Below are 57671 nucleotides of genomic sequence, written 5' to 3'. Positions count from 1 at the left end.
GGGCCGACAGGCGGTGGACGGCATGGGCGCGGCGGGGAACGCCGCGAACTGACCCGTCAACGCCGCCGGGCACAGCCCGGCCGCTACCTATGTGGATGCAGCGCCGATCGCGGGCATACTGGGCGCAGGCTGCGAGGGAGCCGACCAAGGAAGGGAGGCCGGATGCTGCTGTTGCATCGCTATCGTCAAACGCCGCAGGGTGACCTGCAGATACGTTCCTGCAATGTGCTGCAGGCAGGCCTCTGCCTGTTCGTTGGCACGGCGGGACCGGTACTGGTGGGGCTGCTGCTTGTTGCGGCCGGTCCTCGCCTGGCCCGGCTGGGCGGGCTGGACCTGCTCACGTTGGCCGTGGTCGGGCTGCTGGTCGTCGTGCTGTCGGTGACCCTGCTGGTGTACGGCGAGATGCGCGAGACCCTGCTTCTCTCGCGTGGTCGAGGCATCGGCCGGTCCAGTACCACCTACCTGCTTGGCCTGCGCGAGCGGTCACAGACCTTCCCGCTGGCTGCGCCGCTGCGCATGGAACTGCGCCGCATCCGGCACCGGTATTACGCCAGCACCACCTTGTGGCTGATCCTGGAAGACGGCAGTGCGCACGCGTTGACCCCCGTCACGGTGCCGATGGCGCTGGGCAGCCGGCGCACCACCCAGTGGATGCAGACGCTGGCGTCCTACCTGGAGCTTCCCGTGCCTGACCACGTGGTCGACATTGCGCCGTCCCCGGACACGGTGGCCGCGACCCCACCGCCGACGGCGAGGCCGCGGCCGATGACGCGAAAGCAGAGAAAGCGTGCCGAACGCGAGGCACGCTTGCATGGCGTGCCTGCCGGGCGTCGGCCGGATCGCCGGCCTCAGGGGGAGCGATTGCCCGTGATGATCCGCGTGACGTTCGCCTGGCTGGGTGCCTTCCTGCTGATGTTCGGTGGCTCAGCGCTGCTGTCGGCGCTGCGCAGCCTGGGAAGCGGGCGGTACGTCTCCTGGTCCCCGCGCAGTGGCGGGGTCCTCTACACCTGGGCCGAACAGCCCTTCATGTTCGCCCTGATCGTGACCTTCATCCTGTTCGCGGCGCCGGTGATGCTGTTCTTTGCCGTGCATTTCCTGCGCTCGTCGCTCACAGGCAGGATGCCGCGCTAGGAGGTGCGGTCGCGCGGCTCGTCCGGCCGGCGGAAGGGGACCACCACGTAATCGTGCCCCTCTCGCGGCTGCCACAGCACCGGCACGCGGCGCGGCGAGGGCGGCTCAAGCTCGTCGTCGGCCAGCGCCTCGACCTCGTCCTCCTCGTCCTCCCAGCTGTAGTGCTGGCGTGGCGTCATCGGGTCGGCATTGCGGAACAGCAGCGCAGCGATGATGCCGGCAAAGGCGCCGCCCATGTGCGACTGCCAGGACACGCCGTCGGCATGCGGCAGGATGGTCATCAGCATGCCGCCGTAGAACAGCATGCCGATCAGGCCGGTGGCAATGGCTGCGCGGTCGCGGCGCAGCAGGCCCAGGCTGGCCAGCAGGAACATCAGGCCGTGGGTCACGCCGCTGGCGCCCAGGTGCACGCTGCCGGGGTTGCCCAGCATCCATGCGCCGATGCCCGAACCCAGCCACAGCAGGGGCAGGGCACGCACGGTGGCTTTCGGGTACACGCTGCCGGCCAGGGTGCCGAGGATCAGGATCGCAAAGCCATTGGCGGCGATGTGCTCGACCGAGGCGTGCAGCATCGGCCCGCCGATCAGCCCCAGCAGGCCCTTGGCCTCCAGCGGTGCCACCGCCCACGGCCGCCAGTCGAAGCTGCCCTGCAGGGCGAACACGGCCACCAGCACCAGCACGGCGGCCAGGCTGACATTGAACGCCCGCAGGATGCGCATGCGGTCGTTGCGGGGGGCCGGCACGTCACCGGCGGGCAGGGGCGTGTTGTTGTCCATACCTCAGCAATGGCGGTGGCCGGCGCGAAACCAAGGCCAGCGCAACGGGAGAGTGGAAGCGGCCGACGGGACAATCCCGCCGGCCGCGTGCCGCAGGCCGGTCAGGCTCAGGCCTGGCCGGCGTCTTCCTTCGGCGGGTACTTCAGGCTGAGCACCACGGTGGCGGCGATGATCGCGGCGACCACGCCCAGCGACACCGGGGTCGGGATCTTGAACAGGTCGATGATCATCATCTTGATGCCGATGAAGCCCAGCACCAGCGCCAGGCCGTACGGCAGCAAGTGGAAGCGGTCGGCCATGCCGGCCAGCAGGAAGAACATCGCACGCAGGCCCAGCACCGCGAACACGTTGGAGGTGAGCACGATGAACGGGTCGGTGGTGATGGCGAAGATCGCCGGGATGCTGTCCACCGCGAAGATCACGTCGGTCACCGCGATCAGGATCAGCACCGCGAACAGCGGGGTGAACCAGCGCTTGCCGTCGCGCATCACGCTCATCGCGTTGCCGGCGTAGTCCGGCAGCAGGCGCAGGTGCTTGCGCATCCAGCGCAGGGCCGGGTTGGTCTCCAGGTCCGGCTCCTGGCCGGCGGCGAACCACATCTTCCAGCCGGTGAAGAGCAGGAAGGCACCGAACACGTAGAGCAGCCAATGGAACTGGCTGATCAGCACGCTGCCGGCGAAGATCATGATCGTACGCAGCACGATCGCGCCCAGGATGCCGATGATCAGCACCTTCTGGCGCTGCTCCTCCGGCACCGCGAAGTAGCTCATGATCATCAGGAAGACAAAGATGTTGTCCACCGCCAGGGCCTTCTCGACCAGGTAGCCGGTCAGGAACTCCAGGCCGACCTTGTTGGCCACCACCTGGCCGGCGGTCTCGCTGAGGTAATACCAGAGGCCTGCGTTGAACAGCAGGGCCAGCGCGACCCAGCCGATGGACCACCACAGGGCCTCCTTGAAGGTGACCTTGTGCGGTCCGCCGTGGCGCATCAACACCAGGTCGACGAGCAGGGCGATGATGACCACCGCCACGAAGCCGCCCCACATCCACACATTACCGATCGTCTGCATTGGGAATATCCGTTGGAAAGATGAATGCCAAGCCGGACGGCGAGGATCTGCAACGGAGGATCGGGAGGGGGATCCAGGGACAGAGCTTCGCCAGTACGGCGAAGGTCTCGCTCGCAACCCCACGCGGGTGGGATTGCCGTTGCACCGGAGCCTGCGGGCTCGAATTGACGGCGACAACGTCTGGGAGCTACTCCCCTTCTGGGGCCGATTCTGCGGCCTGGCCGGGCCGCCGTCAAATGCCGCCCCCGCCCCACGGATTTCCGGCCCCCGGTGCCCCCCGGCTACAATAGGCTGATGAATACCCCCCTTCCCGTTGTCCGCCTCAAGAACGCGTGGCGCTCCAGCCACCCGTGGATCTTCCAGAAACTGGTCGAGAAGCCGACCGTCCGGCCCAAGCCCGGTTCCATCGTCGACGTGGTCGGCATCGATGGCGAGTTCATCGGCCGTGGCTTCTACAACGGGCACTCGCGCATCGCCGTGCGCATCCTTGAAACCGACCCGAACGTGCCGGTCGATGCCGGCTGGTTCTCGCGCAAGATCGCCCAGGCGGTCGAACTGCGCCGCGGCGTGCTGAAGCTCGATGCGGTGTCCGACGCCTGGCGCGTGGTGCACAGCGAAGGCGACGGCCTGTCCGGCCTGGTGGTGGACCGTTACAACGACCTGGTGGTGGTCGAATTCTTCGCCGCCGGCATGTTCCGCCACCGCGAGTGGATCTACGACGCCCTGCGCGAACAGTTCCCGGGCTGCCGCTTCCACAGCTTCGCCGACGAACACGTGCAGAAGCAGGAAAGCTTCGACTTCCACGGCAACACCACCACCGAAGCGTCGGTGATCACCGAGCATGGCATCAAGTTCCGCGCCGATCCGGCCGGTGCGCACAAGACCGGCTTCTTCGCCGACCAGCGCGAGAACCGTGAGTGGCTGAGCCAGCAGGTGGAAGGCAAGAGCGTGCTCGACCTGTGCTGCAACACCGGCGGTTTCGCCGTGTATGCGGCCGCACGCGGTGCGTCGGAAGTGGTCGGCATCGACATCGATGAAGACGTCATCCAGATCGCCAAGGGCAATTCGCGCCTGAACAACGTGCGCCCGAAGTTCATCCAGTCCGACATCTTCCCGTGGCTGCGCGATGCCGCCAACCGCGGCGAGCAGTACGACGTGGTGATCCTGGACCCGGCGAAGATGACCCGCGACCGCGACCAGGTCATCACCGCGCTGAAGAAGTACCTGGACATGAACAAGCTGGCGCTGGGCGTGGTCAAGCCGGGCGGCCTGTTCGCCACGTTCTCCTGCACCGGCCTGGTGGCCGAGGACCAGTTCCTGGACATGCTGCGCCGCGCGGCCTATTTCTCCGGCCGCACGATCCAGATCCTGAAGGTGGCCGGCGCCGGTCCGGACCATCCGTTCATGGCCCACGTGCAGGAATCGCGTTACCTGAAGGCCGTGTTCTGCCGCGTGGTTGATTGATTTCAACGTGTAGAGCCGAGCCCACGCTCGGCTGATCTGCCTGGCAGCCGAGCATGGGCTCGGCTCTACAAAACGGCGGGCCGCAGCGCTATGGTCGGGCTCTTCCCTTTGCCGGTGAAAGCCCATGCCATCGCTGCGTCGCCTGTCCCTGTTGCTTGCTCTGGCGCTGTGTGCGCCGCTGTCCGCCCATGCCATCGAGTTCAGCGCGCAGGAGCTGGCCCGCGCCAAGACCCTGCAGCAGCGCCTGCTGACCCTGGACAGCCATCTGGATACGCCGGCCAACTTCGGCCGCGCTGGCTTCGACATCGAACAGCGGCACGATCACAACGCGCTTTCGCAGGTGGATTACCCGCGCATGGTCGAGGGCGCGCTGGATGGGGGCTTCTGGGCGATCTACACCGACCAGGGCGATCGCACTCCCGCCGCCCACCTGGCCGAGCGCGACCACGGCCTGCAGCGCCTGCTGGAGATCCGGCAGATGCTGGCGGCCAACCCCGATCGCTTCGCGCTGGCGCTGACCGCCGATGATGCCGCGCGCATCAAGGCCGCTGGCAAGCGCGTGGTCTACATCAGCATGGAAAACGCCAGCCCGCTGGTGGAAGACCCCAGCCTGCTCTCGTTCTACCACCGCGCCGGCCTGCGCCTGCTCAGCACCGTGCACTTCGCCAACAACGAGTTCGCCGATTCGGCAACCGACCCCAAGGGCGCGGAGTGGAAGGGGCTGAGCCCGGCGGGCAAGGATCTGGTGCGCGCGGCGGTGAAACTGGGCATCGTCATCGACCAGTCGCACGCCTCCGATGCGGTGTTCGATGACCTGCTGGCGATGATGCCGGTGCCGTTCGTGCTGTCGCACAGCTCGGCCAAGGCGGTCTACAACCACCCGCGCAACCTCGACGATGCACGCCTGCGCCAGCTGGCCAAGGCCGGCGGCGTGATCCAGGTGAATGCCTATGGCGGTTACCTGATCGACACTGCCAAAACGCCCGAACGCAAGCAGGCCGAAGAAGCGCTGAGCAAGCAGCTGGGCGGCTGGGAAGGCATGGGCATCGAGCAGGGCGTGGCCCTGCAGAAGGCCGAACAGGCGCTGGACCACGAACACCCGGTGCGCCACGCCAGCCTGGACGACTTCTTCGCCCACTTCGAACACATCCTCACGGTGGTCGGCCCCGAACACGTGGGCATCGGCCTGGACTGGGATGGTGGCGGTGGCCTGAGCGACCTGCCCGACGTCAGCCAGTTGCCGAAGATCACTGCGTGGCTGCTGCGCAAGGGCTACACCGAGCAGCAGATCGCCGGCATCTGGGGCGGCAACCTGCTGCGGGTGATGCGGCAGGCGCAGGATTACGCGGCAAAGCAGGGCGGCTGACCGCCCCGAGGAAATGCCGGCCAGCGGCCGGCACTACCGGTGATCCGGTTATTTCGCGATCAACGCATTGCGGCGGCTGTACAGGAAGTACAGCACCAGGCCGACCACGTTCCAGATCAGGAAATACAGCTGGGTGGTGTGCGGCAGGCTGATGAACAGGTAGATGCAGCCCAGCGCGGCCAGCGGCCCGACCACGAAGGCCAGCGGCGTGCGGAAGCTGCGCTCGCGGTTCGGCTCGCGCACGCGCAGCACCACCAGGCAGATACCCACCGCGGTGAACGCGGCCAGGGTACCGGCGTTGGCCAGGGCGGCGATTTCGTCCAGGCGGGCAACGCCGGCCAGTGCCGACACCACTACGGCGGTGAACAGCGTGGTCGCCACCGGCGTGCCGGTGCGTGCGTTGACCTTGGACAGGCCACGCGGCAGCAGGCCATCGCGGCTCATCACGAAGAAGATGCGGCTCTGCCCGTACAGGAAGGCCAGCAGCACAGTGGGCAGGGCGATGATCGCGACCACGCCGATGAACATCGCCGCCTTCGGGCTGCCGAGCTCGCGCATGATCAGCGCCAGCGGCTCGGCGCTGTGGCCGAACACCGCGTAGCTCATCGCGCCCACGGCGGCCAGCGCCACCAGCACGTAGACGATGGTGCAGCCGATCATCGAACCGATGATGCCGATGGACAGGTCACGAGCCGGGTTCTTGGTTTCCTCGGCGGCGGTGGAGATCGCGTCGAAGCCGTAGAAGGCGAAGAAGATGATCGCCGCCGCGGCCATTACGCCACGCTCGACGCCATCGGGGCCGAGCGACTTGGCAAAGCCATACGGCATGAACGGCTGCAGGTTGGCGGGGTCGAAGGCGGGCAGGGCGACGGCCACGAACACCGCCAGGGCGATCAGCTTGAACACCACCAGGATGGCGTTGAGCGTGGCGCTTTCCTTGGTACCGGCCATCAGCATCAGCGCCACCAGCCAGGTGATGATGATCGCCGGCAGGTTGATGAAGCCACCGGCCACGTGCGGCCCGGCGGCCAGTGCGGCCGGCAGGGTGATATCGATGCCGAACTGGGTGTGGATCCATTCCAGGAAGCCGACGAAGTAGCCGGACCAGCCGACCGCTACCGTACTGACCACCAGCGAGTACTCGAGGATCAGGCTCCAGCCCACCACCCAGGCGAACACCTCGCCCAGCGCGCTGTAGCTGTAGGTATAGGCGCTGCCGGCCGCCGGCATCATCGTCGACAGCTCGGCATAGGCCAGTGCCGCACAGGCGCAGACCGCACCGGCGATGGCGAAGGAGATCAGCACCGCCGGGCCGGCCAGGTTGGCGCCGACGCCGATGAGCGTGTAGATGCCGGTGCCGACGATGGCGCCGATGCCCAGGGCGATCAGGTGCGGCCAGCTGAGGGTCGGCACCAGGCGCCGACCGGCTTCATGGACAGTGACGGAATCTAGCGACTTGCGCCGGAGCAGGGACATGCAGGCCTCGGAAGGGGATGACTTGGAACGACAAGTTCCCGAGTGTGACCGAACGCAGCGCAGCATTACCACTGACGAGGGTCATACCCGCCAGGGCGCGCGCTGCGCCCCGACCAGGCTGCCGGAATCGGCACAAAACCCGTGTCCCCGATCCCGCCGGTGGGCACGTCAGCCCACGATGCTGCCGCGTGCCGGATCCACGACCGGCGCGGCGCCGGCGGCGCTGAGCTGGGCCAGCACGGTTTCAAAGCCGTGCTCGCGGCCGAAGGCGTGCTCGTCCAGCGTCACCGGCAGCAGCTGCAGGAAATCAAAGCGCCCGGAGGGCAGCTGCTGCGGACCCGGGAAGTGCGGGGCGGGAATGAACACCATCGCCTGCAGTGCGCTGTCGGCGCGGTCCACCGGCATGCCCAGCTTCAGCCGGTCCCATGCCGACAGCGGGTCGCCTGGCATGCGCCCATGGCACAGCAGCAAGTGATAAGCGGTGAACCAGCGCACGGTGGTCAATGCCCAGGGCGCCTCGTCCTGCGTTTCCATCAGCAGCTCGACGCCGAAACCGGAATCCCCATCCTCGTGCGGGCCTTCCCACGCATTGGACAGGCCCGAGCTGACGTACACCCAGTGCCGGCGCTCGCCATGCGGCGGGCAGGCGAACACGCCCACGTGCAGCCAGCGCGGATCGATTTCCTCCTGCTGGAACACCCCATGCAGCAGGTCCATGTCCAGCGGAAAGATGCCCGGGCCGGTGTCGCCGAAATGCTGGCGGTACAGGGTCTCTTCGCGGAATTCCCAGCTGCGTTCGAGCAGGGTGTCGTCATCCATGGTGGTCATCGTGCGTCCGTGGCAGTTGCAGGTGGGGGCTGCAGCATAGCGCGCCCCCACCCGGGCCCTCAGCGGTCCACCGTGGCCAGCACCGCCTGCGGGTAGCGCTCGCCGGCGGCGGCATGCAGCGGGAACACCGCATCCAGCCGCGCGAGCACGCCTGCATCCAGCTGCACCTGCAGCGCGCCCAGGTTTTCCTGCAGCCTGGCCGCGCGCGTGGTGCCCGGGATCGGCACCAGGTGCGGACCCTGCGCCAGCACCCAGGCCAGGGCCAGCTGCGCCGGGGTGATGTCCAGCTCGGCAGCCAGCGCCTGCACCTGTGCCACCAGCGCCAGGTTGCGGGCGAAGTTGTCGCCCTGGAAGCGCGGCGAACTGCGGCGGTAGTCGTCGGCCTCGAAGTCGTCCGGGCTGCGGATGGCGCCGGTCAGGAAGCCACGCCCCAGCGGCGAATACGGCACGAAGCCGATGCCCAGTTCGGCGGTGGTGGCCAGCACCCCGTTCTGCTCAGGTTCGCGCGACCACAGCGAGTACTCGCTCTGCACCGCCGTGACCGGATGCACCGCATGGGCACGGCGGATGGTGGCTGCCGAGGCTTCGGACAGGCCCAGCCAGCGCACCTTGCCCTGTTCGACCAGGCGCGCCATCGCACCCACGGTGTCCTCGATCGGCACGGCCGGGTCGACGCGGTGCTGGTAGTACAGGTCGATGTGGTCCACGCCCAGCCGGCGCAGGCTGTCCTCGCAGGCGGCCTGCACGTACTCCGGGCGGCCGTCGATACCGCGCGCCTGCGGGTTGCCCGGGTCCAGCTTCAGGCCGAACTTGCTGGCCAGGAACACCTCGTTGCGGCGCCCGGCGATGGCGCGGCCGAGCAGGCGTTCATTGGTATGCGGGCCATACACATCGGCGGTGTCGAGCAGGGTGACGCCACGGTCCAGCGCCTGCTGGATCAGGGCGATGGCCTCGTCCTCGCTGCTGCGGCCACCGTAGAAGGCGCTCATGCCCATGCAGCCCAGGCCGAGGGCGGAAACGGTGGGGCCGGCGGGGCCGAGGGTGCGGGTCGTCATGGATGGGGAGCTCATCGGCTGGGTGCTCATTGGGGTGTCTCCAGGGGGAAGGGTCAGGCGCGTGGCTGCAGGCGGGTGCCGCCACTCATCAACATGCGCGGCAGCGGCATCTGCAGGAAGTCGTGGGGGAAGGACGGGGCGACGGCACTGAGCGCGTCCAGCCGTGCCAGCGCCTCGGCCGGCAGCTGCAGGTCCAGCGCGGCCAGGTTGTGCTCGAACTGGGCCAGGGTGCGGGCACCGACGATGGGCAGGGCACCGGCGCCCGGGCGCTGCAGCAGCCACGCCAGGGCGACCTGTGCCGGCAAATGCGACAATTCCTGGGCGATATGTGTCACTTCATCGGCGATCTGCAGCGAACGCGCGGTCAATGCGCCATTGATCAGGGCGACGTTGCGGCGCGAGCCACCCGGCGTAGCAGCCAGCACCTCGTCCTGGGCCAGGTCGCTGGCGCTGTACTTGCCGGTCAGCACGCCACTGCCCAGCGGCGACCAGGCCACCACACCCAGGCCCAGCGCGTCGGCCATCGGCAGCAGTTCGTGCTCCACGCTGCGCTGGATCAGGCTGTACTCGATCTGCAGGGCCACCAGCGGGGCCCAGCCGCGCAGGTCGGCCAGGGTCTGCATGCGCGCGATCTGCCAGGCCGGTGTATCGGAAATGCCGGCGTAGAGCACCTTGCCGCTGCGCACCAGATCGTCGAAGCCGCGCATCACCTCATCCACGCCGGTGGTGTCGTCCCAGGCATGCAGGTACAGCACGTCCAGGTAGTCGGTGCCGAGCCGGCGCAGGCTGTCCTCCACCGAGCGCCGCATGCTCTTGCGATGGTTACCGGCGTTGTTGGGGTCGCCCGGCACGGTGGCCAGGGTGTACTTGCTGGCGATCACCAGGCGGTCGCGCTGGCCTTGGGCGAAACGGCCGAGCAGGGTCTCGGCGCTGCCGTTGGTGTAGTTGTTTGCCGTATCGACGAAGTTGCCGCCACGTTCAACGTAGGCATCGAAGATGCGGCGGGCCTCGGTTTCGTCCGCGCCCCAGCCCCAGTCGGCGCCGAAGGTCATCGTGCCCAGGGCCATCGGGCTGACCCGCAGGCCGGAGCGGCCGAGCAGGCGGTAGTGGTCGAGCGACATCTCAGGTCTCCATCACGGGGGCGGTGCATCCGCCGGGGAAGCCAGCTTCCTCCTGTCGATCGTGTGGATAAACTGCGCATAACCTGACTCACCTTGAAGGCTGGCTTCACAATGGATGCCTCCGCTCCTCTCACTGCCGTGGTCGCCTTCGTCCACGTGGCCGAACATGCCAGCTTCACCCGCGCCGCCGATGCGCTGGGCGTGTCGACCTCGGCGCTGTCGCAGAGCGTGCGCGCGCTGGAAGCGCGGATGGGCGTGCGCCTGCTGCAGCGGACCACGCGGCGGGTGGGCCTGACCGAACACGGCGCGCGTTTCCTGCAGCGGGTGCGAGGTGGCCTGGACCAGATCGACCAGGCCTTCGCCGAACTGGACAGCGCGCGCTCGGTGCCGGCCGGGCGGCTGCGGGTGACGCTGCCGCGCATCGTCGCCGACCGCATGGTGCTGCCGCGGCTGCCCGATTTCCTGGCGCGCTACCCGCAGGTGCAGGTGGAGCTGTGCGTCGACCCGGCGCTGGCCGATCTGGTGGCCGAGGGCTTCGACGCCGGCATCCGCCTGGGCGAATCACTCGCGCAGGGCATGATCGCGGTGCCGATCGGGCCGCCCGAGCGGCAGGTGGTGGTGGCCACGCCGGCCTACTTCGAGCGCCAGGGCGTGCCGCAGACCCCGCATGACCTGCAGGGCCACGCCTGCATCGTGCACCGCCTGGCCAACGGCCGGCTGATGCCCTGGGAGTTCAGCCGCGAAGGCCACGACCTGGAGGTGGAAGTGAGCGGGCGGCTGGTGTTCAACGATGCCGGCGTCGCCCATCGCGCCGTGCTCGCCGGGCTGGGCATGGCCCAGGGCTTCGCCTCGCTGGTGGCCGACGACATCGCCGCCGGGCGGCTGCAGAGCGTGCTGCAGGACTGGCAGCCACCGTTCCCCGGCTTCCACCTGTACTACCCGGCGCGTGAGCAGATGGCACCCAAGCTGCGGGTGTTCATCGACCACCTGCGCGAGGGAATGCACGATAGGTAGAGGCCAACCTTGGTTGGCACGCCTCAGTCGAGCAAGCTCGACGCTACGGTCAGCGGTTCGACGCCCGGCCAATGGCAGCCATCTTCCTGCCATGCCTCGACGTCTTCGCTGAAGGCCGTGCGCCGCCCGTCGCGCGCGCGTTCGTAGCTGAAACCGTAGACGCGCGCGCCCTGCGTGCTCAGGTGATAGCGACCGTTGCGGCGGCCCTCGATGCGTTCTTCCCACACGCTGTCGAACTGGGAGGGCCGGTCTTCATCAAGCACCGTCGTTTCCTGCGAGACCCGCTGCACCGGCAGGCGGCCGCGCTGCCCGGCGTACTGCACGTCGGCGCTGCCATCGTCCAGCCAGCGCCACAGCAGGTGGATGCTGTCGTTGCGGCCGCCGGTGAGGCAACGATGGTCCTGCGCTGCGGCCGCCGCTGCGGTGTCGGCCAGCAGCACGGCAAACAGCAGGACGGCCAGCCGCCGGATCATCCGTTCAACCCCAGGCGGATGCCGAAACCGACCAGGAACAGGCCGGCCACGCGGCGCAGGACGGTGCTGATGCGCGGGTGCTGGATCAGGTGGCGACGGGCCAGGTTGCCCGCACCGATCAGCAGCGAGCAGTAGGCCACGCTGACCACGAAGATGATGCTGGCCAGCGCTGCGAACGTGGCGATGCCGTGGTGCGCGGCCGGGTCGATGAACAGCGGCAGGAAGGCCATGTAGAACAGGATCGCCTTCGGGTTGAGCAGGCTGACCAGGATCGCCTGCTGGAAATAGCGGCCGGGCTGCATGCGGATCGGGCCGGCATCGCCGCCCTCGCGCTTCGGCGTGCGCAGCAGGCTGATGCCCACCCACACCAGGTAGGCCGCGCCCAGGTACTGCACCGCGTGGAAGACCAGCGGGTTGGCTTTCAGCAGCGCGGCCACGCCGGCCAGGGCCAGCCACATCAGGATCTGGTCACCGACCAGCAGGCCGGCCAGCGCGGTGTAGCCGCCGCGCACGCCGCCGCGGCCGGTGGCGGTGAGCAGGGTGAAGGTGCCGGGCCCGGGCAGGGCGAGGAACACCAGCACGGCGAGCAGGAACGTCCACAGGTCCTGGATGCCCATCCACGGCATGGCAAGGCTCATTGTTGTTGCGGGGGGGCGCCATTGTCGGCCAGTGGCGGGGCCGGGGACAGGGGGCCGCCGCCATCGCCGGGCAGGCCGGACAGCAACGGTTGCAGGTGGTCACGCAGCTGCGCGTGCAGTTGCCGCACCGCCGGCGAGAACTGCTTGCGGTGAGGGCATACCAGCTGCAGCGGGATGTGGCTGCCGATGCCGTCCAGCAGCACCTGCAGGCGCCCGGCGCGCACGTCTTCGCGCAGGTCCAGCCAGGATTTGTAGGTGATGCCTTCGCCAGCCACCGCCCAGCGCCGCACCACGTCGGCATCGTCGCAGACCAGCGGCCCGCGCACCGGTATCACCACGCGCCGCCCCTCGACCTCGAACGCCCAGCGGTCGTAGGTCCGCCCACCCAGCTGGTAGGCCAGGCAGTCGTGCTCGCGCAGGTCTTCCAGCCGTGCCGGCACGCCACGCCGCTGCAGGTAGGCAGGCGATGCCGCCAGCACGCGGCGGTTGCCCTCCAGCAGCGGCAGCGCCACGTAGCTGGCATCGTCGAAGTGGCCCAGGCGGATCGCCACGTCCACCGGGTCGCGGAACACGTCGGCCACCTCGTCGGACAGGCGCAGGTGCAGCCGCAGCCGCGGGTGTGCGGCGCGGAACGTGGCCAGCCACGGCAGCAGCAGATTGCGGCCGAAATCCGACGGCGCCGACAGCTGCAGGGTGCCGTGCAGGTCGGCGTCCTCGCCCTGCACGCGGGCCTGGCCCTCGCGCAGCGTGGCCAGCACCTCCTGCGCATAGGGCAGGTACAGCGCGCCTTCGCCGGTCAGGCGCAGGCTGCGGGTGGTGCGCACGAACAGGCGCAGGTCCAGCTCGCGTTCCAGCCGCGCCACCGCTGCGGCCACCTGCCCGGGCAGCAGGTCGGCTTCGCGCGCGGCCTGCGAAAAGCTGCCCAGCGCGGCGGTGCGGACGAACAGCTGGAGGTCGTCGAAACGGATCATTTTCATTGCCGGAGTGAAAGTGCTGACTGATTCTGCGCCTTTCCGGGGGGCCGCGCGCGGCGCACGCTGTGGGTTCCTCTTCCCACCGGACCGCTGCCATGCGCGCCATTGCCTACACCCACGCCGGCCTGCCGATCGACGATCCGCAGGCCCTGATCGACATCGACCTGGACCTGCCGCAGCCGGGCCCGCGCGACCTGCGGGTGGCCGTGCGCGCCGTGGCGGTGAACCCGGTGGACACCAAGGTGCGCCGCAACGCTGCCACCGAGGGCCCGCGCGTGCTGGGCTGGGATGCCGTGGGCGTGGTCGATGCCGTGGGCAGCGAGGTGACCCTGTTCCAGCCGGGCGACGCGGTCTACTACGCCGGGGTGATCGACCGCCCGGGCAGCAACGCCGAATACCAGCTGGTGGATGAGCGCAGCGTCGGCCGCAAGCCGGCCAGCCTCGACGATGCTGCCGCCGCGGCGCTGCCGCTGACCGCGATCACCGCCTGGGAACTGCTGTTCGACCGCCTGCGCATCGCCGAGGGCGGTGGTGAAGGCCAGACCCTGCTGGTGATCGGTGCAGCCGGCGGCGTCGGCTCGATCCTGGTGCAGCTGGCACGCACGTTGACCAAGCTCACCGTCGTCGGCACCGCCTCGCGCCCGGACACCCAGGACTGGGTGTATGCGATGGGTGCGCACCACGTGATCGACCACACCCTGCCGCTGACCGAAGGCCTGGCCCGGCTGGGCATTCCCCAGGTCGAGCACGTGGCCAGCCTGACCCACACCGACCAGCACTATGCGCAGATCGTGGAAGTGCTGGCGCCGCAGGGTCAGCTGGGCCTGATCGACGACCCGGGCCAACTGGACGTGATGGCACTCAAGCGCAAGGCGCTGTCGCTGCACTGGGAGCTGATGTTCACCCGGCCGCTGTTCAAGACCGCCGACATGCAGCGCCAGCACGATCTGCTGAATCGCGTGGCCGAGCTGGTCGATGCCGGGGTGCTGCAGACCACGCTGGGCGAGCACTTCGGCCGTATCAACGCGGCCAACCTGCGCCGCGCGCATGCGCTGCTGGAAAGCAATCGTGCCAAGGGCAAGATCGTGCTGGAAGGCTGGTAAGGATCATGGCCAACGGCTGAGCCCCTCGTGGTGGGCTGCGTCGTTTGAATGCCGCGGAGTGGGCCGGGCGGGGTGGATTGCGCAGGTCACGCCGTAAACCCGTCCATGGGGGCTCGATGGCGCCATCCATGGCGCCAACGGTCCTGCGCAACCCACCCCGCCCGGCCCCTGACAGTTTCCTGGTTGCCCACCACGGAAAAGAAAAAAGAAAAACAAAAGCCGGTCGCTTCGCTCGTGTGTCGACCAAGGTCGACACCTAACAGATCCAACTCCGTGCCGACCAACGGTCGGCACCCACCATCAGCAGCGGGAAGCCGCCAACCCACGGATAGCACGCTGTTGCTGTTGCTTCGGCAGGTGCAGGGCTGCAAGCCCTGCAAACAAATCCCATCCCTCAGGCAACGCCGTTGTCGACGTGCGCGGCAAACCCCGGCTGCTGCCGCAAGCGCTCGAACCACGCCTCGACATTCGCCAGCACCGGCTTGCCGCCCGGCGTGCTGCGCCAGCGCTGCGTCGACAGGCCGAGCACGACGTCCGCCAGGGTGAAATCCGCGCCGGCCACGTGCGCATGGCCGGCCAGCTGCGCGTCGAGCATCGTCATCAGGCGGTTCCACTGCGCCAGGCTCGCCTCCGCCCGCGCATCGTCCGGGTAATCGGCATGCCTGCGCACGCGCGCCATGAATACGTGGCGCCACGCCGTGTTCAGATCGGTCGCCTGCCAGTCCATCCACTGCTCCACCCGCGCCCGTGCCTGCGGCGCCACCGGCAACAGGTCGTGGCGCCCGGCGCGCGCGGCCAGGTAGCGGCAGATGCTGTTGGATTCCCACAGCACGAAGTCGCCCTCGCGCAGCACCGGCACCTGTGCGTTCGGGTTCAGCCCGCGCAGCAGATCCGCATCGGGGGCGGCGTGGTGCCGCACCGCCCGGTCCAGCCCGGCGCACAGCCACAGCACCTTGCGCACGTTGATCGAGGTCGCCTTTCCGTACAGTTCGAGCATGGCCAGACGCAGCGTTTGAGACGGGGCCAGCCTACACTGGCGGCATGCAAACCGAATTCCTGCTCCTCGGCGCCCTCCTCCTGGCCGTCCTCGTCCTGCAGCTGGTCGCCCTGCTGCGCCGTCCGCCCCATGACCGCCTGGAACAGGCCGTGCGCGAGGAGGCGCGTGCCGGCCGCAGCGAACTGCGCGAACAGCTGGATGGCTTCGCCCGCGCGCTGACCGATCTGTCCACCCGCACCGACCAGCGCCTGGACCTGCTGCGCGAAGCGCTCGGCGAAGATGCGCGCAAGGCCCGCGCCGAAGCGGCCGAAAGCCAGCAGCGCAGCGGTGCGTTGATGGGCCAGCGCCTGCAGGAACTGCGCGCACAGCTGGAAGTGTTCGGCCAGCAGCAGGAAGCACGCATCCATGCCTTCGGCCAGCAGCTGCAGGAACTGACCACCCGCACCGACACCCAGCTGGGCGCGCTGCGCCAGACCCTGGTGGACGATGCGCGCAAGGGCCGCGAGGAAGGCGCGCAGTCGCAGCAGCGCCTGACCGAAAGCCTCGGCCTGCGCCTGCAGGAGCTGACCCAGCGCAACGAACAACGCATCGCCGAGATGCGCGCCACCCTGGAAGAACAGCTGCGCGCGCTGCAGAGCGACAACGCGCAGAAGCTGGAACAGATGCGCGTGACCGTGGACGAGAAGCTGCAGACCACGCTGGAAACGCGCCTGGGACAGTCGTTCAAGCTGGTCTCCGAGCGCCTGGAACAGGTGCAGCGCGGCCTGGGCGAAATGCAGCAGCTGGCCACCGGCGTGGGCGACCTCAAGCGCGTGCTGACCAACGTCAAGACGCGCGGCAGCTGGGGTGAAGTGCAGCTGGAGAACATCCTGGAACAGACGCTCATCCAGGAGCAGTACGCGCGCGCGGTGAAGGTGCGCCCGGACAGCAACGAGATGGTCGACATCGCGGTGCGCCTGCCCGGCCGTGGCGACGACGCGCCGGTGTGGCTGCCGATCGATTCCAAGTTCCCGCGCGAGGATTACGAGCGCCTGCTGGACGCGCAGGACCAGGGCGATGCCGAGCTGGTGCGCGTCCAGGGCGCGCAGCTGGAACGCGCGGTGAAGGTGCAGGCCAAGTCGATCTCCGAGAAGTACATCGTGCCGCCGCACACCACCGATTTCGCGGTGATGTTCCTGCCCACCGAAGGCCTGTATGCCGAGGTCATCCGCCGTCCCGGCCTGGTCGACCTGCTGCAGCGCGACCACCGCGTGGTGGTGGCCGGCCCGACCACCATCACCGCGCTGCTCAACAGCCTGCAGATGGGCTTCCGCACGCTGGCCATCGAGAAGCGCTCCAGCGAAGTGTGGAGCCTGCTGGGTGCGGTGAAGAGCGAGTTCGGCAAGTTCGCCGGCATCCTGGAAAAGGCCGAGAAGCAGATCACCACGGTCGGCCGCAGCATCGGCGCGGCCAGCCGCAAGACGCGCACCATCGAACGCCGCCTGCGTGGGGTGGAGACGCTGGCCAACGAGCAGGTGCAGCAGCTGCTGGGCGACCTGGGCGAGGCGGAAGAAGAGGGGGGCGAGGACGAGGCCAGCGAGGGCGAAGAGACCTGAGTGCGCTGACACACCACCTGCACCACGCAATGCGTATGCTGGCGGCCTCGATCACCGCCTGCAGGTCCGACCATGCGTCTACGCTTCCTTGCCAGCCTGGCCCTGGCCGCCCTGTTGTCGGCCTGCAGCAGCACGCCGCCCGCCGCTGATGTGGCGGCGCAGCCGGCGGCGGCAGACACGCCGGAAGCCACCGAGGCCTACCAGGAAGCGCGCGATGTGGATTGCCGCGCCGCCGGTGGCACCCTGCAACCGCTGGGCCGCCTGCAACGCGTGCAGTGCGTGATTCCCTATGCCGATGCCGGCAAGGCCTGCAGCAGCAAGCGCGACTGCAGCGGCCAGTGCCTGGCCACGGGTGAAGCCGAGGCGGGCGTGGTGGCAACCGGCACCTGCCAGCGTGATGTCAGCCAGAATTTCGGCTGCCGCCAGCGCATCGAGGACGGCAAGGCGCAGGGCACGATCTGCGTGGATTGATCGCACGCGGCGCATCCGCGCAGCGCTATGCTGGTGGACCTTTCCCCGCCATAGCCGGAGCCCCCGCGTGAGCACCCCGATCCAGGATATTTCCCTCACCACCATCGACGGCCAGCCGTCCACCCTGGGCGATTACCAGGGCAAGGTCCTGCTGGTGGTCAACGTCGCCTCCAAGTGCGGCCTGACCCCGCAGTACGAAGGCCTGCAGGCGCTGTACGCGGAAAAGCAGGCCCAGGGCCTGGAAGTGCTGGGTTTCCCGGCCAACAACTTCCTCGGCCAGGAGCCGGGCAGCGAAGCGGAGATCCAGCAGTTCTGCCAGCTGACCTACGACGTCACCTTCCCGATGTTCGCCAAGATCAGCGTAGCCGGCGAGGACACCCATCCGCTGTACCAGCAGCTGACCGCTGCGCAGCCGCAGGCCATCGGTGAAGGCCCGCTGCGCGAGCGCCTGGCCAGCAAGGAGATTCCGATCCACGCCGCACCGGCAGTGCTGTGGAACTTCGAGAAGTTCCTGGTCGGCCGCGATGGCAAGGTCGTCGCACGCTTCGCCCCGGACGTGGCCGCCGATGACGCGCGCCTGCGCGAGGCGATCGAGGCCGCGCTGGCCGCCTGACCCCAGGCCATGAGCAAAAAAAAACCCCGCCAAGGCGGGGTTTTTCATGCATGGACCACGGTGATCAGTTGGTCCAGTTCGGCATCGGCATGGCATCCACCGGAATCGGCGAATTCTCATCGTCGCTGCCGCGCTCGCGCTTGCCGCGCAGGTCGTTCTCGATCTGGTAGTTGCGGCGCTGCAGCCAGGCATCGCGCACCAGTGCGTACTCATCCACCGCCGAACTGCGCAGGTCGTCCACCGCCATCAGCTGCGCGCGGGTGTCGACCAGCTGCAGGCCCTGCAGGGCGATGCGGATCTTGTCTTCCTCGATCGTGCGCATCGGCGACAGCGGCATGTCGCCCGCCAGGCCGAACACATCGCGCACAGTACGCGGGCCGAAGAACGGCAGTTCCACGTAGCGCGAACGGCGCCAGCCCCAGGCACCCAGGGTCTGCCCGAAGTCCTCGCGGCGGTTGGGCACCATCGCCTTGCTGGCCGGGTCGAACAGGCCACCGATGCCCACCGTGGAGTTCATCAGGAAGCGGCCGAGAGTATCCCACGCATCATCCGGGCGGCCCTGCAGCAGCTGGTTGAGGATGGTGACCGGCGAGCGGATGTTGCTGAAGAAGTTGCTCACGCCGGTGCGTGCGAAGCGCGGCACGACGTGGGTGTAGGCAGTCGCCAGCGGGCGCGCGATCACGTTGTCCACGCCCACGTTGAAACGGTGCACGCGGCGGTTCAGCGGCTCCCACGGGTCATAGGCAGCCGTGGTGGCGGCCGTGCCGGCGTTGCCGTACAGCGCGTCGAAATCGTCATCGCCACCGGGTGCGGCGGCGGCGGCCGCTGTGGCGGCATCGGTTTCGGTGGTGTCGGCCGGCGGCGGGGTGGCCGTCGCCGTTGCGTCGTCCGCGGCGGCAGCCGGTGTCGCTTCAACCGTGCCGGTATCGGCAGCGGGTGCATCGGCGGCCGTGCTGGCCGGGACCACGGTGTCGGCCACCGGCGCATCGCTGCGCGCGGGCTTGCCGGCACAGGCGCTGAGCGCCAGGGCCAGGATCATCAGGGGAATGGCGCGTACGACGTTCATGTCAGCTCGCAGCAGAAGGTGCATTGAAATCCAGATCGGGCGACAGCCGGTAGGCCGCGCTCAGTTCGTTGAAACCAGCCGGGGTGCCGGAGATCGCCAGCGGGTGGCCCTGGGTGCGCGCACGCGCGGCCAGTTCGGCCAGCAGCGCCAGGCCGGCGCTGTCCACGCGCTCGACCTCGCCCAGCTCCAGTCGTGCCAGCTTTGCCGGCAGGGCCTGCAACTGCGGCCACAAGGCGATCACCGCGGCACGGTCGAGCACCCCGCGCAGGCGCAGGGTGTCGCCTTCCAGCAGTGCCAGCGGCTTACTTGCCATTGCCGGCCGGCCCGGCCTGCATGCTGCCGCTGCGCAGTTCGCTGGCCACCTGCTTGATGCCCTTCTGGCGCAGCGGGGCGTCGAACTGGTTGCGGAAGGTCTGCACGTAGGAGATGCCTTCGATGTTGACGTCGAAGATCTTCCACTGGCCGTTGACGTTGCGCATCCAGTACTCGACCGGGGTCGGCTCGTTGCCGGCACGCACCAGTTCGGTGGCCACGCGCACGCCGCGGTTGCCCGGCAGCGGGCTCTCGCCCTTCAGGCGGAAGCTCGGCTTGCCCTGGATGTTCAGCAGTGTCGAGCCGTAGCGCTGCATCAGGCTGTCGGCCATCGCATCGGCGAACAGCTTGATGTCGGCGTCGGAGGCGCCGCGGGCGTGCGTGCCCAGCACCAGGCGCGCGGCATAGTCGCGGTCGAAGGTGCGGGTCAGTTCGCTGTCGATGTAGCTGCGCAGGCTGGCCGGGTTGCTGGTGAACTCAGCGCGGCGCTGCTGCAGGGTCGACATGATGCGGCTGCTGGCGTCGATCACCACCTTGCCGGCCTGGCCCTGCGGGGCGGCGGCAGCGGCGGGGGCGGACTGCGCCTGGGCCAGGAACGGGGTGGCCAGCAGCAGCGACGAGGCCAGCAGGGCCGGGATCAGTTTCATCTTCATGGTTGCGGTTCCGTTGCAGGCGACTGCTCGCCATCGTTGGGTTTCTGGCCAGCGCCACCGGCGCTGCCACTGAACATGTACTTGCCGACCAGCTGCAGCAGGTCCACCGCCGGCTGGGTGAAGACGATCTCCTCACCGGGCTTGAGCACTTCCGGATCACCACCGGGCTGCAGACCGATATAGCTCTCGCCGAGCAAACCGCTGGTGAAGATGCCGGCGGAGGTATCGGCCGGCAGGTCCTTGACCTTGCTGTCCATGCGCAGGGTCACGATCGACTCGAACTTCACCGGGTCCAGTTCGATCGAGGCGACCTGGCCGACGGTGACGCCGCCGATCTTCACCGGCGCCTGCTTGCGCAGCTGGCCGACCTGGGAGAAGCGTGCCTTCAGCTCATAGCCCTGGCCGCCCCAGCTCCAGCGCTGGTTGGTCGAGGCAACGGCCAGCACCATCAGCGATGCCAGGGCCAGCAGCAGGAATGCGCCGACGGAGAATTCGAGTCTGGGACCGCGTATGGCCATGTGGATTACCTGATCGAGTCGTGGTGGCCGCGCGCCCTGCGCACCGCCAAAGGAGGGGTTAGGTGAACAACATTGCCGACAGCACGAAGTTGAACATCAGCACCAGCAGCGAGGCGTTGACCACCGCACGGGTGGTGGCCACCGAAGTACCTTCGATGGTCGGCTCGGCATGGAAACCGACGTAGGAGGCCACCAGCGCGGCGGTGCCGCCGAAGATCGCCGACTTCAGCATCGCCACGCCGAAGTCATCCCAGAAGTCCACGCTGTTGCGCAGCGCCGACCAGAACACGCCATTGTCCAGGCCCAGCACGTGCACGGCTTCGAAGTAGCTGGCACTGATGGCCAGCGAGCAGAAGATGCCGGTCAGCAGCGGCACGGTCAGCACCGCCGCCCAGAAGCGTGGCGCCACCGCCTTGGCCACCGGGTCGATGGCCATCAGCTCCAATGCCTTGATCTGGTCGGTGGCGCGCATCAGGCCCAGTTCGGCGGCGATCGAGCTGCCAGCGCGGCCGATGAACAGCAGGGCGGTCAGCACCGGCGCCAGCTCGCGGTACAGCGACAGGCCGAGCAGGGTCGACAGCGCGTCGGCCGCACCGAAGGTGGTCAGCGTGCGGTAGCCCTGCAGGGTCAGCACCAGGCCGACGAAGGCACCGCCGACGGCGATGATCGGCAGCGAGCGCGCGCCGATCTTGTAGATCTCGCGGGTCAGCTCGGCCAGGAAATCACGTGTCGGCAGCGAACCACGCAGCACGGTCAGCGAGAACAGGCCGGCGCGGCCCAGCGAACGGGTGGCTTGCACGAACGGCATCAGGCAACCCTCGCCCGCGGAGCGGCGTCGAACGGAATGGGGCCGTCGGGCTGGCCATGCAGGAACTGCCGCAGCAGCGGGTCCTGGCTGGACTGCAGCGCTTCGGGCGTGCCCTGGAACACGATGCCGCCATTGGCAATGGCGATCACCTGGTCGCAGATCGGCAGGGTTTCATGCACGTGGTGGCTGACGATGATGCTGGTCAGGCCCAGGCTGTGGTTGAGCCGCTGGATCAGGCTCATGATGACCCCGGAGGCGATCGGGTCCAGCCCGGTCAGCGGCTCGTCGTAGATCATCAGCGGCGGGTCCAGCGCCAGCGCGCGGGCCAGTGCCACGCGGCGCGCCATGCCACCGGACAGCTCGCGCGGCCAGGCATCGGCGGCGGCCAGCAGGCCTACCGCGTGCAGCTTCATCTGCACCAGCCGGCGCAGCACCGCGGCCGGCAGGCGGGTATGGGTGCGCAGGGGCAGGGCGACGTTCTCGGCCACGGTGAGGTCGGTCAGCAGGCCATTGCCCTGCAGCAGCACGCCCACGCTCTTGCGCATTTCCAGCAGCGCGCCGCTGTCATGCGGAATGGGCTTGCCGAACAGGGTGACCTCACCGGCGACCGGGCGCAGTTCGCCGGTCAGCGCTGCCAGCAGGGTCGACTTGCCGCTGCCGGACGGACCCAGCACGGCGGTGATGCTGCCCTGTGGAACCTGCAGCGAAACGTCGCGCAGGATCGTGCGTCCGCTCCGGTCGATGCGGACGTTGGACAACTGCACCAGACTGGAGGCGGAAGCCGACATGGGCACCATTAACGTTTTTTAGACATCGAAGGGTGGGGTCAGCCGGCTGAACATAAGCAGACTGGACGGTGCAGTATTGTGGCACGTCGCGGCCGGCGACAGGCCGGGACAATTCCCGGGGGTGCCGGAACAATCCATCGCAGCGGTCGCTGCGTCCCCCAGTGACGTACGTCACCATTGAATACTGCCGAGCGTCCTGCACACTGTGCACGATGACCGACCCGTTCAGCGACTTCCGCCTTTACCACTCCAACTCGTTGGACGTGCTGGCCGCCCTGCTGGCCCGCAACGTGCGCACCCCGGTGCCGGGCCAGCCGCTGCTGGCGCCGGAGGTGGTGCTGATCCCGCAGGTGGCGATGCGGCGGTGGCTGCAGGCAACCCTGGCGGCCGAGTACGGCGTGGCGGCCAACCTGGAGTTCCTCACCCCGGGCGAGTTCGTCGCACGCGCGCTCAACGCGAACGTCACCGGCGAAAGCGACGACCTCGATGCCGCCGGCCTGCACTGGAAGCTGTACCAGGCGCTGCGCGACCCCGCGCTGCTGGCACAGCCACCCATGCGTGCGCTGCAGGCCTATCTTGCCGGCGGTGATGCCCTGAAGCCGTGGGCGCTGGCGGGCGAGCTGGCCTCGGTGTTCGAGAAGTACCAGGCCTGGCGCCGTGATTGGCTGCTGCGCTGGGATGCCGGCGCCGACCCGGCCGATCCGCAGGCGATCCTGTGGCGGGCCATCGCCGGCGGACGCGGTTACCGCGCGCGGCGCATCCAGGCCTACCTGGATCGCTTCGAAGGGCCGGACAAGGTGAAGCCGAACGGCCTGCCGCCGCGCCTGTCGGCGTTCGCCACGCTCAACATCTCGCCCGATGTGCTGCGGGTGATGGCCACCCAGGCCCGTGTGGGCGAGCTGCACTTCTATATGCCCACGCCGGTGCAGTCCTACTGGGGCGACCTGCAGACCCTGGCCGAGCGCCTGCGCAGCGGCGCGCCCGATCCCTTCGGCGAGGCCGCGGGCGAGAACCGCCTGCTGGAGGCCTGGGGCGCGGCTGGCCGCGACTTCATGGCGGTGCTGGGCAGCTACGAAGTCGTGCACCCGGCCGGCGAGATCGCCGCGTACTCCGATCCCGAGGATGACACCCGCCCGACCCTGGCCGAGGGCGGCCTGGCAGACAGCCTGCTGCACCGCCTGCAGCGCGATCTGTTCCACCGCCGCGCACTGCCCTCGGGCGAACTGCGCGCGGAACTGCGCAGCGATGACCCCAGCCTGCAGGTGCATGCCTGCCATACCCGCCTGCGCGAACTGCAGGTGCTGCACGACCAGTTGCGCAGCCTGCTGCAGGACCCGCGCTTCGACCCGCCGCTGCAGGCCCGCGAGATCGCGGTGCTGGCGCCGGACATCGATCCCTACGTGCCGTACCTGGAAGCCGTGTTCGGTGGCCGTGGCGGTGACGAGGAACATATCCCCTATGCGCTGGCCGACAGCAGCCCGCTGGCGGGCGAGCCGCTGGCCGACGTGTTCGTGCACCTGCTGTCGCTGCCGGTATCGCGCTTCGGCCTGAACGAGATCCTGGACCTGCTGGCCAGCGCACCGCTGGCCGAGGCGGCCGGGCTGGAGGCGGTGGATTTCGACCGCCTGCATGGCTGGCTGCAGCAGGCCGGCGCGCGCTGGGGCCTCGATGCCAACCATCGCGGCCAGCTGCTGGCGCCGCGCGACGACGCCTACACCTGGCAGTTCGCGCTGGATCGCCTGCTGCTGGGCCACGCCACCGGCAGTGATGTGGACCTGGCCGGCGTCGCGCCGTGGATCGAACTGGAGGGCGGCGCACTGGACGCGCTGGACCGGCTGCTGCGGCTGCTGCGCGTGCTGGCGCTCTACCAGCGCAGGCTGGGCGAGACCCTGAGCCCGGCACAATGGCGGCAGCGCCTGTTGTCCCTGCTCGATGCGCTGCTGCCGGAAGCCCCCAGTTCACCCAACAGCCAGCGCGCGCTGGAGCGCCTGCGCAAGCTGCTCAACCAGTTTGCCGACGACGCGCACAAGGCCGGCTTCGAGGACGGCGTGCCGCCGGAGGTGGTGCGTGCGCACTTCGCCGGCGCCCTGTCCGAGGCCGACACGCGTGCGCCACTGCTGACCGGCGGCATCAGCTTCGGCCGCATGGTGCCGATGCGCCTGCTGCCGTTCCGGGTGATCTGCGTGCTGGGCCTCAACGATGGCGATTTCCCGCGCCGCGACCCGGCCGCCGGCCTGAACCAGCTCACCGCCGAGCTGGACACGCCGCGCCGCCGACCGGGCGACCGTTCGACCCGCGAAGATGACCGCTTCCTGTTCCTGCAGCTGTTCGCCGCCGCGCAGGATGTGTTCTACCTGAGCTACCTGGGGGCAGACCCGCGCGATGGCAGCGTGCGCGAGCCCTCGGTGCTGGTCAGCGAGCTGATCGACGCGGCTGCGGCCTACCACCAGGACCCGGTCGCGGCCACCCGCGGGTTCACCGTGCGCCATGCGCTGCAGCCGTTCTCGCCTGCCGCCTTCGGCGAGGGTGATCCGCGCCGTTTCAGCTACCGCCGGCAGTGGCACCCGGCCGCCGGGCGCATGGCTGGCCAGCGTGGTGGGTTGCAGCCGTGGTTCGATGCCGCGCTGCCGCCGCCCGTGGACGATGCGGTGGAAACCGAAGTCGCACTGGATACGCTGCGCCGCTTCCTGTGCGACCCGGCCGGGCAGTTCCTGGCCCAGGCCCTGGGCCTGCGCCTGGCCGACGACGTTGAAGACGTGGATGACCTGGAGCCGCTGGTGCTGTCCTCGCGCGGCCCGGAAAAGCGCAGCGTGCAGGCTGCGGTGGTGCGCGCCACCATCAGCGGTGATGTCGAGCCGTTGTACCCGCGCCTGCGCGCCCGCGGCCTGCTGCCGTCCGGTGCGCTGGGCGAGCGCCAGTTCGAAGCCGAACAGATCAAGACCCGCCCCTACGCCAGTGCGATGCTGGGCTGGATGCAGGGGCAGCCACTGGAAAGCCGTCGGTATGAAGTGGAGATCGACGGCGTGCGCCTGCACGGGCGCGTGGCTGATCGTCACCCCGAGGGCCTGGTGCGCCTGCGCGCCGGCACCTTGAACGGCAATGCGGTGATCCGCCAGGGCCTCGACTGGCTGCTGGCCAATGCCGCCGGTGACGCGCTGCCGCTGGTGCAGTTCCACGATGGTGGCGACGCCGGCCCCGGGCCGCACGTCCTGCCCGCGCCGGGCGCATCGGCCGCGCGCGCGGCCCTGCGCGCCCTGCTGCAGCTGCGCCAGCGTGGCCTGCGCGAGCCGCTGCGCTTCGCCCCGTACACCGGCTGGGTGCTGTTCACCGCCCCGGTGGAAAAACAACGCAGCGAAGGCTGGAAGCAGTGGCACGGCAGCGACCGCAGCTGGGGCGAAGCCAACAGCGATGCGTGGCAGCTGCTGCTGCGCGGCGCCGATCCCTTCGCCGATGACGATGATTACGCCGACCTGCTGCGCAACAGCCAGGTCGTCTTCGGTGCGGTACGCGATGGGCGTGGCCCGGCGGGCACCGGCAAGGAGGCCGACGCATGAGCACCCCCGTGGATCCCTACCTGCTGCTGCCGCTGCAGGGCATCGGCCTGATCGAGGCCAGCGCCGGTACCGGCAAGACCTTCACCCTGGCCACGCTGTTCACCCGCCTGGTGGTGGAACAGGGCCTGCGCATCGGCCAGATCCTGGCGGTCACTTTCACCGACGCCGCCACCCAGGAACTGCGCAAGCGCATCCGCGAGCGCCTGGCGCTGGCCGCGCGCCTGGTCGATCTGCCGCCCGCCGATGACGAAGCCCCCGACGCGCTGCTGACCCGGCAGGTGCTGCAGCGCCACCTCGAAGCGGGCAGCGAGAGCGCCGTCGCGCTGAAGCGCCGCCTGCAGGTGGCCGCCGATGAAATCGACCTCGCCTCGATCTTCACCATCCACGGCTTCTGCACCCGCGTACTGCGCGAGCATGCGCTGGAAAGCGGGCATACCTTCGATCCGCCGGAACTGCTGGCCAGCGACCGCGAGCTGCTGGAGGAACTGGCGGCCGACCTGTGGCGCGTGCACGCCAACGATGCGGCGACGCTGGAGCCGCTGACCTGGCTGTGGTCGAACCCGGACGCGCTGGCCTCGGACCTGCGCGCGCTGCTGGCCTCGCCGCCGTTGTACCCGCGCCCGCAGCCGCTGGCGGTGGAGGATCCCCGCGCGGCCCTGCAGGGCGCAGCGGCGGACCTGTCGATGGCCGTGCGCGAGCATGGCGAGCAGTTCTTCCTCGACCTGTGCGAGGCCGTCGACAACAAGTGGATCAACGGCGTTTCCTACAAGCTGGGCTGGCTGCATCCGCTGGGCCGGCAGCTGCTGGCCTGGGCCGGGCGTGGCGATGCCACCGAACTGCTGTCCAGCGACCGCCTGCCGGCGCTGCTGCCCGATGCACTGGTGGCCAAGACCAACAAGAAGTTCGCCGACCGCACGCCGTCCTCGCAGCTGCAGGCCCCACTGCAGCGCTACGTGGCCCTGCTGGCCCAGCGCGAGCAGTGGCTGCGCGCCGCGGCGCTGAACTTCCTGCACGCCCTGCGCGAGGAAGCCACCCAGCGCCTGGCCACGCTCAAGCGCACGCGCCGCGTGCAGACCTATGACGACCTGATCGACGGCGTGGCCCATGCACTGGAGGGCTCGCAGCGGCTGGAGCTGGTACGCAAGCTGCGCCAGCAGTACCGCATCGCCCTGGTCGATGAATTCCAGGACACCGATGATCGCCAGTGGGGCATCTTCCACACCGTGTTCGGCGATTCGCCGGAGGTGCAGCAGCTGGGCCTGCCACCGGCGCTGTTCCTGATCGGCGACCCGAAACAGGCGATCTACGGCTTCCGTGGCGGCGACATCCACACCTACCTCAAGGCCAAGCAGGCCGCGCGGCCGGCACCGCCGCTGGACCAGAACTTCCGTTCGCGGCCCTCGGTGCTGCGCGCGCTGCAGGCGCTGTACGACAACGGCGGCGACGACGCGTTCCTGGAGGCGGGCATCGGCTTCGAGCCGGTCCGTCCCGGTGGCGTGCGCAGCGACGACGACTACCAGCGCGACGGTGCAGCGGCGCCGGCACTGACCCTGCGCGTGCTGCGCAGCGACGGCGACAAGGCGCTGAGCGCCGACGCCTCGCGTGCCGCCGCCACCCACGCCTGCGTGGCGGACATCCACCAGACCCTGCTGGACGCGCGCGCCGGCACCGCCATCCTGCGCGGCCGCCCCGTGCAGCCCGGTGACATCGCCGTGCTGGTGCGCTCGCACCGCGAGGCAACGCTGGTGCAGCGCGCGCTGGCGGCGGTGGGCATTCCGGCGGTGGCAGCCGGCAAGCAGAGCCTGTTCTCCACCAGCGAGGCGCGCGATCTGCGCGCGCTGCTGCTGGCCCTGCTGCAACCGGCCGACGAAGGCCGCCTGCGCGCGGCGCTGGCGACGGTGCTGCTCGGCCAGCGGGCCAGCGCGATCGCCAGCATGGAACGCGAGGGTGACCTGCAGCGTGCGTTCCAGGCGCAGCTGTTGCATTGGCGCGAGCGCTGGCAGCGCGGCGGCCCGTTCGCCGTGGTGGCCGATGTCTGCGCCGCACAGGGCGAGCGCCTGCTGGCGCTGATCGATGGCGAGCGCCGGCTGACCAACTACCTGCAACTGGGCGAACTGCTGCAGGAAGCCTCCGCGCAGGCGCTGGGCATGCATGGCCTGCTGGACTGGCTGCAGGGGCAGATGGCCAATGCCGACCAGAACGACGAACAGCAGCTGCTGCGGCTGGAGTCGGATGCGCGCCGCGTGCAGATCATCACCCTGCACAAGAGCAAGGGCCTGGAGTACCCGCTGGTCTACCTGCCGTTCGTTGGCATCGACGGTGGCGCACCCAACAACGCCGCGCACTGCACCGTGCACGTGGGCGGCGAGCGCCAGCTGCACTGGAAGCTGGACAAGGACGAGGCCTGGGATGCAGCCAGCGGGCAGCGCGACCGCGAGCAGCGCGCCGAGGATGCGCGCCTGCTGTACGTCGGCCTGACCCGCGCCGAGCATGCGCTGTGGATCGCCATCGGCGACCTCGCCGGACTGGGCAAGACCCGCCTGGCACCGCTGCTGGGCGATCTGCAGGGGCTGCGCGCGCACGCCGATGTGCAAATCGACGACAGCGAGCCGGTGCTGCGCCTGCCGCAGCTGCCGGTGGAACAGGAGGGTGAACTGCCGGCCGTGCGTGGCCTGACCCGGCGCGTGCCGCACGACTGGTGGGTGTACAGCTTCACCCAGCTGGCACATGCCGATGCCGGCAATGACATCGAAGCTGCTGCGACCGAACTGCCGTCGCCCGCGGCCGATGAGCCGGCCGGCGCGGAGCTGCCGCTGGAACCGGCCCTGCCCGAACCCGCTGCCACCGAAGCCGCGCCGCTGGACCCGCGCTTCATGGGCAGCCGCTTCGGCAACGTCCTGCACGAGGCGCTGGAGAACGTCGATTTCGCCGCGTGGGGCGGCTGGACACCCGACCAAGCCGCGCCCGATGGGCAGGCCGAGCTGCTGCGCAAGGCGCTGCACGACGAAGGCTATGCCGACGAGGACCTCGACGACGGCGTGGCGGTGCTGGTGCCGCTGGTTGGCCACACGCTCACCGTCGCGCTGCCTGAAGGCGGTGCCCTGCACAGCCTGGGCGAAGGCGAGCGCCGCGCCGAAATCGAATTCCACTTCGCGATCGAACCGACCGCCGTGCCGGCACTGCTGCAGCTGCTGCACGCCCATGGCATTTCCAGCGCGCGTCGTGGTTTCGGCCTGCGCCGCCGGCTGGAAGGGCTGATGACCGGCAAGATCGACCTCACCTATGTGCGCGATGGGCGCTGGTACGTGCTCGACTACAAATCCAACCGTCTGCCGGGCTACAGCCCGGACCTGCTGCAGATCGCCATGCGCCACAGCGAATACGACCTGCAGGCGCTGATCTACACCGTGGCCCTGCACCGCTGGCTGCGCTTCCGCCTGGGCGGTGCCTACGACTACGTGCGCGACATGGGCGGCATCCGCTACCTGTTCTGCCGCGGCCTGGATGGCGACGGCAATGGCGTGCACGTGGACCGCTTCGCGCCGGCGCTGGTGGATGGGTTGGACGCGCTGTTCGCCGGTGGCGACGCCGCCCATGCCGAACTGGTCGCGCGCGCCATCGGAGCCCGCGCATGAGCGCCACCCTGCTGCAGCAGCTTTACCGCGGCGGTCATCTGCGCACCCTCGACCATGCCTTGGCCACCAGCCTGCGGCGTCTGCGCGAGGACACGCCCGATGGCGTGGCGGTTGCCGCCGCACTGGCATCGCTGGCGGTATCGCAGGGCCATGCCGCGTTCGATCCGGCACAGCCGCAGCGCGTGCTGGAAGGTTTCCAGGCCTGGCCCGCGCCGGCGCAGTGGCTGGCCCAGCTGCAGGCTTCGCCGTGGGTGGCGCAGCCGGAGGACCCCGACGCTGCTGCCGACGAGGCACCGCTGGTGCTGGAAAACGGCCTGTTGTACCTGCGCCGCTACCGCGAATACGAGCGGCAGCTGGCGGCAGGACTGCAGCGCATCGGCCGCCACCCGTTGCCGGCACCGGACATGGCGGCGCTGGCACCCTTGTTCGCGCGGCTGTTTCCCGCTGCCGCGGCGCAGGAAGACCACCAGGCCCGCGCCGCTGGTGTCACCCTGCGCCATCCGCTGGCGCTGGTGACTGGCGGCCCCGGCACCGGCAAGACCACCACCATCGCGCGCCTGTTGCTGCTGCTGGCCGCGCAGGCCCTGCATGCCGGCGAGCCGGTGCCGCAGGTCGCACTGGCCGCGCCCACCGGGCGTGCCGCCGAACGCATGGCCGAGAGCCTGCGCCTGGCCGTGCAGCGCCTGCAGGAAGAGGGCCTCGATCCGGCGTTGTGCGCCGCGTTGCCGGGCACCGGCACTACCCTGCATCGCCTGCTGGGTGTCATCCCCGATTCGCCGCGCTTCCGCCACCACGCCGACAACCCGCTGCCGGTGGATGTGGTGGTGGTCGACGAAGCGTCGATGATCGACCTGCCGCTGATGGCCAAGCTGGTCGACGCCATCGCCAGCGGCACGCGGCTGATCCTGCTGGGTGACCCTGACCAGCTGCCCTCTGTAGAAGCCGGCGATGTGCTCAGCGCCATCCTGCGCGCCAGTGGCGATGGCACCGGTACGCGCGCCGATGATGCGCAGGCCCTGCACGGCCTGCTGGCGGCGCCGACCCTGCAGCCGCAGGCCGCGCCAGGCGCCTTCGCCGGCCGCCGCGTGCAGCTGCAGCGTGGCTACAGGCAAAGCGATGCACTGCAGCTGGCGCCGCTGGCGCAGGCCGTGCGTGAGGGCGACAGCCGCACGGCACTGGCCCTGCTGCGTGGCGGCAGCCTGTCCGGTGTCAGCTTCCATGAAAACGATGCTGACCCGCTGCGCGGGCAACGCGAGCACCTGCTTTCGCACTGGCGCGCGCTGGCCGAAGCGGAAGATCCCGGCCGCGCGCTGCAGCAGGCTGGCCGCCTGCGCGTATTGACCGCCCTGCGCGAAGGCCCGCAGGGGGCACGCGGGCTCAACAGCCGCATCGAACAGCTGTTGGCCGGCAACACCCCCGGCTACTTCCAGGGCCGGCTGCTGCTGGTGACCGAGAACAGCTACCGCCATCGCCTGTTCAACGGTGACATCGGCATCTGCCTGCGCGACCCCAGCGGCGCGATGGTGGCGTGGTTCCCCGGCGATACCGCCGAACAGCCGCGCGCGTTCCACCCGGCCGCACTGCCCGCGCACGAGAGCGCGTTCGCGATGACCGTGCACAAGGCGCAGGGCTCGGAATTCGATGAAGTGTGGTTGCAGCTGCCGCGCCAGGACAGCCGCGTGCTGTCACGCGAACTGGTCTACACCGGTCTCACCCGCGCCCGCCAGCGCCTGCATGTAGCCGCCAGCGAAGAGGTGCTGGTGGCAGCGTTGAAGCGGCACGCGAGCCGCCTCGGTGGATTGGCCTGGCGGTTGGGTGCCGAAGCGGGGTCGGATCCCGTTCCCGGCGGGAACGGGCTCTGACCCCCATCCACGCATGGCGTGGATCTACTGGCAACTGCGGCTGTTGATGGGTGTCGACCGTTGGTCGACACATCTGTCAGACATCGATATCCGACCCCGTGCCGACCAACGGTCGGCACCCACCAAAGCAGAGCGCCATCCCTCAGGAAACCCGCTTTTGCCGTTGAGGTTGCCGGCCAGCGGCCGGCACTACCGCAGGTGCAGGGCGCAGCCCTGCCGCCACACCTACTCCGCGATCAACACCAGCCCGTCCGGAAACACGATCGCCGCTTCATCGGCACTCAGGTCGAAGAACCCCACGCCGTGCTTCTCGGCCAGGTCCTGCACGCGCCCATGCGCACGCTCGGCCACCGAATAGGCGAACGCGCCGTAGATCACCTGGCGGCCGATGCTGTAGTCGGTCACCTCGGCACGATCGTCATCGTCGTTGCTCAGCGGCCCGTTCATCGGCGGGAATTCCTGTGCCATCTCCGCGAACCACGCCTGCAGCGCCGGGCTGCTCACCGCCGGGTCGTCGTACTCGTGGTTCTCACCCCATTCCGCCTGTTTCTCGAACCAGGCGATGAAGGCCGCTGCGTCGCGCGGGGCCGCGCTGGCCTCGAACACCATCATGTCGTAACTCATTGAACCGTCCTGTTGGCATGGCCATGGGATGACGATGGTAGCGCCGGGCCAAGCCCGGCGGATCGCATCACACCGACGGTGCTTCGGCGTCCGCCAACCCCGGCGCCAGCGCCTTCGCTTCCGGGAACAGCGCAAAGCGCAGGCCGATCAGGCCCATCAGTGCTTCATCGCGTGCCTTGCAGGCGGCCACGCCACCCACGCGCCCCAGTGACGTGTCCAGGCGCTCGCGCAGGGCTTCGGCCGCGGCAATCGGGTGGCGTGCGGCGATCTGCCGGCGGTAATGCGCGGCGATCTCTTCCAGGATGTGCTCCACCGCCTCGCGGCTGCGCTCGGGCAGTTCCAGGCGGGCGCGGCGCAGCTGCAGGATGTTCAGGCCGATGCGCGCCTCGTTGAGCATGTCCACCGAGGCGATGTCGCTGCCTTCCGGCGTCGCCGCCAGGCGCGGGGCGAGCAGGCCCAGCAGGTCGAGCATGCGCGCGGCGAAGCGCTGGCGGTCCTGCTGGCCGCGCCCTTCGGCGGCCTCAGCCAGCGTGTTCCAGCCCTGCCGCACCAGGCGGCGCGCGGTCCACTCGGCACCCACCGAACGGAACAGGCGGGTCATCACCACTGCAAAGCCGATGCCGATGAACATGGCGATGGACGAATTGAGGAAGCTCTGGATGTTGGCGCTGTAGGTGTTCTGCAGGCTCAGCAGGGCGGCCAGGTTCACCGTCAGCGGCAGTGCGAACAGCGCGCTCTTGGGGTGATGCAGCAACAGCCCCAGCGGCAGGAACGCCACCGCCAGCACCAGCGCCAGCAGGCCGAAGTCGTGCACGGCCGGGAACACGCCGAACAGGTACACGCCGGCTACCAGCGAGGCGACGATGGCCCACACCAGGAACGACACCATGCTCGGTGCCGGATCGTCCTGCGCAGCGAAGAAGGCCGCCGTCACCGCCGCCATCATCGCGCCGTTGCCGCCACCTTCCCACCCCAGGCCGATCCACAGCACGCAGTAGCTCATCAGGGCCACGCCGGCGCTGAGTGCGGAGAACAGCGCCATGCCGTAGTCGACATGCTTGTCGGTGGCCACGCGTTCGGTGCGGATGCGGTAGTGCGCGCGGTCCAGCGGCGCGGTGCCGTGGTCGATCGCGTGCTGCAGGGTGCGGCAGTCCTGCCACAGGTCCACCAGTTCCTCCAGGCGCAGCAGCAGGCTGGCCAGCTGCAGGTGCTGCAGGTCGCTGTCCACCTGCGGCTTCAGCGCACTGATGCGCGCGCGCAGGCGGGCGTAGTCGCTGGCACTGGCGGGTGTGTCGATCCAGTCGTGGATGTCATCGACCAGCGCAGGCAGGCCTTCCGGCAGTGTTTGGCCATCGCTGCGCAGCGCGCTCAGGCGATCGGCGATCGAGGACAGCACCGGCAGCAACAGCAGCATGCGCTCGCGCAGGCGTTCCATCGAAATGGCCCCACCGGCATGACGCGGATCATCGCGGCGCAGGAACTCGATGAGGGCCTCGAACTGCACCAGGTCGGCGGCCAGGCGGTTGCGCGGGGCATGGGCACGGCCGCGCTCGAGGATCTGCCGGCACCACTGCGACGCATCCTCCATCCAGTTGCCGATGCGCGTGCGCAGCATCGGCTGCACCGAGGCCGGGAACAGCAGCGAGGCCGCCAGCACCGCTACCACCGTGCCGAGGATGATCTCTTCGCTGCGCGCCACCACCGTGTCGAAGATGGTCTCCGGCGAAGTCACCGCCGGGAAGCCGATGAAGGCGGTGGTGTAACCGGCCAGCAGGAACGCATAGCCGCGCGGGCCGCGGTTGAGCAGGGCCAGGAACAGGCAGGCGGCCAGCCAGATCGACATCGCCGCGCTCAGCACCAGGGGCGTTTCCACCAGTGCCGGCAGCACCAGCAGGGTGGCCAGGCCGGCCACCAGGGTGCCGACGATGCGGTACACGCCCTTGGCCCGGGTCGGGCCCAGCAGCGGTTGGCTGACGATGTACACCGTGCCCATCGCCCAGTACGGGCGCGACAGGTTGCCGGCCATGGCGATGTACAGCGCGGCCACCGCGGCCAGGTAGGTCTTGATCGAGAACAGCCAGGCCTGGCGGTCGGTCAGCGCGTTCATGGCTTACTTCGCCGTGGCCTGTGCGGTGGCGGGCGCGGCCGGGGCGACCGTCGCCTGCCAGCCGCCACCCAGCACCAGGAACAGATGGATCTGGTCGCGCGAGACCTGCGCCTCGGCAGCGGCCAGGGTGGCATCGCTGGTGGCCAGGCTGCGGTCGGCATCCAGGCTGGACAGGTACGGCGTGCGTCCGCCCTGGTACAGGCGGCGGTTCTGCTCGGCGGCCAGTGCGGCCTGCTGCTGGGCTTCGCGCAGCGACTGCAGGCGGCGCAGGTCCTGCGCGTAGCGGTCCAGTGCGGTCTGCGTCTCGCGCAGGGCCTGCAGCACGGCATGGTCGAACTCGGCCAGCGCAGCATCGGCACCGGCCTCGGCGGCGTGGATGCGCGCGTGGGTGCCCGAGGACGGCAGCGTCCAGGAGATCAGCGGGCCGATCGACCACTGCTGGGTCATCGGCGTACCGAAGTCCTCCAGCAGGCCGGCGGCACCGAGCGAGGCGCCCAGGCGGATGTCCGGGTACAGCTCGGCGGTGGCCACGCCAATCCGCGCGGTGGCCGAGGCCAGCTTGCGCTCGGCCTGGCGGATGTCGGGGCGGCGCTGCAGCAGGGCGCGGCCATCACCCACCGGCAGCGGCTGGGCCAGGCGCGGCGCGTCGGCGCAGTCGATCACCCCGGCCGGCAGTTGGCCGGGGGTCTGGCCCAGCAGGGCGGCCAGCGAATAGGCCGCGGCCGAACGCTGCGCGCGCAGCGGCGGCAGCGCGGCTTCCAGCAGGGCGACCTGCGCGTTGGCGCGGGCCAGCTCCGGCGGCGTGCCGCGGCCGGCCTGGATCAGGCGCTGGGTGACCGAGCGGCTGCGCTGCTGCAGCTGCAGGGAATGTTCGGCCACGTGCAGTTCGTGGTTGGCGTGGCAGATTTCCAGGTAGCTGTCGGCCACCTCGGCCACCACGCTCACCTGGGCCAGGTCGCGTGCGGCGGCCACCGACTGTTCGTCGGCGTGGGCGGCTTCGGCACCGCGCTTGAGCTTGCCGAACAGGTCGAACTGGTAGCTGGCGGCGAACTTGCCGTCGGCCAGGTTGATCACCGGTAGTTCGTGCTCCTGCAGGAAGGCTTCGGCCGACAGCTGCGCGCGGCTGACCCCGGCCTCGGCCTCGTACTCGAAGCCACCGGCATCCATCGCCTGTTCGTACACGGCGGCGGCGCGGCGCAGGTGCGCATCGGCGGCCTTCAGTTCGACGTTGTCACGCAGCGCCTGGGTGATCAGGCCGTCCAGCACCGGGTCGTTGTACAGCGACCACCAGCGGTCGGGCAGTGCCTGGTTGGCGGCGACGTCCGGGTTCCGGGTGTCGATGAAGGCGGCGTTGGCCTCCGGGCGCTTGAAGGCCGAGCCTTCCGGCAGGGCGTAATCCGGGCCGACGGTCTTGCAGGCCGCCAGGCTGGCCAGCGCAACGATCAGGCCGAGACGGGGCAGGGTGGTGTTCACAGGCCCGCCTGTGTCGGCGTGGTGCCGGCCTTGTCTGCGTGCTTGCTGCTGTTGGTCTGCACCGTCACCGTGGCGGTACGGCCGGCGATCAGTTCGACGCCCTGCGGCACCTCGTCGATGGCGATGCGCACCGGGATGCGCTGCGCCAGCCGCACCCAGTCGAAGGCCGGGGTGACGTTCGGCAGCAGGGTGCTGCCGTTGCTGCGGTAGCGGTCCTCGATGCCGGCGGCGATGCTTTCCACGTGGCCACGCAGCGCGGTCGACTCGCCCATCAGGCGGATGTCCACGCTCTGCCCGGGGGCCACGCCGCGCAGGCGGGTTTCCTCGAAGTAGCCATCGATGCGGAACGAGCCGGTATCCAGCAGCGCCAGCACCGGCTTGCCGGCCACCACGTAGTCGCCCACGCGCATGGTGCGGTCGTTGACCCGGCCGTCGGCCGGCGCGTGCACCTCGGTGCGGGCCAGGTTCAGATCGGCCAGGTCCACCGCGGCCTGGGCGGTGGCCAGCGCGGCCTGCGCGGCCTGCAGCTTGGCCCGGCGCACTTCGGCATCCTCGGCGGCCACCAGGTCCTGCAGGCTGCGGTCGCGGCCGATCTCGCGGCGCAGCTGCGCCACCGACGCCTGGCGCTCGGCCAGGCTGGCCTTGGCCTGTTCCAGCGCGATGCGGTAACGCGCGCGGTCGACCACGAACAGCACGTCGCCCTTCTTCACTGCCTGGTTGTCGGCCACGTTCACCGATTCCACCAGCCCGGACACATCCGGGGCCACCTGCACCACGTCGGCGCCGACATGGGCGTCACGGGTCCACGGCTCATCCATGTAATAGACCCACAGCTGGCGCAGCACCAGCAGGGCGACGATCACCGCTGCGCTGGTCAGCAGTATGGGAAGGGTCTTCTTCACGATCTTGTTCACGATTGCATCCAACGCAGGAGGTGGAACAGCAGGCCAAGCACGATCCCGTACAACGCCAGGTTGAACAGCGCCGGATGCCAGACATGGCGATAGGCGCCGGCACGCTGCAGCAGCGCGTGCAGGCCGCTGTTGACCAGGTAGGCCAACAACATCAACCCGAGCAGGGTCGGGACGAACACTCCGTGGAGACTGAATTCACCGGGCATCGGTAGGGGGGCGAGATGGGGGAGGGGAGGGCAACACACAGGACAACGGCAACGGGCAAAAGCCGCTGGCGCGTGCACGGCAGCGGCGGTGTTTCAAGGAGAACGGCGTCACGTGATGCGGTCGGCCGCCTCGGCCAGCAGGCGCCATGCCTTCAGCACGGCCTGCAGTTCATCCATGGAAAGTTCGCCGAACACGTCCTGGCGCAGGCCGATGAGCTGTTCTTCCAGCTCGCGCACCAGCACCTGTCCCTCGTCGGTCAGCCACAGCAGGTTGGCGCGGCGGTCGCTGGCGTCGCTTTCGCGGCGGACCAGTTCGCTGGCGCACAGCTTGTCCAGCAGGCGTACCAGGGACGGGCCTTCCATGCCCAGCTGCTGGGCCAGCGCCACCTGGCGGATACCGCCGCCGGAGCGGCCGATCATCAACAGGGGCATGGTGCAGGCGGTGGAGATGCCGTAACTGCCGAGCCGGCTGTCGGCCAGACGCTGCCACTGCCGCCCTGCATAGAGCAGGCCGGAGCTGAGCTGCATCTGCAGCCGGGTACGTTCGTCGAGGGGTGTGTCCATAAGAGATAGATAGGATACTACTAATTTCATTCCTATCAATAGTTTTTACTGAACGGGGTGGGTGCGTTGAGGAAAGCGTTGCGCCTCGTGTGCTGACGGTTGGGGTGGCGCAGGGCCGGACGGGCCAGGACACGCCGTAAACCCCCCTCCGGGGTCCGGCCCAGCCGCTGGCGGCTGTGCGTTCGGGCGCTTGCGAGGCATGCCTCGCAGGCAAAACGCCCTCACCCATGGGGGCTCGATGGCGCCATCCATGGCGCCAACGGTCCTGCGCAGCCCCCTCTCCCCCTCCCGGACAGTTTCCTGCGGGCGCGGCCGGACCGCCCGAAAGCGGGGGCAAAAGCTGGGTTGGTGGCTTCGGCAGGTGCTCTGGTAGCGCCGGGCCATTCCCGGCGGCTCCGTGCGCCGCTGCGCTCGCCGGGCTTGGCCCGGCGCTACCGCTCCTGCCTCTAAAGAGCCAACCCTCCGCGCCCGCGGGGTGATGGATGGGTGGCGCAGGGCCGGATGGGCCAGGACCGCAGGCGCCATGGATGGCGCCTACCAGCCCCCATGGGTGAGGGCGTTTTGCCTGCGAGGCATGCCTCGCAAGCGCCCGAACGCACAGCCGCCAGCGGCTGGGCCGGACCCCGGAGGGGGGTTCACGGCGTGTCCTGCGCAGCCCCCTCTCCCCCTCCAGACCGATAGCAATGACGCGCCAAGACAGACCCCCGATGAACCCGATCCACAGGACGACCCACCCCCCGGTCGGGTACGATGCTCGCCCCCCGTTCGGGACGCTGTACGCAATGAGCAAGAACAACGAAAAGGCCGCCCCGCAGGGCGATGTGACCCAGGACCAGGCCGAGGATGCCGTGCGCACCCTGCTGCGCTGGGCCGGCGAGGACCCGTCCCGTGAAGGCCTGCTGGATACCCCCCGCCGCGTCGCCGAAGCCTATGGCGACTGGTTCAGCGGTTACCGCGACGACCCGCGCGCCTACATGGAGCGGACCTTCGAGGAAGTGGCTGGCTACGACGAGCTGATCGTCCTGCGCGACATCGAGTACGAAAGCCACTGCGAGCACCACATGGCGCCGATCATCGGCCGCGTGCATGTCGGCTACCTGCCGGCCGGCAAGGTCGTGGGCATCAGCAAGCTGGCCCGCGTGGTCGAGGCCTACGCCCGCCGCTTCCAGGTGCAGGAAAAGATGACCGCGCAGATCGCCCAGTGCATCCAGGATGTGCTGCAGCCGATCGGCGTCGGCGTGGTCGTCGAAGGCGCCCACGAATGCATGACCACCCGCGGCATCCACAAGCGCGGCGTCAGCATGGTCACCTCCAAGATGCTGGGCAGCTTCCGCGACGACGCGCGTACCCGCGCCGAGTTCCTGCGCTTCATCGAAGTGGGCGGCAGGCGCTGAGCCGCCTGCCCGCACCGCGCCGGCCCCGCGTGGCCGGCACGTCCACGGCTGCCCCCGCGGCGGCCGTGCATGGCTGCCCGCAGCCGCCAGCGTCCATGAATCCTTTCGCTGCATGAAGCACCGCGAACGCATTGCCCGTTACCGCCATCTGCGCGAACAGCCCCAGTGGAAGCTGCTTGCCGCCGACCACGCCCCGGAAATCATCGGCCTGCTGCAGGGCCTGCTGATGGACGGCGAGCGCACGTTGCCGTCTTCGGTGCTGAACGAGCGCCTGCAACGCGCGCTGGACCAGCTGGCCGGCGACGAACTGTCGCGCGAGCTGCCGCGTACCGCCCAGGCCTACATCGCCCACTGGCTGGCCCAGGGCTGGCTGGAACGCCGCCTGCCCGAAGGCGCCGACCAGGAGCAGTACGAACTGTCGACCCCGGCGCTGCAGGCGATCCGCTTCGCCGACAGCCTGGAGCAGGCCCGCGTGGCCGCCACCGAAAGCCGCCTGGCACTGGTCATCGAGCAGCTCTCGGCCCTGGCCGCGCAGACCGAAGCCGATCCCGATGCGCGCCTGTCCGCGCTGCACGACGAGCGCGACCGCATCGATGCCGAGATCGCCCGCGTCGGCGCCGGCCGCGTGGTGGCCCTGGACGGCAAGCGCGCGCTGGAACGCACCCGCCAGATCATCGGCCTGGCCGACGAACTGACCGAGGACTTCCGCCGCGTGCGCGATGACTTCGAGCAGCTCAACCGTGATTTCCGCGAACGCATCATCGACGACGAAGGCGAGCGCGGCGACGTGCTGTCGCAGCTGTTCGAAGGTGTCGATGTCATCGGCGAAAGCGATGCCGGCCGCAGCTTCCAGGCGTTCTGGCGCCTGCTCAATGATGCCGAGCAGAGCGCCCAGCTCGACGCCGCGCTGGAGGCCGTGCTCGCGCGCGGCTTCGCCCGTCGCCTGGACCGCAACGAACGCAACTTCCTGCGCGGCTTCACCAGCACCATGCTGGAACGCGGCGGCCAGGTGCACGACGTACTGCAGAACTTCGCGCGCAGCCTGCGCGGCTTCGTGCAGAGCCGCGGCTACCTGGAACAGCGCCGCCTCAACCAGCTGCTGAAGCAGGCGCAGTCCGAAGCCCTGGCCCTGCGCGATGATTTCCCCGCCCAGCGCAGCATCGGCCGCGACCTGCAGCTGACCACCAGCCGCCTGCGCTCGTGGTCGCAGTGGAAGCTGCACGACCCGCGCAGCGCCCAGGTCGATGGCAACGTCGAATACAACGACGCGGCCGCCATCAGCCTGGAAAGCGTGGGCGACCTGGTCGCGTCGTCGGAAATCGACTTCCGGACCCTGCGCCGCGACCTGCACGACCTGCTGGACGCACAGCCGCGCCTGAGCATCGCCGAGGCCCTGGCCCAGCGCGAAGCACCGCAGGGCCTGGGCAGCGTCATCGGCTACCTGTCGCTGGGCACGCGCTTCGGCAACGTGGTCGCCGGCGAGCAGGAACTTGCGCAATGGCGCGGAGGCGACGGCCAGGTGCGCCGCGCACGTATTCCGCTGGTTTGGTTCACCCAGGAGAGACGCCATGAGCTGGCATGAAGATCCCATCGAAGCAGCGGCGCCCGACCTGGTCGAAGACGCCTACGAGGCCGAACCGGCGCCCGTGGCTGCAGCGCCGCGCCGCGGCAACGACGTCTATTACATGGGCGATACCGGCCGCCTGCCGCTGGATGCGCGCCGCGCGCTGTGCCAGCTGCTGATCGGCCCCAGCATCGACCAGCTGCGCCACGCCAAGCTGTGGCCCGCGCTGATCCGCAGCGAGGCCGCCATCCGCTCGGCACTGGCCGACCTGTTCCTGGAACTGGTGCTGGACCGTGACAGCGGCGTGGCGTTCACCCGCCAGGCCGACACCGAAGACGTCGATGCCCCGGTGCTGCTGCGTACATCGCCGCTGACCTTCATCGATTCGGTGCTGCTGCTGTTCCTGCGCCAGCAGCTGGCCGAGGCCGATGCGCGCGGCAACCGCGCCGTCGTCGCCGACGCCGAGATGGCCGAAGCCCTGGCCATCTACGAGAAGAACCTGTCCACCGACCGCGCCGGCTTCAACCGCCGCGTGGCCTCGGCCGTGCAGAAGATGAAGGACAACCACATCCTGACCCGCCTCGGCGGCCAGGAAGACCGCCACGAAGTCTCGCCGGCGCTGAAGCTGATGTTCTCGGCCGAAGACGTGTCCCAGCTCTCGGCGGTGTACCGCCAGCTGCGCGAAACCCCGGCTGCAGAAGCCTGAGAGACCCGAGCACCGCATGGCCATTTCCAAGCACACTCCCGCCCTGTTCAACGACGGCCTGCCGGACCCGCGCCTGCAGCAGTTCCGCATGCGCCGCCTGCAGGTGCACAACTGGGGCACCTTCAACGGCCTGACCGAAGTGCCGATCGCCGAGCGCGGCTTCCTGTTCGTCGGCCGTTCCGGCTCGGGCAAGTCGACCCTGCTCGATGCCATGTCCGCGCTGCTGACTCCGCCGGCCATCGTCGACTTCAACGCCGCCGCGCGTGAAGCCGAGCGCAGTGGCCGCGACCGCAACCTGGTGTCCTACGTGCGCGGTGCCTGGGCCGACCAGCAGGACAGCGGTACCGGCGAGATCGCCACCCAGTACCTGCGCAAGGGCGCCACCTGGACCGCACTGGTGCTGGAATACCGCGCCGGCGATGGCCGCGTGGTGTGCCTGGTGCGCCTGCTCTGGATCTCCGGCAACGGCACCTCGGCCGGTGACGTGCGCAAGCACTACATGATCGCCGAGCGTCCCTTCGACATCGCCAAGGACCTGGGCGGCTTCGACCTGGACCTGCGCAAGCTGAAGCAGAAGCTGGCCGACATCCACCACTTCGACACCTTCTCCGGCTACGCCGAGCGCTTCCGCCACCTGCTGGGCATCGACAACGAAATGGCGCTGCGCCTGCTGCACAAGACGCAGTCGGCGAAGAACCTGGGCGACCTCAACGTCTTCCTGCGCGATTTCATGCTGGACACGCCGCGCACCTTCGATGCCGCCGAGCGCCTGGTCAGCGACTTCGCCGAACTCGACGGCGCGCACCAGGCGGTGGTCACCGCCCGCCGCCAGGTCGAAACCCTGCTGCCGGCGCGCGCGCATTACACCGAACTGAAGCACATGCATCGCCAGCGCGGCGATGACGAGACCCTCAAGCTGGGCATCGACAGCTTCCGCGAGAGCCGCCGCCAGCTGCTGATCGAAGCGCGCCTGCGCGAGATGGACGTGCGCGACCGTGGCCTGCTGGGCGAAGAAGCCCAGCGCCGTGCGGCGCTGGACAACCACACCGAACGCCTGGCCGAGCTGGAACTGCAGCGCCGCCAGCAGGGTGGCGAGCGCATCGAGGAGCTGGAACGCGAGCAGGGCCGCGCCGAAGCCGAGCGCGACCGCCGCCTGGCCAAGCAGGCGCAGGCCCGCGACGCCGCGCGCCACCTGCAGGCTGAACTGCCCGAAGACGCACACGCGTTCGCCGAGCTGGTCGAGCGCGCGCAGAACGAACTGCAGGACCGCCAGCGCGCTTCGGCGGCGCTGGACGATGCGATCAGCGAACGCCTGGGCGGCAAGCGCGATGACGAGCGCCGCTTCGGCGAAGTGCGTGGCGAACTGGAAGCGATGCAGCGCACGCCGTCCAGCATCCCCGCACCGATGCAGAAGCTGCGCGCGCGCCTGGCTGAAGAAACCGGCATTTCCGAAGCCGCGCTGCCCTTCGTCGGCGAGCTGATCCAGGTGCGCAGCGAGGAGCAGAACTGGCAGGGCGCGATCGAGCGCGTGCTGGGCGGCTTCGCGCAGTCGCTGCTGGTGGACGACAAGCATTACAACGAAGTGGCTGACTGGGTGAACCGCACCCACCTCGGCATGCGTTTCACCTACTACCGCGTGCGCCGCAACGATGATGCGTTCGCCCGCGAACCGTCCACGCGTTCGCTGCTGCACAAGCTGGAACTGCGCGACCACGCCTTCGAAGGCTGGCTGCGCCGCGAGCTGGGCAAGCGCTTCGACTACGAGTGCGTCGATGCCAAGCAGCTGCGCAACGTCGACCGCGGCATCACCCGCGAAGGCCAGGTCAAGCATCCGGGCGACCGCTTCGAGAAGGATGACCGCAGCGCGGTGAACGACCGCCGCCGCTGGATCCTCGGCTTCAACAACCGCGACAAGCTGGTGGTGTTCGAGCGCGAGGCGCAGGAACTGGCCAAGCGTATCGCCAGCTGCGATACCGATATCGCCAGCCTGCGCGGCCAGCGTGACCGCGACAACGAACGCCGCCTGGCCTGCCATGAACTGATCGGCATCCAGTGGAACGAGATCGACGCGGCCGCACCGCAGCAGCGCCTGGCCGATATCGAAGCCACCCTGCGCGACCTGCGCGAAGGCAACGCCGACCTGGCCCGCCTGGCCAAGCAGATCGACGCGGTGCGCGCCGATATCGAACAGGCCCGCCGCACCTATGAGGACACCCGCGTCGAGCGCGGCCAGCTGGTGCGCGAACGCGACCGCCTGGACCGTGCCCGCCAGCAGAGCCGCGCCCTGGTGCTGCCGGCGCTGGCCGAAGACCAGGAAGCCGGCCTGGCCGAACGCCTGCAGGAGCAGGGCCCGCTCAGCCTGGAAACGCTGGAGGCGCACATGCGCCAGGTCAGCAACGCGCTGAACGAACAGCTGTCGTCCTCGCAGCAGGACGTCAACCGCGTCGAGAACCTGCTGCTGGGCTGCTTCCGCCGCTTCGTCCAGCAGTGGCCGGAGGAATCGGGCGACTTCACCGTGTCGGTGGCCTCGGCCGAGGATTTCCTCGCCCGCCTCGAGCGCCTGGAACGCGACGGCCTGCCGCAGCACGAAGAGCGCTTCTTCGACCTGCTGCAGAACCAGAGCAAGAACAACCTGCTGGCCCTGCAGCGCCACAGCGCCGAGGCCCGCAAGTCGATCGGCCAGCGCCTGGACGAGGTCAACGCCAGCCTGGAACAGGTGCCGTTCAACCGCGGCACCCTGCTGACCATCGAGCTGAGCGACCGTCGCCTGCCGGAAGTGGGCGAGTTCCACCTGCAGCTGCGCGAAGTGCTGTCGCAGCAGCAGACCGAGCAGCGCGAGCTGGCCGAATCGCAGTTCACCGTGCTGCGCCAGCTGGTCAACCGCCTCGGCTCGCAGGAAGGTGAGGACAAGCGCTGGCGCGAGCTGGTGCTGGACGTGCGCATGCACGTGGAGTTCATCGGCGTGGAGCTGGATGCGGAAACGCGCCAGCAGGTCGAGATCTACCGCAGCGGCGCCGGCAAGTCCGGTGGCCAGCGGCAGAAGCTGGCCACCACCTGCCTGGCTGCGGCGCTGCGCTACCAGCTTGGCGGTGCCGACAGCCAGCTGCCCAGCTACGCCGCGGTCGTGCTCGACGAAGCCTTCGACAAGGCCGACAACGAGTTCACCGCGCTGGCGATGAACATCTTCGACAACTTCGGCTTCCAGATGGTGGTGGCCACCCCGCTGAAGTCGGTGATGACGCTGGAGCCGTTCATCGGTGGCGCCTGCTTCGTCGAGATCAGCGGCCGCCACGATTCGGGCGTCCTGCTCATCGAGTACGACGAAGAAGGCAAGCGCCTGAAGCTGCCCGAACGCAGCCGCCAGCAGGCCAGCGAACCGGAAGAAGCCGAGGCCTGAGCGCCTCGGCGGCCACCCTGGTAGCGCCGGGCCATGCCCGGCGGCACTTCGCCCTCACGCCCCGCGGAACGTATCCCACGCCATCCGGGCGATCAGCACCACCACCAGCCCCACGAACAGCTTGCGGATGAACGGCGTGCCGCCCTTCAGCGCCAGCCGCGTGCCCACCACCGAGCCGATGATGTTGGCCGCCGCCATCGGCAGTGCGAACAGCCACAGGATGTTGCCGGTCGGGATGAAGAACGAGATCGCTGCCACGTTCGTCGCCAGGTTCACCACCTTCGACGCCGCCGAGGCGCGCAGGAAATCCAGGCCGAAGAAGCGCACGAACAGGAAGATCAGGAAACTGCCGGTGCCCGGCCCGAAGAAGCCATCGTAGAAGCCGATGGCCGCACCGATGGCAAGGGCGATCGCCAGCTCGCGGCGGCCGATCTCCTGCGGCCGGTGCAGCGCGCCGAAATCCTTCTTCCACAGCGTGTAGCCCAGCATCGCCACCAGCAGCACCAGCACCAGTGGCCGCACCGCGTCCTTGGGCAGCAGGCTGACCGCCGTGGCACCGGCGAAGGAGAAGATGAAGGCCGTACCGGCGGCGAACAGCACCGGTTTCCACGGGAAGCGCACGTTGCGCGCATAGCGCCAGGCAGCCGCGCCGGTGCCGAACATCGAACTGAACTTGTTGGTGCCGAACAACATCGCCGGCGTCTGCTGCGGCAACACCGTGAACAGGCCCGGCAACTGCACCAGCCCGCCGCCGCCCACCGCCGCATCGACCAGGCCAGCGATGAAGGCGATCACCACCAACCACCACAACTCGGGGGGAACCAGTTCCAGCACGGCAATCAACCAAAGTGGGGGCGCGACAGCATACGCCTATCATCGATGGATGCCGGGGGCGTCCCGCGCGACAATGGCGGCATGACCCGCACCCCTGCCGATCCCTGTCCCTGCGGCCTGCCCGCCGACTACGCCGCCTGCTGCGGCCGCTACCACGCCGGCGAAGCCGCGCCGGATGCCGAACGCCTGATGCGCTCGCGCTACAGCGCCTACGTGCGGCAGTTGGCTGATTACCTGCGCCTGACCTGGCACCCGGATACGCGCCCGGCCGAACTCTCGCTGGACGAGGCGCCGGGCCAGCGCACCCATTGGCTGGGCCTGACCGTGAACGAACACAGCGTCACCGGCCCGGACAGCGCCGAGGTCCGCTTCACCGCCCGTTACCGCATCGGCGGTGGCAGTGCAGTGCGGATGACCGAGCACAGCCGCTTCCTGCGCATCGACGGCCGCTGGTACTACCTCGACGCCGTCTGAGCCTCAGCCACCGCGCACAGCCAGCACGCGCTGGCCGCCGTGCGCGCAGACCCGGTTGCGGCCTTCTTCCTTGGCCGCATACAGCGCCTGGTCGGCTGCCTTGACCACCCCGGACGGCCGCGCATCCACGCGGCTGTCGGCCAGGCCGATGCTCACCGTCACCTGCACCACCTGGCCCGTGCCGCCACGCCCGCGCTGCTGCTGCCCGGCCGCATCGTCCCGGCTGCGCGTGCTGCGGTCGCGCAGCTGCATGCGGCTGTCCTCGATGTTCTGCCGCAGCGCCTCCACCGCATCCACGCAGGCCGGCGCCGGCCGGTCCAGGAACACCACCGCGAACTCCTCGCCGCCGTAGCGGAACGCGCGGCCGCCATCGCCCACCCGCGCCAGGCGCGAGGCCACCAGCTTCAGCACGTCATCGCCGGTGTCGTGGCCGTGGGTGTCGTTGAACTTCTTGAAGTGGTCCACGTCCACCATGGCGATGCTGTAGGTGCCGGCGGCACGCTGCAGGGTCTCGTTGAAGGCCCGCCGCCCGGGCAGCCCGGTCAGTTCATCGCGGAACGCCATGTGGAAGGACTCCTGCAGGGTCGCGCCGAGCATCAGCAGCAGCGCCGCCACGCTCAGTGCCGGCAGCAGCGCCGGCTGCAGGAAGATGCGCGGCAGCATCCACCAAAGGGACAGCAGCGCCAGCAGCATGGCCGTGTGCAGCGGGCGCGGGCGCTGCCAGGCCTGCCAGCCCAGCGCGGCGGTGGCCAGCAGGAACAGCAGCGCCGGCAGCTGCGCCAGCGCATTCCAGTCACTGGGAATCCAGGCGAAATGCCGGTTCGACAGCAGGTTATGCATGCCCTGTGGCTGCTGCACGGCCAGCAGGATGAAGATGGCCAGCAGGGCGCCGCTGCCGATCCCGCGCAGCAGCAGGTCCTGGCGGCGCCGGCCGCGCTCAGGCCACAGCGCGTGGGCGGCGAACAGCAGCGGCAACCAGCTGGACACGGCATGGAAGCGCAGCGGCGTCAGCGGGCTGATGTAGCCCAGGCGCAGGTAGTGGGCCAGGTCGGGGTGCAGCACCGTGAACACGGCAGCCACCAGCAGCAGCAGGCACAGCGTGCGCACCTGGTTGTACATCAGCGCCAGCCCCGAACCCAGGCAGGCCAGCAACCACGGCAGCACGCGCTGGCCGGTCCGGCCGACATCTTCGTTACCCAGCGTGGTCCACAGCACCAGCGCGACCAGCAGGGCAGGCAGCACGAACAGGTAATGCGCAGGCTGGCGGAGCGGATGATGGGACAAGCGGTCATTCCAGCGCGGTCACTACACGGCCGCAGCACTGGCGTTAGCGGCGTCGCTGCGGGGTTCTTGAATGGGCGCGATGTGAATGCGCCGGCCCTGTGCGATGACATCGCGCTCACCCGCCGCAGCCGAAGCTGGGCCCATGGACAGCGCAACCCTCGCCGTCGCTGCCCCGCAGCGTGAACTCGCCAGCCACTTCGCCCATGTGCGCGGACGCAGCCAGCAACTGGCCGCACCGCTCAGCGCCGAAGACGCGATGCTGCAGAGCATGGACGATGCCAGCCCGGCCAAATGGCACCTGGCCCACACCACCTGGTTCTTCGAACGCTTCGTGCTGGCCAGCGTGCGCGGCCACCAGCCATGGGATCCCGCGTGGGATTTCCTGTTCAACAGTTACTACAAAAGCCTGGGTCCCGCCCATGCACGGCCACGCCGTGGCCTGCTGTCGCGGCCCTCGCTGCAGCAGGTGCGCGACTATCGCCGGCACGTGGACGAGCAGGTGCTGGCGCGCCTGGCCGACGGTGATCTCGGTGAAGAAGCGCTGCAGCACCTGCAGCTGGGCCTGCAGCACGAACAGCAGCACCAGGAGCTGCTGCTGACCGACATCAAGCACGCGCTGTGGTGCAACCCGCTGCAACCGCCCTATCGCGAAGACCTCGCGGCGATCGCCAGCGTGCCCAGCGCGCTGGGCTGGAGGGCGCAGGACGAGCGCATCGTCACCGTCGGCGCAGCGCGCTGGCCGCAGCAGGCGGCCTTCGCCTATGACAACGAATCGCCGCCGCACCGCGTGTTGCTGCCCGCGCACGCCCTCGCCGAGCGCCCGCTCAGCAACAGCGAGTACCGCGCCTTCGTCGATGCCGGCGGCTACCGCGAGCCGCGCTGGTGGCTCAGCGAAGGCTGGGCGCTGTGCGAAGCCGAAGGCTGGCAGCACCCGCTGTACTGGCACGACGACCTGCAGCGTGAGTACACCCTGGGTGGCTGGCGCGATCTCGATCCGCATGCGCCGGTCTGCCACCTCAGCTATTACGAAGCCGATGCCTGTGCGCGCTGGCACGAAGCGCGGCTGCCGACCGAGTTCGAATGGGAAGCCGCCGCCGCCACGCAGCCGCCCAGCGGCCACTTCGCCGACGACGACCAGCTGCATCCGCATGCAGGGCAGGGCACGGGCCTGCGCCAGCTGTTCGGCGATGTCTGGGAATGGACCTCCAGCGCCTATGGCGCCTATCCCGGTTTCCAGCCGTTCGGCGGCAATCTGGGCGAATACAACGGCAAGTTCATGTGTGGCCAGTGGGTGTTGCGCGGCGGCAGCTGCGCCACCCCGCGCGGCCACGTACGCAGCAGTTACCGCAACTTCTTCAATCCACCGGCCCGCTGGCAGTTCTCCGGCGTGCGCCTGGCGAGGGATCTTCCATGAGTACCGTGCAGGACGCGCTGCAGGCGCTGACCGACCTCACCCCCGGCCGCCAGCAGATCCTGGCCGACGCCGTGGCCGGCCTTTCGCGCGCCGCGCGCCAGCTGCCGTCCAAGTATTTCTACGATGCACGCGGCTCGCGCCTGTTCGAGCAGATCACCCACACCCCCGAGTACTACCCCACGCGCACCGAACTGGCGCTGCTTGACCGGGTGCTGCCGGAGATCGCCCGCGCCGTCGGCGCGCATGCCCACGTGGTCGAACTGGGCAGCGGCAGTGGGCGCAAGACCGCGCGCCTGCTGGCCGCCCTGCAGGACCCGGTGGCCTACACCCCCATCGAAATCTCGCGCGCCGCGCTGCTCTCCAGCATCGATCACCTGGCCCCGGCCCTGCCGCAGGTGGAGATGCTGCCGGTCTGCGCCGATTTCACTCGCCCGGTGCAGGTCCCCACGCCGGAACGCCCGGCGGCGCGGCGCCTGCTGTTCTTCCCCGGCTCCACCCTGGGCAACTTCGCGGGCGACGAAGCGATCGCCCTGCTGCGTGCGATGCGCCAGACGATGGGCGATGACGGCCTGGCGCTGGTCGGCATCGACCTGCACAAGGACCCGGCGCTGATCGAGGCCGCCTACAACGATGCCGACGGCATCACCGCCGCTTTCACCCTCAACCTGCTGGCCCGCCTCAACCGCGAAGTAGGCAGCGATTTCGATCTCGATGGCTTCCGCCACCAGGCCCGCTACAGCACCGCGCGCCTGCGCATCGAAACCGATCTGGTCAGCCAGCGCGAACAGGACGTGCACCTGGACGGGCAGACCTTCCACTTCCAGGCCGGCGAGCCGATCCGGGTCGAGTACAGCCACAAGTACACCGAGGCCAGCTTCAACCACCTGCTGCAGCAGGCCGGCCTGGAAACCGTCGCCCACTGGGACGCGTCCGACCCCGCCTACGGCCTGCGCCTGCTGCGCGCCTCCGCTCCGCATCGCTAGCGCCTGGCCATGCCGGTCGGCTGCCAGGCCGTCCGCCCGCGCTAACATGGCCCCAGCACCGGCAACACGGAGGACGCCATGCCCTTGATGACCACGCTCGGCCTGGCCGCCGCGCTGGCCGCGCCGTCGATGGCGCCAACGACGCCCGCCGCTGATCCGGCGTTCGCCCGCTGCATGACGCAGCTGCAGGCCACGGCCGCCAAGAAGGGCGTGGCCGCCGATCGCTTCACCGCGATCACTGCCGGCCTGCAGCCCGACCCCAGCGTGCTGCCACTGCTGGACGCGCAGCCTGAATTCACCACGCCCATCTGGGATTACCTGGCCGCGCTGGTCGATCGCCCGCGGGTGGATGACGGCCGCGCGATGCTGCAGCAGCACCGCGACCTGCTGCAGCGCGTATCAGCGCAGTACGGCGTCGATCCGGCCACCATCGTCGCCGTATGGGGCGTGGAGAGCGACTACGGCCGCGTGTTCGGCAAGCGACCGCTGCTGCAGTCGCTGGCCACGCTGTCCTGTGCCGGCCGGCGCCAGCCCTTCTTCCGTGGCGAACTGCTGGCGCTCATCAAGCTGATCGAGCAGGGCGACCTGCAGGCGCAGGGGCTCACCGGTTCCTGGGCCGGCGCCTTCGGCCACACCCAGTTCATGCCCAGCACCTACGCGCGCATCGCCGTCGACGGCGATGGCGACGGCCGCCGCGATCTGGTCGGCAGCATTCCGGATGCACTGGCCTCCACTGCCAACTATCTCAAGCGTGCCGGTTGGCGCAGCGGCGAACCGTGGGGCATGGAAGTGCGTGTTCCCGAGGGTTTCAAGACGGCGCAGACCGGGCGCACCCAGCGTCGTGCGCTGGCGGACTGGCGCGCACTGGGCGTCACTGGCCTGGATGGCAGCGCCCTCGCGCCGCCGGGGCTGCCGGCCGATGCCCGCGCGGCCCTGCTGCTGCCGGCCGGCAGCAAGGGCCCGGCGCTGCTGGTGTTCCGCAACTACGATGCGATCTACAGCTACAACGCCGCCGAAAGCTACGCACTGGCCATCGCCACCCTGGCTGACCGGCTGCGTGGCGGCAATGGGCTGGCCACGGCCTGGCCCACCGATGATCCCGGCCTGGGCCGCGACGAGCGCCGCCAGCTGCAGACCCTGCTGCTGGCCCGCGGCCACGATATCGGCAGCGCCGATGGCATGATCGGCAACGCCAGCCGGCGCGCGATCCAGGTCGAGCAGCGTCGCCTGGGCTGGCCCGATGCCGATGGCCGCCCCGGCCAGCGCATCCTGCGCGCGCTGCAGGCCGAGCCGCGCACGCCGGCCACGCCCACCCGTTTCAGCCTTCCCGCCAACTACAGTGCCGCGCAGTCGCCGGCCATACGGAGTCGATCCACCGTGCAACAGATCCAGGGTGTCAGCAGCGGCCAGTTCCAGGGACTCGATGCCTGGCTGGTGGAAACCCCCGAGGCCACCGCCGCCATCAGCGTGTTCGGCGGCCAGCTGCTGTCCTTCGTGCCCAAGGGCCAGCCCGATGTGATGTGGCTTTCGCCCAAGCGTGCCGAGCTGCCGACCCCGATCCGTGGCGGCAGCCCGGTGTGCTGGCCGTACTTCGGCCGCCAAGGCCAGGGCAATGATGTGCCGGCGCATGGTTTCGTCCGCACCCTGCCGTGGGAACTGCAGCAGGCGCGCCGCCTCGACGATGGCAGCATCGAGCTGACCCTGGCGCCGCCGGCGCTGCAGGATCTCGGCCTGCGCCTGACGATGACCGTGCGGGTGGGCCGCGAACTGCGCCAGCAGCTGGTCACCGAGAACACCGGTACTGCACCGGCCACCTTCACCCAGGCCCTGCACAACTACTTCCGCGTCGGCGACGCCACCCGCGTCGAGGTGGACGGCGTGGACGGGGTGACCTACCAGGACAAGTACGAGAACTACGCCCAGACCCGCCGCCAGCAGGGGCCGTGGTCGCTGCGCGACCCGCGCGACCCGGGCCGCAGCGACCGTATCTACAGCCCGGCCGGTGGCCGCTACGTGCTGCGCGACCCGGTGCTGAAGCGCCGCATCGAGCTGCATACCGAAGGCAGCCGCGCGCTGGTGGCGTGGAACCCCGGTGCTGAAGCCGCAGCGAAGATGGCCGATGTCGGCGATGGCTGGCGCGACTACGTCTGCCTGGAGGCGGCCAATGCCGGTCCCGATGTGGTCACCGTCGCCCCGGGCGGCCGCCATGTGCTGGTGCAGGTGATCTCGGCATCGCCTCTGTAGCCGGCGCCAGGCCGACTGCTTTTGACCGCGGGCCCGTCATGGCACCGGGTACTAGTCGCAATCTGCACGGAACGCAGCCGGCCTGAGTCCCCGGATGCCGCCCGGACACCCTCATCCGGCCCGGGAAAGGACCAGGCCATGGGCTTTTCCAGGCCGGATCGACAGCAGTGACGCTATTGGCCTGGACTGGCCTGCAGCACTCGGCAAGCATCCCTTGCACCGTCACGACGGCGGTGCAAGGGTGCCCGGTGCGGCAGGAACAAGGAGAGGCTTCATGGAAGAAGGGCGGTGGCACTACACCGATGGCGGCAGCCACCACGGGCCATGCACGCTGGCCGAACTTCGGCACCTGCTGGAAAAGCGGACCATCACGCCGGAAACGTTGCTGCAGCGCGAGGGCGATTCCGGCTGGCGGCCTTTTGCCGAAATCGACATGGCGGGTGCGCTCATGGCGGTCTGAACCGTCTCAACCCGATGTGCGTGGCCGCAGTACCAGCAGGCACAGCGAACCTGCCACCAGCCCCCAGAATGCCGAGCCGATGCCGGCCAGTGATACCCCGGAGGCGGTGACCAGGAAGGTGACCAGCGCGGCCTCGCGGTCGCGCTCCACGGCCAGGGCGCTGGCCAGGCTGTTGCCGATGGTGCCGAACAGGGCGATGCCGGCCACGCAGGCGACCAGTTCCTTGGGGAAGGCCGCGAACAGGGCGGCCACGGTCGCCCCGAACAGGCCGATCACGATATAGAAGGCGCCGGCCGCCATCGCTGCGGTGTACCGGCGCGCGGGGTCCTCATGGGCATCGCGGCCCATGCAGATCGCCGCGGTGATCGCCGCCAGGTTCAAGGCGTAGGCGCCGAAGGGGGCCAGCAGCGTGTTGACCACGCCGATCCAGCCGATCACCGGCGAAATGGGCGCGCTGTAGCCGGAGGCGCGCATCACCGCCACTCCGGGGATGTTCTGCGAAGCCATGGTGACCACGAACAGGGGCAGGGCGATGCCGGCCACCGCCTGCCACGACAGCGAGGGTGTGACCCAGTGCGGGGTGGCCAGCTGCAAGTGCAGGTCCTGCGCATGCAGCAGGCCGCGGCTGGCGGCGATGATGATGCCGACCAGCAGGGTGGCGATCACCGCATAGCGCGGGAACAGGCGGCGGCCGGCCAGCCAGGTGGCGAACATTGCCAGGGCGAGCACCACCTGGGTGTTCATCGCCACGAACACGTCCAGGCCGAAGCGCAGCAGCACGCCCGCCAGCATGCCGGCGGCCAGCGCCATCGGTACCCGCTGCATCAGGCGGGCGAAGATGCCCGAGAAGCCGGCAATCATGCCCAGCACCGCAGCGAGCAGGAACGCGCCGGTGGCTTCGGACAGCGAAGCGCCACCGGCGCCGACCACCAGCATCGCCGCGCCGGGGGTCGACCACGCGGTGACCACCGGCACGCGGTAGCGCAGCGACAGGCCGATACAGGTCACGCCCATGCCCAGGCCGAGCGCCCACATCCATGAAGCGATCTGCGCCTGGTTGGCGCCGACGGCCTGCGCGGCCTGAAACACGATCACCGCCGAACTGGCGAAGCCCACCAGCACCGTAATGAAGCCGGCCACGATCGCCGGCACCGAAAGATCGCGCCACCACACCTGTCGAACCTGCGTGCCCATCGCTGTCTCGTCTGTATGCATCCGTACATACATAGCGCTTGCGGCGTTGACCGCGCAACGCGCGGGCAACGCCGCAGTGATGCCGGCACGCACGCTATGCATGGCGCAGGCGACGTCTTTGTCATCTTCCTGAAAAAAAGTGTTGACGAATCCTGCAGGATCTCTAGAATTCGCTCCCTTGCTGCGGCGTGGCAACTTCCTCGGAAGTGATCCGCCAACAGCGACGCCACACCGGCGAACGAGATGATCGAACGAAGGTGTTGACGGACTCAAAAAGTCCGGCATAATAGGCGGCTCGCAACGACGAAAGACCTTTGGGTCCAACGACGAAGCAGCATCGGCAACAACGTCCACTCCGGTGAGACGGCCTTGAAAAAGGTGTTGACGAAGCGGAAAAGCCGGCTATAATGGGCGGCTCGCTACGAAGGAAACTTCGCAGCACACGGGAACGGCGCTGAGGCCACTTCCCAAGATCTTTGAAAGTATGCGCAGGTATCTTGTGAAGGCGCCTGCAGGAAGGATGATTGTCCATCTTGCAGACGTTTGATCAAGCAACTATTAATTGTTTTAAAGCAAGCGATACGTTGCCAGCATCAATTCGCCAGGGCGTGCAGTGCCGTACCCGAAGATCGCACGATCTGCACGCTGACATTCCCGGCCTTGCCCGGTCGGGTCAGGTCGCCAAACAGTTCCTGCATGCCGCCCATGGACTGCAGCCACTGATCGCTCAAGGGCGTCAGTTCCATCCCGCGCGCCAGCGTGGTCTGCTCCGACAGGCCGGCGCCCGGCACGAGGTCGGGATAGAAGACTCGCCCTACTCGCCCGGCAACCCCAGCTTGGTCGTCCCAAAGCCGTACTTGGTTTCCATCAGCTTCTTCACCGGGCCCATGCCCTCCACAATCATCTTGCCGTCAGGAGTGCCGCACCGCGTGCCCACCTGCGTCCTGCCGTACTGCAGTTCGGCTTCACGACTACGCTTGGGGCGGGGGTCGGACTCCCACCAGGGGAAATGGGCGTAGGGCTTGTTGGTCGAGACTTCGTAGCGCCAGCAGACGAACGAGAGTGACTCCTTGCCGGTGGCGTCATAGTCGTACACGCGGTAGGAGCTGTAGCCGCTGGTGAGAGGCGTAAGCTTCAAAACGCCCTTTTCTGCGTAGGCGCGCAGGTTTTCGGTGTAGGCGTCACCAGAGACAGGGCCGGACAGAATCACGCGCGTGAGTTTGCCCTTTGCGTCGTAGTTTTCCTGCCGATTCAGATCCAGCGTGCGCCACTGGCGTTCCCGAGGGTGCTTTGCGCCCGGAGCAAAAATCTCGAAAATGCGCTGTCCGGTGCGGTGGAGATACTCACGAACACGCGCATATGCGGTTACGCCGTCAAATTGCCCCTTCAGCACATCTGGCGATACACGCTCTCCAGGGAAGGTGTAGTTCAACTCCCTACCTTCATCCCGACTGCGTTGCTCAAAGACGGGCGTCGCGTCGGATGAAGCAATGGCAAAGGATCCACTCTGTATGCCAGTAAGCCCACGCTTATCGCTCATCTGAAAAGAGGCACCAATGCGGTGGTGGAAGCTGGCACCATTAAAGAAAAAATCCCCCTGCGCGTACCAGGCCCCATCAGTTGCCTCGGTTCCGAAGTCGACCTCCTCTTGCTCTGCGCTCCCCCCAAGCTTGCGTGTAGCCTTCTTGATCATGTCCAAAGCCAAGAATCCATCAGCCCGATAAGAAAAGTATCTTGTATCTACACTTACTGGCTTATCTCGAAGATCCGAGCACTGAAAATGTGGATCCTCCGAGACGATCCGCCCAGAAATCTCATTTGCCACCTCTACGCGACCATTCTTGTCGTAGAGCGCACAGAAAGTTGTGACCTTACGGCTCGACGTGCCGGTCTGTTGAATCGATGTCAACTGACCCGACGCATCGTAATCAAGCTCGTACGCATTTTGCAGTTCAAAGTACGGATACAGCAACTTGACTGCAGGATGCAGCCTTTGGGGAGGCGCTTCACCAATCAGCTTGGACTCCCGCCGTCTCCATTCCTCAGCACGGCAGATCCGCTGTCCTTGGCCAGTATTTTCCAAATAGTAGACCGAACCACCATCCGAGTCGAATGGCTCATTATTCAATTTAGCCAGATCAGGACCGGTCCTGATTCTTATGTAAGGTGCCACCTCGTTCGCGCGACTGAGGCTGGCGCCTACTGCATCCCCTCCACCAACCAACCTTGGCGTAAACTTGACCACCATGCCGTTGCCCTGAAAGCGACCATCTTCTTCATTTATTGAGCTGCAACCTGCATGCACAGCTTGCACGGCGCACAGAGCACTCACCGCAATCAGCGCTTTCAGCAGCAAATACTCACTCACACCTTTTCTCCTTGACTCGAGGCAGCATGTCGAATCGAGTATGCCAATTCACTTGACCTATCCACCTGAACAGGCAGGGCTGCAATGATCTCGCTCGGCATCGTGGCAGCCGGATCGTCCATGCTGCTCCCCCAAAGCAGCGGCATGGTGACCCAAAAGCCCTTAATTCGAGGACGTCCTGGCTCGCCTTTGAGGAAGTCAGTCGCCTTGCGCACATCATGCCGACCGACGGCACTGGTCACATAGTCGTTCTCAACACTGGGCTCCTGCATGAAGTCTGGCTGCAGGACAGGGGGCTGCGCATACAACATGCGCTTGACGTGTCCCTTGTCACTCAGGCCTGCTGCGGGAAACCCATGGAACACGGAATCATAGCGGGGGAACGAATCGCGTGGGACATTGGTGAAGACATGCTGATAGGCATCCGAATTAGCGTCAGCAATCTTCCTAATCTCCCGCCAAGTTCTGGCGCTTGCCGGCTGTTCGATCTGCGGAACTGGATCTACCTTATGGAACCAAGGCAGATACGCCCCCGCAGCTCCAGCTGCAGAGTATGGTTTCTTCTTTTTCTCTGACAGCTCTTGAATCGCCTGCCCCAGGAACTTCTTCCAAAGATTCATCCGCAGATCCCGCGCAAACTTCCGGGTTATCACCTTTACGCCATTACCCAGGTCCAGCGACTGGGCCGCACCATCCACGATCACCGCGGCGATCTCGGTATCGCCCGTGCCCAGCAGGCTGCGGTCGTTGCAGTTCGCACTTCCAATGATGGCCACGGCGTCGTCCACGATCAGCAGCTTGGAGTGTACGTAACACTGCTCGGTCACCACATACAAGGGGGTGGCCTGGTCCGCGCCGATCGTATGCGGCGCGTAGTGGTTCTTGTGGTTGGTGTCAGCAAGCACCCCGTAACTTCTCAGGTTCATTACCGACAGGTACTCCTTCCACCGACCTGCCTTCACCTCCGCCTGCAGGTCGGCCTCTTCCACGCTCACCTCGCGGATGTCCTTGTCGCGTGCGATCAGCGAACGGCAGATGCGGCGGATGAGGCTGTCGTCGCCGCGCAGCAGCGTCTGCTGCACCCAGTACTGCTGCTTCAGCACGGCACCATCGAACAGGCTGCCCTCCGGATGCACGGGCAACGTGATGTAGACGTGGAACCCCTGCCTGGCCACGATGGCGCGGCGGATGCGCGCGGCGATGGCCGCCACCAAGGGGTTGCTGGCCGCTGACTTCACGCCCTGCTTCCGCGCGACCATGTTCTGGACCACGCCGGCCTTTCCAAGAGGACCACTCATGCCCACGCCCTTGTCGACGTAGCCTGCCTTTTTCTTCTCGGCCTCGGTCATTTCCCGGCGCTCGCCCCCCTTGATCGCGGTCTCCACCGCACTTCCTGGCCCGGCGTCGGACCATCCGCAGTCGGAAATCAGGAACTGCGTCTCCAGGTAGACGAAGGCACTGGCCGAGGCGATGCAGTTGACCATCGCATCAAGGATGGAATGCATCGGCTGGTCGCGCTCCCAGTAGGGTTGCAGGCAACTGGCATCATCCAGCTTCAGGCCGAGCTCCTTGCACCCCTTCTTCTCCAGGGCGTGCAGTGCCGTACCCGAAGATCGCACGATCTGCACGCTGACATTCCCGGCCTTGCCCGGTCGGGTCAGGTCGCCAAACAGTTCCTGCATGCCGCCCATGGACTGCAGCCACTGATCAGCGCTGTGGAACCACCCGATCCCATCCCGAACTCGGAAGTGAAACGCAGCTGCGCCGATGGTAGTGTGGCTCAAGCCATGCGAGAGTAGGTCATCGCCAGGGTTTATACCCAAAAACCCCGCTGCTCACGCAGCGGGGTTTTTTCTTTGCGCGTGATTGATCACGCCGCACCCATGAACTGCACGGAGCAACACCGGTAGTGCCGGCCGCTGGCCGGCACAGGCGCGGCGTCCGCGCCTGCAGGAACGGCGGTGCCAACCAAGGTTGGCATCTACCAGAGCACCGGCGCGTGGATGGGGTGGCCCCATGTAGATCCACGCAACGCGGTAGTGCCGGCCGTTGGCCGGCACAGGCACAGGCACGGCAACCGCGTCCGTGGAAAGCAAGGTGCCAACC

The 57671-nt window shown here is 68.6% G+C and carries 48 protein-coding genes, 1 rRNA gene and 1 pseudogene (1 of these 50 cut by a window edge); 22 read left to right on the top strand and 28 right to left on the bottom strand.

What is annotated here, in order from left to right; all coding sequences use genetic code 11:
• Together C1927_RS21240 and C1927_RS21235 are read left to right on the top strand one after the other, a co-directional pair.
• A protein-coding gene (locus C1927_RS21240) for a glycerophosphodiester phosphodiesterase (protein WP_108747731.1) crosses the window boundary here: on the top strand, positions 1-52 show its 3' end. Its footprint begins 1064 nt before the window's first position; the window shows 52 of its 1116 coding nt (coding positions 1065-1116); its start codon lies beyond the left edge, outside the window; it ends in the stop codon at positions 50-52.
• Between the two features lie 110 nt (positions 53-162).
• Positions 163-1131: a hypothetical protein gene (locus C1927_RS21235; RefSeq protein WP_108747730.1), complete on the top strand. Its 969-nt coding sequence runs from the start codon at positions 163-165 to the stop codon at positions 1129-1131.
• On the opposite strand, the gene C1927_RS21230 is transcribed toward C1927_RS21235, so the two are convergent.
• Both C1927_RS21230 and C1927_RS21225 read right to left on the bottom strand, forming a co-directional pair.
• Complete coding sequence (locus C1927_RS21230; RefSeq protein WP_079224441.1) at positions 1128-1907, bottom strand: rhomboid family intramembrane serine protease; 780 nt, start codon at positions 1905-1907, stop codon at positions 1128-1130. The genes C1927_RS21235 and C1927_RS21230 overlap by 4 nt on opposite strands.
• A 107-nt stretch (positions 1908-2014) precedes the next feature.
• Positions 2015-2977: a TerC family protein gene (locus C1927_RS21225; protein ID WP_079224440.1), complete on the bottom strand. Its 963-nt coding sequence runs from the start codon at positions 2975-2977 to the stop codon at positions 2015-2017.
• Positions 2978-3271: 294 nt separating this feature from the next.
• On the opposite strand from C1927_RS21225, the gene C1927_RS21220 reads away from it, so the two are divergent.
• Positions 3272-4441, top strand: coding sequence for a class I SAM-dependent rRNA methyltransferase (locus tag C1927_RS21220; RefSeq protein ID WP_079224439.1), 1170 nt, complete (start codon positions 3272-3274; stop codon positions 4439-4441).
• Positions 4442-4565: 124 nt separating this feature from the next.
• Positions 4566-5807, top strand: a complete 1242-nt coding sequence (locus tag C1927_RS21215; RefSeq protein WP_108747729.1) for a dipeptidase — start codon at positions 4566-4568, stop codon at positions 5805-5807.
• Between the two features lie 48 nt (positions 5808-5855).
• Here the strand turns inward: C1927_RS21215 and C1927_RS21210 are convergent, their stop codons facing one another.
• From C1927_RS21210 to C1927_RS21195, 4 genes are all read right to left on the bottom strand, one after another.
• Positions 5856-7283, bottom strand: a complete 1428-nt coding sequence (locus C1927_RS21210) for an amino acid permease (protein ID WP_079224437.1) — start codon at positions 7281-7283, stop codon at positions 5856-5858.
• Positions 7284-7451: 168 nt separating this feature from the next.
• Positions 7452-8102 (bottom strand): suppressor of fused domain protein, encoded by a 651-nt coding sequence (locus C1927_RS21205; RefSeq protein WP_254051517.1) that lies wholly within the window; start codon positions 8100-8102, stop codon positions 7452-7454.
• Positions 8103-8170: 68 nt separating this feature from the next.
• Positions 8171-9166: an aldo/keto reductase gene (locus C1927_RS21200; protein WP_079225439.1), complete on the bottom strand. Its 996-nt coding sequence runs from the start codon at positions 9164-9166 to the stop codon at positions 8171-8173.
• Positions 9167-9219: 53 nt separating this feature from the next.
• Positions 9220-10287, bottom strand: a complete 1068-nt coding sequence (locus tag C1927_RS21195) for an aldo/keto reductase (protein WP_108747727.1) — start codon at positions 10285-10287, stop codon at positions 9220-9222.
• Between the two features lie 111 nt (positions 10288-10398).
• Here C1927_RS21195 and C1927_RS21190 point away from each other — a divergent pair, with 111 nt between their 5' ends.
• Complete coding sequence (locus C1927_RS21190) at positions 10399-11301, top strand: LysR family transcriptional regulator (RefSeq protein WP_079224432.1); 903 nt, start codon at positions 10399-10401, stop codon at positions 11299-11301.
• 23 nt (positions 11302-11324) lie between these two features.
• Here C1927_RS21190 and C1927_RS21185 read toward each other — a convergent pair whose 3' ends face one another.
• The 3 genes from C1927_RS21185 to C1927_RS21175 are packed head-to-tail and all read right to left on the bottom strand — an operon-like array spanning position 11325 to position 13389.
• Positions 11325-11774, bottom strand: a complete 450-nt coding sequence (locus tag C1927_RS21185) for a hypothetical protein (protein WP_108747726.1) — start codon at positions 11772-11774, stop codon at positions 11325-11327.
• Positions 11771-12400, bottom strand: a complete 630-nt coding sequence (gene leuE, locus C1927_RS21180) for a leucine efflux protein LeuE (protein ID WP_079224428.1) — start codon at positions 12398-12400, stop codon at positions 11771-11773. The genes C1927_RS21185 and leuE overlap by 4 nt, the downstream gene beginning before the upstream one ends.
• Positions 12401-12408: 8 nt before the next feature.
• Positions 12409-13389 carry a LysR family transcriptional regulator gene (locus C1927_RS21175; protein WP_108747725.1) on the bottom strand — a complete coding sequence of 327 codons (981 nt, stop codon included), beginning with the start codon at positions 13387-13389 and terminating at the stop codon, positions 12409-12411.
• Between the two features lie 92 nt (positions 13390-13481).
• On the opposite strand from C1927_RS21175, the gene C1927_RS21170 reads away from it, so the two are divergent.
• Positions 13482-14489, top strand: a complete 1008-nt coding sequence (locus C1927_RS21170) for a zinc-binding alcohol dehydrogenase family protein (protein WP_079224425.1) — start codon at positions 13482-13484, stop codon at positions 14487-14489.
• Between the two features lie 394 nt (positions 14490-14883).
• Here C1927_RS21170 and C1927_RS21165 read toward each other — a convergent pair whose 3' ends face one another.
• Positions 14884-15486: a glutathione S-transferase N-terminal domain-containing protein gene (locus C1927_RS21165; RefSeq protein ID WP_108747724.1), complete on the bottom strand. Its 603-nt coding sequence runs from the start codon at positions 15484-15486 to the stop codon at positions 14884-14886.
• Between the two features lie 44 nt (positions 15487-15530).
• On the opposite strand from C1927_RS21165, the gene rmuC reads away from it, so the two are divergent.
• The 3 genes from rmuC to C1927_RS21150 all read left to right on the top strand — a co-directional run bounded on the left by rmuC (position 15531) and on the right by C1927_RS21150 (position 18165).
• Positions 15531-17081 carry a DNA recombination protein RmuC gene (gene rmuC / locus C1927_RS21160; RefSeq protein ID WP_108747723.1) on the top strand — a complete coding sequence of 517 codons (1551 nt, stop codon included), beginning with the start codon at positions 15531-15533 and terminating at the stop codon, positions 17079-17081.
• Positions 17082-17153: 72 nt separating this feature from the next.
• Positions 17154-17552 (top strand): hypothetical protein, encoded by a 399-nt coding sequence (locus C1927_RS21155; RefSeq protein ID WP_108747722.1) that lies wholly within the window; start codon positions 17154-17156, stop codon positions 17550-17552.
• Positions 17553-17619: 67 nt separating this feature from the next.
• Positions 17620-18165 (top strand): glutathione peroxidase, encoded by a 546-nt coding sequence (locus tag C1927_RS21150; protein WP_079224418.1) that lies wholly within the window; start codon positions 17620-17622, stop codon positions 18163-18165.
• Positions 18166-18229: 64 nt separating this feature from the next.
• Here the strand turns inward: C1927_RS21150 and C1927_RS21145 are convergent, their stop codons facing one another.
• The 6 genes from C1927_RS21145 to C1927_RS21120 are packed head-to-tail and all read right to left on the bottom strand — an operon-like array spanning position 18230 to position 22310.
• Positions 18230-19231: a VacJ family lipoprotein gene (locus C1927_RS21145; RefSeq protein ID WP_108747721.1), complete on the bottom strand. Its 1002-nt coding sequence runs from the start codon at positions 19229-19231 to the stop codon at positions 18230-18232.
• A 1-nt stretch (position 19232) separates the two neighbouring features.
• Positions 19233-19544: an STAS domain-containing protein gene (locus tag C1927_RS21140; protein ID WP_079224414.1), complete on the bottom strand. Its 312-nt coding sequence runs from the start codon at positions 19542-19544 to the stop codon at positions 19233-19235.
• Positions 19534-20196 carry an ABC transporter substrate-binding protein gene (locus C1927_RS21135; RefSeq protein WP_108747720.1) on the bottom strand — a complete coding sequence of 221 codons (663 nt, stop codon included), beginning with the start codon at positions 20194-20196 and terminating at the stop codon, positions 19534-19536. The genes C1927_RS21140 and C1927_RS21135 overlap by 11 nt, the downstream gene beginning before the upstream one ends.
• Positions 20193-20714: an outer membrane lipid asymmetry maintenance protein MlaD gene (gene mlaD, locus C1927_RS21130; protein WP_079224410.1), complete on the bottom strand. Its 522-nt coding sequence runs from the start codon at positions 20712-20714 to the stop codon at positions 20193-20195. Before mlaD ends, C1927_RS21135 begins: the two co-directional genes overlap by 4 nt.
• Before the next feature lie 58 nt (positions 20715-20772).
• Complete coding sequence (locus C1927_RS21125) at positions 20773-21522, bottom strand: MlaE family lipid ABC transporter permease subunit (protein WP_079224408.1); 750 nt, start codon at positions 21520-21522, stop codon at positions 20773-20775.
• The gene (locus tag C1927_RS21120; RefSeq protein ID WP_079225437.1) at positions 21522-22310 is read right to left on the bottom strand and encodes an ATP-binding cassette domain-containing protein; all 789 of its coding nucleotides are present in this window, start codon (positions 22308-22310) and stop codon (positions 21522-21524) included. Before C1927_RS21120 ends, C1927_RS21125 begins: the two co-directional genes overlap by 1 nt.
• Before the next feature lie 212 nt (positions 22311-22522).
• Here C1927_RS21120 and recC point away from each other — a divergent pair, with 212 nt between their 5' ends.
• The 3 genes from recC to recD are packed head-to-tail and all read left to right on the top strand — an operon-like array spanning position 22523 to position 31361.
• Positions 22523-25864, top strand: coding sequence for an exodeoxyribonuclease V subunit gamma (gene recC / locus C1927_RS21115; RefSeq protein ID WP_108747719.1), 3342 nt, complete (start codon positions 22523-22525; stop codon positions 25862-25864).
• Entirely contained in the window at positions 25861-29499 is a 3639-nt protein-coding gene (gene recB / locus C1927_RS21110) for an exodeoxyribonuclease V subunit beta (RefSeq protein WP_108747718.1), read from the top strand. The genes recC and recB overlap by 4 nt, the downstream gene beginning before the upstream one ends.
• Positions 29496-31361 (top strand): exodeoxyribonuclease V subunit alpha, encoded by a 1866-nt coding sequence (recD, locus tag C1927_RS21105; protein WP_108747717.1) that lies wholly within the window; start codon positions 29496-29498, stop codon positions 31359-31361. Before recB ends, recD begins: the two co-directional genes overlap by 4 nt.
• A 225-nt stretch (positions 31362-31586) precedes the next feature.
• On the opposite strand, the gene C1927_RS21100 is transcribed toward recD, so the two are convergent.
• The 6 genes from C1927_RS21100 to C1927_RS21075 form a co-directional block, all read right to left on the bottom strand.
• Positions 31587-31985 carry a hypothetical protein gene (locus C1927_RS21100; RefSeq protein WP_108747716.1) on the bottom strand — a complete coding sequence of 133 codons (399 nt, stop codon included), beginning with the start codon at positions 31983-31985 and terminating at the stop codon, positions 31587-31589.
• A 67-nt stretch (positions 31986-32052) separates the two neighbouring features.
• Positions 32053-34092, bottom strand: a complete 2040-nt coding sequence (locus C1927_RS21095) for an FUSC family protein (RefSeq protein WP_108747715.1) — start codon at positions 34090-34092, stop codon at positions 32053-32055.
• A 3-nt stretch (positions 34093-34095) separates the two neighbouring features.
• Positions 34096-35565, bottom strand: a complete 1470-nt coding sequence (locus C1927_RS21090; protein ID WP_079224398.1) for an efflux transporter outer membrane subunit — start codon at positions 35563-35565, stop codon at positions 34096-34098.
• Entirely contained in the window at positions 35562-36479 is a 918-nt protein-coding gene (locus C1927_RS21085) for an efflux RND transporter periplasmic adaptor subunit (RefSeq protein ID WP_079224396.1), read from the bottom strand. Before C1927_RS21085 ends, C1927_RS21090 begins: the two co-directional genes overlap by 4 nt.
• Entirely contained in the window at positions 36476-36685 is a 210-nt protein-coding gene (locus C1927_RS21080; protein ID WP_010487502.1) for a DUF1656 domain-containing protein, read from the bottom strand. The genes C1927_RS21085 and C1927_RS21080 overlap by 4 nt, the downstream gene beginning before the upstream one ends.
• Before the next feature lie 108 nt (positions 36686-36793).
• Positions 36794-37249 (bottom strand): MarR family transcriptional regulator, encoded by a 456-nt coding sequence (locus C1927_RS21075; RefSeq protein WP_079224394.1) that lies wholly within the window; start codon positions 37247-37249, stop codon positions 36794-36796.
• Between the two features lie 782 nt (positions 37250-38031).
• Here C1927_RS21075 and folE point away from each other — a divergent pair.
• The 4 genes and pseudogenes from folE to C1927_RS21055 all read left to right on the top strand — a co-directional run bounded on the left by folE (position 38032) and on the right by C1927_RS21055 (position 44310).
• Positions 38032-38643 carry a GTP cyclohydrolase I FolE gene (folE, locus tag C1927_RS21070; protein WP_079224393.1) on the top strand — a complete coding sequence of 204 codons (612 nt, stop codon included), beginning with the start codon at positions 38032-38034 and terminating at the stop codon, positions 38641-38643.
• Positions 38644-38755: 112 nt separating this feature from the next.
• Positions 38756-40225: a DUF3375 domain-containing protein gene (locus tag C1927_RS21065; protein WP_079224391.1), complete on the top strand. Its 1470-nt coding sequence runs from the start codon at positions 38756-38758 to the stop codon at positions 40223-40225.
• 100 nt (positions 40226-40325) lie between these two features.
• Positions 40326-40913: pseudogene (locus C1927_RS21060) on the top strand (DUF4194 domain-containing protein); the annotation flags it as partial.
• 16 nt (positions 40914-40929) lie between these two features.
• Positions 40930-44310, top strand: coding sequence for an ATP-binding protein (locus C1927_RS21055; protein WP_079224387.1), 3381 nt, complete (start codon positions 40930-40932; stop codon positions 44308-44310).
• 54 nt (positions 44311-44364) lie between these two features.
• Here C1927_RS21055 and C1927_RS21050 read toward each other — a convergent pair whose 3' ends face one another.
• Positions 44365-45144: a sulfite exporter TauE/SafE family protein gene (locus C1927_RS21050; protein WP_108747902.1), complete on the bottom strand. Its 780-nt coding sequence runs from the start codon at positions 45142-45144 to the stop codon at positions 44365-44367.
• An 81-nt stretch (positions 45145-45225) separates the two neighbouring features.
• Between C1927_RS21050 and C1927_RS21045 the strand changes: the two genes are divergently transcribed.
• The gene (locus C1927_RS21045; RefSeq protein ID WP_108747901.1) at positions 45226-45618 is read left to right on the top strand and encodes a YchJ family protein; all 393 of its coding nucleotides are present in this window, start codon (positions 45226-45228) and stop codon (positions 45616-45618) included.
• Between the two features lie 3 nt (positions 45619-45621).
• On the opposite strand, the gene C1927_RS21040 is transcribed toward C1927_RS21045, so the two are convergent.
• Positions 45622-46902: a GGDEF domain-containing protein gene (locus C1927_RS21040; protein ID WP_108747714.1), complete on the bottom strand. Its 1281-nt coding sequence runs from the start codon at positions 46900-46902 to the stop codon at positions 45622-45624.
• A 142-nt stretch (positions 46903-47044) separates the two neighbouring features.
• Here C1927_RS21040 and egtB point away from each other — a divergent pair, with 142 nt between their 5' ends.
• The 4 genes from egtB (at position 47045) to C1927_RS21020 (ending at position 52003) form a co-directional block, all read left to right on the top strand.
• Positions 47045-48316: an ergothioneine biosynthesis protein EgtB gene (gene egtB, locus C1927_RS21035; RefSeq protein ID WP_108747713.1), complete on the top strand. Its 1272-nt coding sequence runs from the start codon at positions 47045-47047 to the stop codon at positions 48314-48316.
• On the top strand, positions 48313-49299 hold the full coding sequence (egtD, locus tag C1927_RS21030) for an L-histidine N(alpha)-methyltransferase (RefSeq protein WP_079224380.1): 987 nt from the start codon (positions 48313-48315) through the stop codon (positions 49297-49299). Before egtB ends, egtD begins: the two co-directional genes overlap by 4 nt.
• A gap of 129 nt (positions 49300-49428) precedes the next feature.
• On the top strand, positions 49429-51543 hold the full coding sequence (locus C1927_RS21025; protein WP_108747900.1) for a lytic murein transglycosylase: 2115 nt from the start codon (positions 49429-49431) through the stop codon (positions 51541-51543).
• A gap of 214 nt (positions 51544-51757) precedes the next feature.
• Positions 51758-52003, top strand: coding sequence for a DUF4339 domain-containing protein (locus C1927_RS21020; protein ID WP_159095404.1), 246 nt, complete (start codon positions 51758-51760; stop codon positions 52001-52003).
• Positions 52004-52009: 6 nt separating this feature from the next.
• Here the strand turns inward: C1927_RS21020 and C1927_RS21015 are convergent, their stop codons facing one another.
• From C1927_RS21015 to C1927_RS21000, 4 genes are all read right to left on the bottom strand, one after another.
• Positions 52010-53197, bottom strand: coding sequence for a benzoate/H(+) symporter BenE family transporter (locus C1927_RS21015; protein WP_108747711.1), 1188 nt, complete (start codon positions 53195-53197; stop codon positions 52010-52012).
• 593 nt (positions 53198-53790) lie between these two features.
• The gene (locus C1927_RS21010; protein ID WP_159095403.1) at positions 53791-53928 is read right to left on the bottom strand and encodes a hypothetical protein; all 138 of its coding nucleotides are present in this window, start codon (positions 53926-53928) and stop codon (positions 53791-53793) included.
• Positions 53929-54011: 83 nt separating this feature from the next.
• Positions 54012-55565 carry a hypothetical protein gene (locus C1927_RS21510; protein ID WP_152027063.1) on the bottom strand — a complete coding sequence of 518 codons (1554 nt, stop codon included), beginning with the start codon at positions 55563-55565 and terminating at the stop codon, positions 54012-54014.
• Complete coding sequence (locus C1927_RS21000) at positions 55562-57247, bottom strand: phospholipase D-like domain-containing protein (protein ID WP_254051516.1); 1686 nt, start codon at positions 57245-57247, stop codon at positions 55562-55564. The genes C1927_RS21510 and C1927_RS21000 overlap by 4 nt, the downstream gene beginning before the upstream one ends.
• A 17-nt stretch (positions 57248-57264) precedes the next feature.
• Between C1927_RS21000 and rrf the strand changes: the two genes are divergently transcribed.
• Positions 57265-57377 (top strand): 5S ribosomal RNA (gene rrf, locus C1927_RS20995).
• Positions 57378-57671 lie beyond the last annotated feature (294 nt).

It is taken from the genome of Stenotrophomonas sp. ZAC14D1_NAIMI4_1, from assembly GCF_003086775.1.
In the GTDB taxonomy this organism is placed as follows: domain Bacteria; phylum Pseudomonadota; class Gammaproteobacteria; order Xanthomonadales; family Xanthomonadaceae; genus Stenotrophomonas.
This window is presented reverse-complemented; position numbering and strand designations above follow the sequence as displayed.

Coding starts and splice junctions, on each gene's coding strand:
- C1927_RS21235 (WP_108747730.1), top strand. CDS start 163: ATGCTGCTGTTGCATCGCTATCGTCAAACGCCGCAGGGTGACCTGCAG.
- C1927_RS21230 (WP_079224441.1), bottom strand. CDS start 1,907: ATGGACAACAACACGCCCCTGCCCGCCGGTGACGTGCCGGCCCCCCGC.
- C1927_RS21225 (WP_079224440.1), bottom strand. CDS start 2,977: ATGCAGACGATCGGTAATGTGTGGATGTGGGGCGGCTTCGTGGCGGTG.
- C1927_RS21220 (WP_079224439.1), top strand. CDS start 3,272: ATGAATACCCCCCTTCCCGTTGTCCGCCTCAAGAACGCGTGGCGCTCC.
- C1927_RS21215 (WP_108747729.1), top strand. CDS start 4,566: ATGCCATCGCTGCGTCGCCTGTCCCTGTTGCTTGCTCTGGCGCTGTGT.
- C1927_RS21210 (WP_079224437.1), bottom strand. CDS start 7,283: ATGTCCCTGCTCCGGCGCAAGTCGCTAGATTCCGTCACTGTCCATGAA.
- C1927_RS21205 (WP_254051517.1), bottom strand. CDS start 8,102: ATGGATGACGACACCCTGCTCGAACGCAGCTGGGAATTCCGCGAAGAG.
- C1927_RS21200 (WP_079225439.1), bottom strand. CDS start 9,166: ATGACGACCCGCACCCTCGGCCCCGCCGGCCCCACCGTTTCCGCCCTC.
- C1927_RS21195 (WP_108747727.1), bottom strand. CDS start 10,287: ATGTCGCTCGACCACTACCGCCTGCTCGGCCGCTCCGGCCTGCGGGTC.
- C1927_RS21190 (WP_079224432.1), top strand. CDS start 10,399: ATGGATGCCTCCGCTCCTCTCACTGCCGTGGTCGCCTTCGTCCACGTG.
- C1927_RS21185 (WP_108747726.1), bottom strand. CDS start 11,774: ATGATCCGGCGGCTGGCCGTCCTGCTGTTTGCCGTGCTGCTGGCCGAC.
- leuE (WP_079224428.1), bottom strand. CDS start 12,400: ATGCCGTGGATGGGCATCCAGGACCTGTGGACGTTCCTGCTCGCCGTG.
- C1927_RS21175 (WP_108747725.1), bottom strand. CDS start 13,389: ATGAAAATGATCCGTTTCGACGACCTCCAGCTGTTCGTCCGCACCGCC.
- C1927_RS21170 (WP_079224425.1), top strand. CDS start 13,482: ATGCGCGCCATTGCCTACACCCACGCCGGCCTGCCGATCGACGATCCG.
- C1927_RS21165 (WP_108747724.1), bottom strand. CDS start 15,486: ATGCTCGAACTGTACGGAAAGGCGACCTCGATCAACGTGCGCAAGGTG.
- rmuC (WP_108747723.1), top strand. CDS start 15,531: ATGCAAACCGAATTCCTGCTCCTCGGCGCCCTCCTCCTGGCCGTCCTC.
- C1927_RS21155 (WP_108747722.1), top strand. CDS start 17,154: ATGCGTCTACGCTTCCTTGCCAGCCTGGCCCTGGCCGCCCTGTTGTCG.
- C1927_RS21145 (WP_108747721.1), bottom strand. CDS start 19,231: ATGAACGTCGTACGCGCCATTCCCCTGATGATCCTGGCCCTGGCGCTC.
- C1927_RS21140 (WP_079224414.1), bottom strand. CDS start 19,544: ATGGCAAGTAAGCCGCTGGCACTGCTGGAAGGCGACACCCTGCGCCTG.
- C1927_RS21135 (WP_108747720.1), bottom strand. CDS start 20,196: ATGAAGATGAAACTGATCCCGGCCCTGCTGGCCTCGTCGCTGCTGCTG.
- mlaD (WP_079224410.1), bottom strand. CDS start 20,714: ATGGCCATACGCGGTCCCAGACTCGAATTCTCCGTCGGCGCATTCCTG.
- C1927_RS21125 (WP_079224408.1), bottom strand. CDS start 21,522: ATGCCGTTCGTGCAAGCCACCCGTTCGCTGGGCCGCGCCGGCCTGTTC.
- C1927_RS21120 (WP_079225437.1), bottom strand. CDS start 22,310: ATGTCGGCTTCCGCCTCCAGTCTGGTGCAGTTGTCCAACGTCCGCATC.
- recC (WP_108747719.1), top strand. CDS start 22,523: ATGACCGACCCGTTCAGCGACTTCCGCCTTTACCACTCCAACTCGTTG.
- recB (WP_108747718.1), top strand. CDS start 25,861: ATGAGCACCCCCGTGGATCCCTACCTGCTGCTGCCGCTGCAGGGCATC.
- recD (WP_108747717.1), top strand. CDS start 29,496: ATGAGCGCCACCCTGCTGCAGCAGCTTTACCGCGGCGGTCATCTGCGC.
- C1927_RS21100 (WP_108747716.1), bottom strand. CDS start 31,985: ATGAGTTACGACATGATGGTGTTCGAGGCCAGCGCGGCCCCGCGCGAC.
- C1927_RS21095 (WP_108747715.1), bottom strand. CDS start 34,092: ATGAACGCGCTGACCGACCGCCAGGCCTGGCTGTTCTCGATCAAGACC.
- C1927_RS21080 (WP_010487502.1), bottom strand. CDS start 36,685: ATGCCCGGTGAATTCAGTCTCCACGGAGTGTTCGTCCCGACCCTGCTC.
- C1927_RS21075 (WP_079224394.1), bottom strand. CDS start 37,249: ATGGACACACCCCTCGACGAACGTACCCGGCTGCAGATGCAGCTCAGC.
- folE (WP_079224393.1), top strand. CDS start 38,032: ATGAGCAAGAACAACGAAAAGGCCGCCCCGCAGGGCGATGTGACCCAG.
- C1927_RS21065 (WP_079224391.1), top strand. CDS start 38,756: ATGAAGCACCGCGAACGCATTGCCCGTTACCGCCATCTGCGCGAACAG.
- C1927_RS21055 (WP_079224387.1), top strand. CDS start 40,930: ATGGCCATTTCCAAGCACACTCCCGCCCTGTTCAACGACGGCCTGCCG.
- C1927_RS21045 (WP_108747901.1), top strand. CDS start 45,226: ATGACCCGCACCCCTGCCGATCCCTGTCCCTGCGGCCTGCCCGCCGAC.
- egtB (WP_108747713.1), top strand. CDS start 47,045: ATGGACAGCGCAACCCTCGCCGTCGCTGCCCCGCAGCGTGAACTCGCC.
- egtD (WP_079224380.1), top strand. CDS start 48,313: ATGAGTACCGTGCAGGACGCGCTGCAGGCGCTGACCGACCTCACCCCC.
- C1927_RS21025 (WP_108747900.1), top strand. CDS start 49,429: ATGGCGCCAACGACGCCCGCCGCTGATCCGGCGTTCGCCCGCTGCATG.
- C1927_RS21015 (WP_108747711.1), bottom strand. CDS start 53,197: ATGGGCACGCAGGTTCGACAGGTGTGGTGGCGCGATCTTTCGGTGCCG.
- C1927_RS21000 (WP_254051516.1), bottom strand. CDS start 57,247: ATGCAGGAACTGTTTGGCGACCTGACCCGACCGGGCAAGGCCGGGAAT.